Below are 56,623 nucleotides of genomic sequence, written 5' to 3'. Positions count from 1 at the left end.
GAAGTACCAGCGGTCAATCAGCGGGCCCACCTTGGTGAGCATGGGCTCCCAATCCTTGTCAGCCATGGCACCAAACACGACATGTGTGGTCGGAAAGTAGCCCATGGCATCCAGATTAGCTGTCAGCGCCGCCACCGAGTGCGGGTTGTGCGCAACATCCAGCACCAGCGTGGGCTGACCCGGAATAATCTGGAAGCGACCGGGCAGCTCCACCATCGAAAGGCCTGTACGCACGGCCTGCGCAGTCACGGGCAGCTTGCTGCGAATGGCTTCATAGGCTGCCAGCACGCCAGAGGCGTTCATCAGCTGATTGGCACCACGCAGCGCCGGGTAAGCCAGACCCGCATAGCGGCGGCTGCGGCCAGCCCAGCCCCATTGCTGCTTGTCTCCGTCGTAATTGAAGTCTTTGCCAAAGCGCCAGAGCTCAGCACCAATCTCAGCAGCATGGTCAATCACGCTTTGCGGAGGCACAGGGTCGCTGACGATGACCGGGCGCCCTGCACGCATGATGCCCGCCTTCTCGCGCCCGATGCTTTCACGATCCGGGCCCAGCAGCTCCATGTGGTCGAGGTCGATGCTGGTGATGATGGCGCAGTCAGCATCCACAATGTTTGTGGCATCGAGGCGACCGCCCAGACCGACTTCCAGAATCGCTACATCCAGCTTGGACTGACTCATCAAATGCATGATGACCAGCGTAGTGAACTCAAAGTAAGTGAGCGCAACCTCTTCGCCATCCTTCACTCTGGCCTGCTCTACGGCTTCGAAGTGCGGCAGCAGCTCATCGGCCTTGACGATTTCGCCGCCAATACGGCAACGCTCTTCAAAGTGAACCAGATGGGGAGAGGTGTAGACACCGGGGCGGTAGCCGGACTGCAGGGCCACGGCTTCGAGCATGGCGCAGGTTGAGCCCTTGCCATTGGTGCCAGCCACCGTGATGACCGGGCAATCGAATTTCAGGCCCATGCGCTGTGCGACTTCACGCACGCGATCCAGACCCAGGGCAATGTTCTGGGGATGCAGGCGCTCGCAATAAGCAAGCCATGCATCCAAGGTGGGAAATGTGGTGTGCATACTGGGCGCTATTGTCGCCGACAGCCAGAGGCCCTATGAGCTCTGGCACATGGCAAATACGTTACATCCAACTCCAACCGTTTCACTGAAGCTGATACCTCATGAGCAAGATCACCACCGTCTATGGCATCCCTAACTGTGACACTGTCAAGAAGGCACGAGCATGGCTGAGTGAGCAAGGCATCACTTACCAGTTTCACGACTTCAAAAAACAAGGCGTTCCCGCCGAGCGCCTGCCCGACTGGATGCAGGCCGTGGGCTGGGAAAAACTGCTTAACCGCCAGGGCACCACCTGGCGCAAGCTCGATGAAGACACCAAGGCCAGCGCAGTCGATGCAGCCAGCGCAGCCGCCGTGATGCAGGAGCACGCCAGCACAATCAAACGCCCCGTAGTGGAATGGATCGACGGGAAAATCACGGTCGGATTCAAGGCAGATGAATGGCAGGCCTTCATTAATAAATAAGCAATCGCTCACATTCACACATTGCTTTACCTAGTTTTACCCTGCAGAGTCATCGGATTCACGCAGATCCCATAAACTTTTTCGTGATCTGGCGCGTTATAGCTTCAGAGACAGGAGAGATGTTCATGAAAACTCTGGCAGTTTTGACTTTCACAGCCGTAGCAGCAACCGGTGCATTTGCACAGGAGCAAGGCCGCGTGCTGTCTTCCACCCCCATCACGCAGCAAGTTGCCGTGCCTCAGCAAGTGTGCAACGACCAGCAAGTGGCAGTCGCCCCTCGCCCAAGCGGCGCGGGCGCGGTGGTCGGAGCCATTGCTGGCGGTCTGCTGGGCAATGCCATTGGTGGCGGCGGCGGTCGCGCCGCAGCCACAGGTGCAGGCCTTATTGGCGGCGCCATGCTGGGCAATCAGGTCGAAGCGACGGGCCCGGCCCAGTACCAGACTGTGCGCCAGTGCAGCACGCAGACCTTCTACCAGAACCGTACCGTGGGCTACAACGTAACCTATGAGTACAACGGTCGCAGCTACACCACACAGACAACCGAGCCGCCCGGCAAGTGGATTGCACTGAATGTGCAGCCTGCCGCCAACAACAGCACTTACAGCAACAACGGTTACTACAGCAACCAGGCTCCGGTGCAAGGCGCTTATTCGACCAGCTACCCGCAAAACACTCAGGGCAGCTACCAGACGGGCTACCCCAACGATTACCCAAATGGTTATCAAGCCGGCTACCCCAGCAACTATTACGCCCCGCAGCCGGTAGCGCCCACGTATTCGGCAACTGACTATGTCGGCCCTCTGCTGCTGGGCGCTGTCATCGGTGCCGGCGCCTACTACGCCACACGCCCCAGTCACTATTACCGGGGTTACGGCGGTGGTTACCGCCCTAACCATGGTCATGGTGGCGGTCACGGCTGGCGCCGTTGATCCGCGCCTAATCGGTCGCAAAAAACTGAGCAAGAGCCCCAAAGAGCCCCACTATGGGGCTCTTGTTTTTCCTGCCTTTGCCAAGCATTCGCACAGGTACAAATCTCGTGGCCTAAAATCAGAGGTTTTGACCTTCGACCACGCTCAGCGTACTTCTTCCATGACCACCGAAACCATCGACCACGTCAGCCTCACCACCAAGGCCAATGTTTACTTTGACGGCAAGTGCGTCAGCCACAGCTTCACTCTGGCTGATGGCACCAAGAAGTCGGTCGGCGTGGTTCTGCCCGCGACCCTGACTTTTGGCACCGCTGCCGCAGAAATCATGGAATGCGTGGGCGGCGCCTGCGAGTACAAGCTCGACGGCAGCGATGAGTGGAAGAAGTCTGCGGCAGGCGAAAGCTTCCATATCCCCGCGAATTCCAAGTTCGACATTCGCGTGACCGAGGCCTATCACTACATCTGCCATTACGCTTAATCCGCGTTGGAGCAGTGCCTGATACAGGCATAGAAATTTCAAGCCTTTTCAGCCCCAAACGCTTATTCATCAAGCGCTTGCAGCTATCACTTTGAAGAGAAATCTCATGGAAACCATTCTGCAAAATGTTCCCGTCGGCCAGAAGGTCGGCATCGCCTTCTCCGGCGGTCTGGACACCTCCGCCGCTCTGCGCTGGATGAAGAACAAGGGCGCTGTGCCCTACGCTTACACAGCCAATCTGGGTCAGCCCGACGAAGCCGACTACGACGAGATCCCTCGCAAGGCGATGGAATACGGCGCTGAAAAGGCCCGCCTGATCGACTGCCGCCCTCAGCTGGCCAACGAAGGTATTGCCGCTATTCAGTCCGGCGCCTTCCACATCTCCACCGGTGGCATCACCTACTTCAACACCACCCCCCTGGGCCGCGCTGTGACCGGCACCATGCTGGTGGCCGCCATGAAGGAAGACGACGTCAACATCTGGGGCGATGGCTCGACCTTCAAGGGCAACGACATCGAGCGCTTCTACCGCTACGGTCTGCTGACCAACCCTGATCTGAAGATTTACAAGCCCTGGCTGGACAGCACCTTCATCGACGAGCTGGGTGGTCGCGCTGAAATGTCGGCCTTCATGACCAAGGAAGGTTTCGGCTACAAGATGTCGGCTGAGAAGGCCTACTCCACCGACTCCAACATGCTGGGCGCCACCCACGAAGCCAAGGATCTGGAATTCCTGAATTCCGGCATCCGCATCGTGAACCCCATCATGGGCGTGGCTTTCTGGAAGCCCGAAGTCGAAGTCAAGGCTGAAGAAGTCTCCATCACGTTCGACGAAGGCCGCCCCGTGGCCATCAACGGCAAGGAATACACCGACGCTGTCGAAGTCTTCCTCGAACTGAACCGCATCGGTGGCCGCCACGGTCTGGGCATGAGCGACCAGATCGAAAACCGCATCATCGAAGCCAAGAGCCGCGGCATCTACGAAGCCCCCGGCATGGCCCTGCTGCACATTGCCTACGAACGTCTGGTGACCGGCATCCACAACGAAGACACCATTGAGCAGTACCGCATCAACGGCCTGCGTCTGGGCCGTCTGCTGTACCAGGGCCGCTGGTTTGACCCTCAGGCCATCATGCTGCGCGAATCCTCGCAGCGCTGGGTGGCCCGCGCCGTGACCGGCACCGTGACGCTGGAACTGCGCCGCGGCAACGACTACTCCATCCTGAACACCGAGTCGCCCAACCTGACTTACGCTCCCGAGCGTCTGTCCATGGAAAAGGTCGAAGACGCGCCTTTCAGCCCCATCGACCGTATCGGTCAGCTGACCATGCGTAACCTGGACCTGATCGACACCCGCGCCAAGCTGGCCATCTACTCGCAGGCTGGCCTGCTGAGCGTGAGCAGCACCAACGCACTGCCCCAGCTGGGCAACGACAAGAAGTAATTCAGGTCGCACCCACAAAAAAGCCGCTGCAGTGCAGCGGCTTTTTTCATGCCTTTTTAGCTTCTAGCGCTTGCTAATCAAGCGAAAGCAGCTATCAATATTGAATCAAAGACGGTTGATTTTTTGCACCTGCTGCTCCAGTTGTCCCACATAAGCCGCCATGCTGTTTTCTGAATCCTGAGCGCGCTGTGCCAGATGCGCTTCCAGCACATCAAGGCGGGCCATCAACGCGTCTTTATCCTTGGCGTGCAGCGCTTCCAGCACGCTGCGCAGCTCGGTAAAGCGCGATGCCTCGGCCTTGTCCGCCAGATCGCGCTGGCTCTGCATTTCCTTGGCGTGGCGACGTGCTTCCAACAACACCGAGCCCTGCATCCACAGCACATAGGCGATGAAAAAAACGCTGAGCAAGGTGGTCAGCGCCAGCATCAGCAAGCCCAGCGGGGCCTCAATCGTCGTCACACCCAGCGATACCGCGCTAGGGGTTGAAAGCGCCGTCCAGTTAAAGGCCGCCAGCACGGCGATCAGCGCCACGATGATGGCGATGCAAATAGTGCGGAAGTTCATTTTCTTCTCCTTGTCTCTGAGATGCCTTGTTTTTACCCCAAGAACACACGCTGCCACGTCAGCCGGAGCCAGAAACGACAAAGCCGCTGCGAACAGCGGCTTTGTCGTCATTGCGCAGTCAGATCAATTGACCTCGGACAGCTGATCCAGGATGGCTGGATTCTCCAGCGTCGAGGTATCTTGCGTGATGGCCTCGCCCTTGGCCAGCGAGCGCAGCAGGCGGCGCATGATCTTGCCGCTGCGGGTCTTCGGCAGGTTGTCGCCAAAGCGGATGTCCTTGGGCTTGGCGATAGGGCCGATCTCCTTGGCAACCCAGTTGCGCAGCTCGGCCGCGATCTGCTTGGCCTCCTCGCCCGTGGGCTTGCCGCGCTTGAGCACCACAAAGGCGCAGATGGCTTCACCGGTCAGGTCATCGGGGCGGCCCACCACGGCGGCCTCAGCCACCAGGTCAGTCTTGGCGACCAGCGCAGACTCGATTTCCATGGTGCCCATGCGGTGGCCCGAGACGTTGAGCACGTCATCAATACGGCCGGTGATACGGAAGTAGCCACGGTCTTCGCTGCGCACCGCACCGTCGCCGGCGAGGTAGTAGCCCTTGAGCTCTTCGGGGAAGTAGCTCTTCTTGAAGCGCTCGGGGTCACCCCAGATATTGCGAATCATCGAAGGCCAGGGCTTTCTCACCACCAGAATGCCGCCCGAGCCGTTGGGAATTTCGTTACCCGCCTCATCCACAATGGCTACCGCAATACCGGGCAGTGGCAGGGTGCAGGAGCCGGGCACCAGCGGTGTGGCACCGGGCAACGGCGTGATCATGTGACCGCCGTTTTCGGTCTGCCAGAAGGTGTCCACGATGGGGCACTTTTCCTTGCCGATGTTCTTGTAGTACCACATCCAGGCTTCTGGATTGATGGGTTCACCCACCGAGCCCAGCAGGCGCAGGCTGCTCAAATCCCAGTTCTTGGGGTGCACGCTTTCATCCGACTCCGCCGCTTTGATCAGGGAGCGAATGGCCGTGGGCGCGGTGTAGAAGATGGAGCATTTGTGGCGCTCAATCATCTGCCAGAAGCGGCCCGCATTGGGGAAAGTGGGTACGCCTTCAAACACGATCTGCGTCGCACCTGCGGCCAGTGGTCCGTAGGCCACGTAGCTGTGACCGGTGATCCAGCCAATGTCAGCCGTGCACCAGAAGACATCGCTGTCCTTGGCGTCAAACGTCCACTCAAACGTCTGCTTGGCCCACAGCACATAGCCACCGGTGGCGTGCTGCACGCCCTTGGGCTTGCCGGTAGAGCCACTGGTGTAGAGGATGAACAAAGGGTGCTCGGCGTTGACAGGCACCGCCTCGCATTCGGTGGACTGCCCGGCAAGCGCCTGAGCAAAGCTCAAATCGCGCCCTTCCACCATATTGCAGGCCGTGGCGGTGCGCTCGTAGACGAAGACGGTCTTGATGGCTTCGCAGCCACCCAGCGAAATGGCATCGTCCACGATGGCCTTCAGGGGCAGTTCCTTGCCACCGCGCATCTGGTAGTTGGCGGTGATAACGGCCGTGGCACCCACGTCCACAATGCGCTCTTGCACGGCTTTGGCCGAGAAGCCACCAAACACCACAGAATGCGTGGCACCAATGCGCGCACAGGCCTGCATGGCCACCACACCCTCAATGGTCATGGGCATGTAGATCAGCACGCGATCGCCCTTTTGCACGCCGCGCGATTTGAGGGCGTTGGCGAACTGGCTGACGCGGGCCAGCATTTCCTTATAGGTGACCTTGGTGACTTCGCCGCCATCGGCTTCAAAGATGATGGCCGTCTTGTTCTCCACGGGCGTGCCCATGTGCTTGTCCAGACAGTTGGCGCTGGCGTTCAGCTCGCCGTCGGCAAACCATTTGTAGAACGGCGGGTTGCTCTGGTCGAGCACCTGTGTGAAGGGCTTGGTCCACTGCACGTTCTCGCGGGCCAGTCGCGCCCAGTAGCCTTCGTAGTCACGCTCGGCCTCATCGCACAGGGCCTGGTACTGAGCCATGCCCGAGATACGGGCCTTGGCAGCAAAGTCCGCAGGGGGCGGAAAAACACGGTTTTCCACCAGTACGGATTCGATGGGTGATGTCGCTGTGCTCATCGTTTTGTCTCCTGATGCATAAGCAATGAAATTATTGTGGGTGTACTGTCAAGGCTCGGTCTTACATGCCACTGACTGAAATTAGCATCCAGATTTTCAGCGTCAGCAAACCCGCGATTTACTCCCATTTTTGCAGCAGCAAGCGCACATACAGTCTTGATTTGCTTGCAATTTTGTCAAAACACCCCAGAACAAACCCTTAGAATCGCCCACCTGCTGCCAGCGGGGTCGGCGCAAGACGCTGCCTGACCCCATCGGCACAGCCAGTCCGGGACGCGGCCCCATCAAAACCAGTCTTTCAAGGTGGCAGCGCCCCATCGCCCTCCTCCTTCAACGGCCTCACAGGCCGGACCCGCACACACATCATGAGCCGCATCCACTCCGACGAAGCAGGCACCTCATCCTCCAAATCACCTAAAGCGAGCTATCAAGCCCCGGCTGCGCTGCGGCCCCTGCCCTCGCTGATCTTTGCCAGCCGCTGGCTGCAACTGCCCCTGTATCTGGGGCTGATTGCAGCGCAGGGCGTCTATGTCTGGCACTTTCTGCTGGAGCTATGGCATCTGGTCGAGGCCGTCTTCGGCAACAAAGAAGCCCTGCAGGCCCTGATCACCAACATTGGCTACAAGAGCGATGTGCAGATCACCCATCTCAATGAGACCATCATCATGCTCGTGGTGCTGGCGCTGATTGACGTAGTGATGATCTCCAACCTGCTGATCATGGTCATCGTGGGTGGCTACGAAACCTTTGTAAGCCGCATGGGCCTTGAGTCTCACCCAGATCAGCCCGAGTGGCTGAGTCATGTGAACGCCTCGGTGCTCAAGGTCAAGCTGGCACTGTCCATCATCGGTATCAGCTCCATACACCTGCTCAAGAGCTTCATCAACGCGGGCAGCTATGAGGTGCAGGTGCTGATGTGGCAGACCATCATCCACGTGGTCTTCCTGCTCAGCGCGCTGGCCATTGCGCTGACGGACAAACTGACACAAAGCGCCCACCAGCACTAAGCCCTGGTAAGCCCTGGTAAGCCCTGGTAAGCCCTGGCACTTTCCAGCCACACTCCTGAAAAGCCCCGCATGGTTCGCCATGGCGGGGTTTTTTATTACCCCTGAATAACGCAAAAGTCATCAAAAGCTGACAACCTGCAAAAACAAACCATTAATCTGCAGCCAGCCCTTATCTATCAATCACTTGCTGCTCTGTTTTCCGAGTATGCAAATGTTTCAAGCCTCTGATTTCATGCCTGCTAAGCGCTCAATGCTTACAGCTCGATTTGACGCATAAAAATCAATTCGATATATTAAAAAGTCATTTACAACCTGCCGCGCAGGTCGTCACCGTATTTTTCAAAGACGGCTGACTCACTCCCCGGCGGATCGTTGTGTCAATTACAGGAGCTTCTCGCTCCTTTGGCGCAGCCCCGTCAACCGGGCCGAAACACGGTCCTGATGCATGGGGGCTTCTTCTGGTCTAAAGCACCGGAAGCGAGCCTGACAAAGAAGCAGCGCTTGGCGTGCCAGTCGGTACACCTGGCGCCAGCCACCCGCTTCTTAACATTTGACAGCTCTTGCGCACACCTCGCTTGTGCCATCCGGGCTGAATCACTGGCGCCGCCATGGCGCCATCTGCATCGCGCAGTCCTGCCCACAAGGCCGGGCTGAGCGGCAGCATCAGGGCTCATTTTGGCTTGTGCGCCAGCGCCTACCGGCATTGCCGGTTGTGGGCGCTGGACTGTGTTCCATCTCATCCAAAGGAGAACGCCACAGTGGCCAAGCAAATCGCTATTGATCATGTCTTCAAGGTCTTCGGCAACGATTCGAAAACCGCGCTCAACCTCGTAAAACAGGGCTTGAGCAAGCAAGAAATTCTTGCCCAGACCGGGCAATCCATCGGCGTATTCGACGCCCACTTCACCATTGAAGCTGGTGAAATCTTTGTCGTCATGGGCCTTTCGGGCTCGGGCAAGTCCACGCTGGTGCGCATGCTCAATCGCCTGATCGAGCCCACCAGCGGCCGCATTCTGGTGGACGGCCAGGACATCAACGCACTCAGCGATAAAGAGCTGCGCGCCCTGCGCCGCAAAGACATCTCCATGGTGTTTCAGTCCTTCGCGCTCATGCCCCACCTGACGGTGCTGGACAACACGGCCTTTGGCCTTGAGCTGGCAGGCGTGGACCGCGCCACGCGCCAGAAGCAGGCGCAGGATGCACTGGAGCAAGTGGGCCTGGGCGGCTGGGGCGCAAGCTACCCCGATGAGCTGTCGGGCGGCATGCAGCAGCGCGTGGGTCTGGCCCGTGCACTGGCCTCTGACCCATCTATTTTGCTGATGGACGAGGCGTTTTCCGCACTCGACCCCATCATCCGTACCGAGATGCAGTCCGAGCTGCTGCGCCTGCAGGAAATCAAGCGCCGCACCATCGTCTTCATCTCTCACGATCTGGATGAAGCCATGCGCATTGGCGACCGTATCGCCATCATGAAGGACGGCATGGTGCAGCAGGTCGGCACGCCTGATGAAATTCTGCGCAACCCGGCCAATGACTATGTGCGCACCTTTATTCAGGGCGTGGATGCGGCGGCCGTATTCAAGGCATCTGACATTGCCCGCCAGGCGCTGACCGTGATTTCCGAGCACAGCGACCGCGGCTGCCGCGCTGCGCTGCGCCTGCTGGAAGACTCCGACCGCGACCACGCCTATGTGCTCAACGCCCGCAAGCGCTTTCTGGGTGTTGTCTCGTCGCAGTCACTGCGCGATGCGCTGCAGGGCCACGACGGACTGCTGGGACTGAAGCACGCCTTTATCCCCAACGTGCAGCCCATTGCCAGCAACACACCCGTCGCCGAGCTGTTTGGCGCCGTTGCCGCGCCCCCCTTCCCGCTGCCCGTGGTGGATGAGGATGGAAAGTACCTGGGCGTCATCAGCCGCACGACCATGCTGAAGTTCCTGGACCGCGCCACACCGCCCGTGCCGCCGCCTCAGAAGGAAATTCCACCTGTCAAGCTGGACACCAACTTCCAGGCCGCTCAGCACACATCACCGCAAAAACAAGCTGCCCATAGCGCAGCGCAGTAAGGAGGGAGCCGATTTGAACGACAACGCACTGAACAACCCCGTAACCGACAGCGCTACAGCCAGCGCTGCTTTTGAAGATCCTTGGGCCGCAGCTTCGGCTCCTGCCATAGAGCCGGTAAACACGCCCTCCCCTGAAAGCACCGCCAGCGCAGACCCTTGGGCCGCGTCCTATGCTGAGCCTGACACGGCCAGCGGTAGCTCTGACTGGCTTAGCGCTCCCTCGCCCACCGATATTCCCGAGCATGACGGCGGTATCGGCCAGCTCTGGCATCAGATCACCACCGAAGGCCTGCCCGTGCAGGACTCCATCAACAACAGTCTGGCGTGGGTGGTCGAGCATTGCCGCCCCTTCTTTCAGGCCGTTCGCACGCCCATTGACGCCACGCTCAACGGCGTGACCGATGTGCTGCAGACCATTCCCATGCCTGTGCTGGTGCTGCTGATTGCCTTGCTGGCCTGGCAGTTTGCGGGCCGCAAGCTGGCCATTGGCGCGGCGCTGGCCCTGCTGGGTGTGGCTGCGCTGGGCATCTGGCCTGAAGCCATGGTCACTCTGGCGCTGGTGCTGACCTCGCTGTTCTTCTGCATTGTGATCGGCCTGCCCGCAGGCATTTTCCTGGCCAGCAGCGACCGCGCCCAGCGCTGGACGCGCCCGCTGCTAGACGCCATGCAAACCACGCCGGCTTTTGTCTACCTGGTCCCCGTGGTCATGCTGTTTGGCATTGGCAACGTACCCGGCGTCATCGTGACCATTGTGTTTGCGCTACCACCGCTGATTCGCCTGACGAATCTGGGGATTCGCCAAGTGCGCCCCGACCTGATCGAAGCCAGCCGCGCCTATGGCGCATCGCCCGCACAGCTGCTGTGGAAGGTGCAGCTGCCACTGTCCATGCCCTCCATCATGGCGGGTATCAATCAGGCGCTGATGCTGTCGCTTTCCATGGTGGTCATCGCTTCCATGATTGCCGTGGGCGGTCTGGGCCAGATGGTACTGCGCGGCATTGGTCGCCTGGATATGGGTCTGGCCACTGTGGGCGGTCTGGGCATTGTGCTGCTGGCCATCGTGCTGGACCGCATCACCCAGGCCATGGGCGAGCCCAAGCGCGGCAGCGCACGCTGGTGGGCGACTGGCCCCGCCGGGATCGTTGTGCGCCTGCTGAAAAAGCCTCAAGCAGCCCCCGCGCCACAGTGCAGCGCTGAACCCGCCAAGCCCGCTGCGGTTTGACCCCGAAAAAACGAGGAGGACCTATGAACATGACTCACCACGCCCCCCGCATGCGCCAGAACCTGGGACGCTGGCTGCTTGCCAGCACGGCCGCAGCCACCATGGCGCTGGCTGGCAGCCACGCCTTTGCCGCTGACGATCTTCCCGGCAAGGGAGTGAAGGTACACCCCCTCAAAAGCTCGATTGCCGAGGAAACATTCCAGACCCAGCTGGTCATGAAGGCTCTGGAAAAGCTGGGCTACGAAGTGCAGCCCATGAAAGAGGTGGAGTACCCCACGGCCCATATTGCGCTGGCCAATGGGGATGCGACCTTTATGGCCAACCACTGGAACCCGCTTCACGCTGACTATTACAAGAACGCGGGTGGCGACGCCAAGCTCTACCGCAAGGGCGTGTTCTCAGCCAATGCAGCTCAGGGCTACCTGGTCGACAAAAAGACGGCTGAGGCTTATGGCATCACCAACCTGGGGCAGTTGCAAAAGCCCGAAATTGCCAAGCTGTTTGACACCGATGGCGATGGCAAGGCCGACCTGACCGGCTGCACCCCCGGCTGGGGCTGCGAAGCCATGATTGAGCACCAGCTCACTGCCTACAAGCTGCGCGACACTGTCACGCACAAGCAAGGCACCTACTCGGCGCTGATGGCGGACACCATCACCCGTTACAAGGCCGGCAAGCCCATTCTTTACTACACCTGGACGCCTTACTGGGTGAGCAATGTGCTCAAACCTGGCAAAGATGTAGTGTGGCTGGAAGTGCCCTTCTCCGCCCTGCCCGGCGAGCAGTCCGGCACGGACACCAAGCTGGCCAACGGCAAAAACTACGGTTTCATCGCCAATAGCCAGCAAATCGTGGCCAACAAGACCTGGGCCGAACAGAACCCTGCCGCCGCCAAGCTGTTTGAAGTCATCAAGCTTCCCGTGGGCGATATCAATGCCCAGAACTTCATGATGAGCCAGGGGCAAAACAAGGCGCCTGACATAGAGCGCCACACCGACAGCTGGATCAAGGCCCATCAAAAGACCTTTGATGACTGGATCAGCCAGGCCCTGGCCGCCGCCAAAAAGCCCTGATCAACTCAGACCAGACAGATGACGGCGACCGCTTTGGCGGCCGCCGTTTTTTTTCGGGCCAACCGGCCCAGCAACCACAAGGAGAAATAACAACAATGATGAAGACTGTGCAAACCATGACATCGCCCCGACTTGCCAAACGCCAGTGGCTCCTGGCTGCAGCAGCCACAAGCGCCACAGTTGTACTTGGCCTCAGTCACACAAGCAGCTGGGCAAGTCAGAATTCACCAGACGCAGCACTGCCGGGCAAGGGCATTACGGTACTGCCCGTCAAGAGTGCGCTGGCTGAAGAGAACTTTCAGACCCTGCTGGTGATGAAGGCGCTTCAGCAACTGGGCTACACCGTCAAGCCCTGGGAAGAGTTGGACTACCCGCTGATCCATTTGGCAGTTGCCAATGGCGATGCCACCTTCATGGCCAACCACTGGAATCCGCACCATGCCGAGTTCTACAAACAAGCCGGTGGCGATGCCAAGTTATCGCGCAAAGGCGTGTACTCGGCAGGTGCTGCGCAGGGTTACGTGATCGACAAAAAGACTGCAGACGCCTACAAGATCACCCGCCTCGACCAGCTTAAAGACCCCAAACTGGCTGCGCTGTTTGACATGAACGGCGACGGCAAGGCCGACCTCATAGGCCCCAACGCAGGCTGGGGCGGTGAAGCCGTGGTGGCGCACCAGATCAATGCCTTTGGCCTGAAGAACACCGTCAGCTACACACAGGGAAACTACCCCGCCCTGATTGCGGACACGCTGTCGCGCTTCAAAGCGGGCAAGCCCGTGCTGTATTACGCGTGGACGCCCTACTGGCTCAGCAATGTGCTGCGCCCAGGCCATGAAGTCGTGTGGCTGCAGGTGCCGTTTTCATCCATGCCCGGCGTGCAGGCGGGTACGGACACCAAGCTGCCCAACGGCCGCAACTACGGTTTCCCACTCAATAACGAGTACATCGTGGCGAACAAGGTCTGGGTAGAAAAGAACCCGGCTGCCGGCAAACTATTCGAAGTCATGCAGCTGCCCCTCAACGACATCAGCCAGCAAAACCGCCTGCTCAACGATGGAGAGAGCAAGCCCGCCGACATCAACCGCCATGTGGACAGCTGGATCAAGGCACACCAGAAGACCTTTGACGGCTGGCTGGCGCAGGCACGCGCTGCGGCTCAAAAATAAGCATCAAAACTAACTGCAGCGCTTATCAATAAAGCGCAAGCAGCTATCAAAACAGAACCGGCCATGAGTGCCGGTTCTGTTTTATGGGTTCTGCGCAATTACCAACTGGACTTGCCGTTGGCACACGTCGATTGGCTAGACAGGCTGACAAAGCGCTCCACACGCAGCGCCAGCATCTTGCGACCTTGCTGGGCCAGCACCGGGTCGCTGACCGGGCGCTCCACCACACGGCCCTGCACCTCGGCCAGCATGCTCACTGCTGCATTGCTGCGCGTGTTCAGATAGGCCTGCTCCAGCAGCACGTTATCGGCCTCGGGCAGCACGGTTATGAACTGACCGGACTCGCACTCCTGAAAACGCCCTGTGTCGCCCTCCAGGCTATAGAGACCCTGCCAGCGGCCGCTTTCCTTGCTGACCTTCAGGCTCGATGGCAAGGGCGCTTGCTCAGCCGCCCTGGACTGCACTGCGCCCGCAGCCGGCTTCTTGCCACTGAGGCTGGACCAGGTCTTGTCCCAGGTCTGGGAGACCTTGCCCGTCATATTGGAGACGGTAGAACAAGCCGTCAGACTCGTCACAACGATGGCACCGGCGGCCAGACGCCACAGCTTGCTGTGCATGAATACCTCAGTTTTTCCAAAAACAGGCACGTTAACAGAGTGCGAACGCCTGTAATCCGTCGCGATGTCTGGCTGTGACAAAGTGTTGCATACATAATCACGCATCATCGAATCACTTGCGCCATGAGTACACACAACGCCCCCATCATTCACGGCACTGAAGATGTGCTGATTGCCCTGTGCAACTCCGTATCGGGCGTGCTGCAGGTCGCCACCCAGTGCCCAATTCAGTATTCAGGCATGGTGCAGCGCATCACCAAGACCAGCCTCAAGCCTGATATTGGCTGCTTTGTGCTGATTGACGGTGGCTTCTCTGCGCTCATCATCATCAACTTCTCGGCCGAGGCGGCCATGGAGCTGTACCGCAGCTACCTGCTTTCCATGGGCATGGCAGAGAGCGATCTGGCCAACTCCTACACCTCTGACGAGGTGAGCAACGTCATGGGCGAGCTGATGAACCAGGTCGTGGGCGACTTCACCAGCAAGGTGCAGCGCGAGCTGCAAACCCATATCGCGCAAAGCCAGCCCAAGATGATCCGCCTGAACAAGCAGGTCAATCTGAGCGTGGACGCCAATCTGGACGCCCCCGAGGCCCGCCGCGTCACTTTCTATACCGGCAACAACAACATCTTCTATCTGGAGATGGCCGTGGACCACATGGAGTTCATCAAGATCAAGGACTTCGAGCCACAAGAAAAGCCCGATCCTGATCTGGTCATGGCTCAGGCTCGCGAAGCCCATGCCAAAGCAGCTCCAGCCCTAACCGCTAGCAATAGCGACACGGACGATCTGCTCAAGTCTCTCGGTCTGTAAACCATCCATTCAGGGGCGAGGCAAGCGCCCCTGAAGCCTCAAGCCCCGCCCTTGCCCCGACCTGTAGCGCATTCAGCACATTCACTGACAGGCTGTACGCACCAGACTCAGCCAATGCCCAAACCAAGGCGATTGCGCGATGCCTGCACCCAATTTCCTATTGTTTGATGTTGTTGTTCTCGCGCAGGCTCCTGGACACAGCACAGGCCAACCCGCGCTCTATTCAGACTCGCCAACACAAACCTTGATGCGTTGTTGCGAAGCCTTGTCGTACTTTTAACGCCAAGTGCAGGCAAAAACCCTGTAGGCGGCATCAATGCGTGCTTGGACAATAATTTGAATACCAACTATTTGAATTACCGCATCATGCCCAGCCACCCATCACTGCCAGACCGCCAGCGCCAGCTCATGTTCGCCATGGCGCAAGTCAACAAGCAGTGGCGCCGCTCACTCGACCGTGTGCTGGCTCCATTGGGCCTGACACAAGCGCTATGGCTGCCTCTGGTGCATCTGGAGCGCAGCCAGGGCGCCATGCGGCAAAAAGATCTGGCGCAGGCCCTAGCGCTGGATAGTTCTTCCATCGTGCGCCTGATTGATGGCCTGCAGGCGCAGGGCTGGGTAGCGCGGCTGGATGATGCTGACCGCCGCGTCAAGCGGATACAGCTCACGCCAGCGGGCCAAGACAAGGTGGAGGCTGTGAAGAAAGTCGTCGCCGAGGTGCGCGGCGAGGTCATGCAGGACTTCCCTGCCAATCTGCTCGATCAAACGCTGAGCGCACTGGACACCATGCTCAGCAAGATGGCAGCTATGGAGGCAAGCGCCACGGGCGGGGAGCAGCCAGACAGCTGACGTCAAGTTCAGCGCCCTTGTCTCGCAACCCTCAGCGCCTCTATTTTCCGATCGCCCTTCATGCAACGCCCTGCTTCCCCCGCTCCCAAAGCCCCCTTGTGGCTGCTTGCCATGGTCACCATTGGCGGCACTCTTGCCATGCACATGTTCATCCCTGCCCTGCCAGATGCCGCAAGACAGCTTGGCAGCAGCAACGGCCAGATGCAGCAGACCATCACCGTCTACATCATGGGCATGGCGCTGGGGCAACTGATCTATGGCCCCATGTCAGATGCGCTGGGGCGCCGCCCTGTTCTTCTGGCGGGCCTTAGCCTCTACACAGTGGCCAGCCTGCTTGCCTTCATGGCACCCAGCACTGACATGCTGATTGGCGCTCGACTGCTGCAGGCGCTAGGTGGCTGTGCGGGTCTGGCGCTGGGCCGCGCCATTGCGCGTGATACGGCCACGCCTGAAAACGCCGTGGGCAGCCTGGCCCTGCTCAACCTGATGATGATGATTGGCCCGGGAATCTCTCCCTCTATTGGCTCCGGGCTGGATGCTGTATTTGGTTGGCGCTCCATCTTTGCCGCACTGGCCTTGATGGGTCTGGTCACCGCCATCTGCGTATGGCGCCTGCTGCCTGAAACCGGCCGCCCCACAGGCCAGTTGAACTGGCGCACCGTGCGCGCCGACTACCGCACCCTGCTGGGCTCGCCCCAGTTTCTGGGTTTTGCCATTGGTGGCGGGGGTGCCACCACCTCTCTGTATGCGTTTATTGCCGCAGCGCCTTTCATCTTTATCGAGCAACTCCACACCAGCAAGACCGAAGTAGGCCTGATTCTGGGCCTGCTGATGGGCGGCATGGCACTGGGCAATGTGCTGGCCCGCAAGCTGATTCAGCGCGTTTCACTCGACAAACTGATGCTGGGCGGCAACCTGCTCAGCCTTGGCTGCGCGGGCGCGCTGCTGGCGCTGACTCTGGCGCAGCAGCTCAATGTCGTTCTGGCCGTTTCGTTGATGACGCTGTTCACCATAGGCTCAGGCATGACCAGCCCCGCCGCTCTGGCCAAGGCGCTGGGCGTACACCCCCACCTGACAGGCTCGGCCGCAGGCGTCTATGGCTTTGCCCAGATGGCCGTGGGCGGAATCTGCACCATGGCCGCCAGCGTGGGCGACAACCCCTCGCTCTCCGCCTTCTCCGTGCTGTTCATTGCAGGCATTCTGGGGCAACTGGGCTTTCGCTTTGCGCTAAGCAAAAACCATAGCAACTAGCGCTTTACCTGAAAGAGCTACAGGCACTTTTAACCCAAATCGCTTAGAGATTACCCACCATCTGCTCCGGCACCACCCACTGATCAAACTGCTCGGCCGTGACATGGCCGCTGGCAATGGCGGCATCACGCAGGCTGCTGCCCTCCTTGTGCGCTTTCTTGGCGATATAGGCGGCCTTGTCGTAGCCAATGTGGGTGTTGAGCGCGGTCACCAGCATGAGCGAGCGGCCCACCAGCTCATCAATGCGTGCGCGGTTGGGCTCAATGCCCACGGCGCAGTGGTCGTTGAAGCTGACCATGCCATCGGCCAGCAGGCGCACGCTTTGCAGAAAATTATGCGCAATCAGGGGCCGAAACACATTCAGCTCAAAGTTGCCCGAGGCACCGCCAAAGTTAATCGCCACATCGTTGCCGAAGACTTGGGCGCACAGCATGGTCACCGCTTCTGACTGTGTAGGGTTGACCTTGCCCGGCATGATGGAGGAGCCCGGCTCATTTTCAGGAATCGAGATTTCACCCAGCCCGCTGCGCGGGCCAGAAGCCAGCCAGCGCACATCATTGGCAATCTTCATCATGCTGGCCGCTACGGTTTTCAGAGCGCCATGCGCATGCACCAGGCCGTCACAGCTCGCTAAAGACTCAAATTTATTGGGCGATGTGACAAACGGATAGCCCGTCAACTGGGCCAGCTCCGCCGCCACACCTTCGGCATAGCCCTTGGGCGCATTCAGGCCTGTGCCCACCGCCGTGCCGCCCAGCGCCAGTTCATACAGATGCGGCAGCGCTGCACGGACATGGGCTTCCCCGTGGGTCAGCTGGGCCACCCAGCCTGATATTTCCTGCCCCAGCGTCAGCGGTGTGGCGTCTTGCAAATGGGTGCGGCCAATTTTGACGATATCGACAAACGCCTCGCTCTTGGCCTGCAAAGTGGCGCGCAGCCTGGCCATGGCGGGCAGCAGTCGGCTCTGCATCGCCACCACCGCCGCCACATGCATGGCCGTGGGGTACACGTCGTTGCTGGACTGGCTTTTGTTCACATCGTCATTGGGATGCACCAGGCGAGCCTCGCCGCGCTCGCCGCACAGCAACTCGCTGGCACGGTTGGCCAGTACCTCGTTCACATTCATATTGGTTTGCGTGCCAGAGCCGGTCTGCCACACCACCAAAGGGAACTCTCCCACGTGCTTGCCACTCAATACCTCATCGGCTGCCGCATTGATGGCCTGTGCTTTCTGCGCATCCAGCAAACCCAGAGCGTGATTGACGGTGGCGCTGGCTTTTTTCACCTGCGCCAGCGCAGCAATGATCTCGCGCGGCTGGCGCTCTCCGCTGATGTCAAAGTTCTTCAGCGAGCGCTGAGTCTGCGCCCCCCAGAGCTTGTCGGCCGGCACATCAATCAGGCCAAAAGTATCTTTTTCCTGGCGAATCGCTGTCATGAAAACACTCCTTGCAATACAACTTGGCGCCTCTGCCGAGACGATCCTGCGTCTTACAGACACTTGACACAAGCCCACTCACCATACGGCAAGCGGCTTAGCTCTTAAGTCAATACCAGCTCAGCTCAAAAACCGCAATCCCAAACCCATTCAACATCCTTGAATGGGCAAGAGCTGAAATAGGTAGTTACATTAGGCCCGCATCGGACATAGAAACCGACCAGCTTTGCTGAACCAACACATCAATGCTCTCTGACCTTTCCACCCCTCTCGCAGATTCCTTCATGGCATCAAGCTACAGCTTGGTGACGGTGGGCTTTTCCATCGTCATCGCGGTGATGGCTTCGTTTGTCACGCTGGGTCTGGCCCGTCGCGTGCACTTGGCCTCAGGGGGTATCAGTCGTATCTGGTGGTTAATTGGCTCCATGGTGATGGGCACTGGCATCTGGGCCACCCACTTTATCGGCATGCAGGCGTTTCAGCTTCCCATCTTGCTAGGCTATCGCGGCGCGCTGACCCTGATTTCATGGGCAGCGGCCGTAGCAGCCTCCGCTCTGGCTTTTTGGGTGACAACCAAGACAGAATACCGCTGGCCGCATTTTGTGTTGGCCTCGCTGGCCATGGGCGGCGGCATCTGTGCCATGCATTACCTGGGCATGCTCGCCATCGACATGTCCATTCCTATTATCTGGAACTGGAGTCTTGTCGCCATATCCATCGTGATTGCTGTGCTGGCGTCCGCCACGGCTCTCAGCCTGTTTCGCATCATGTTTTCGCTCTCAGGCAAAAAGCTGTTGCTGTTTCAGGTGCTGGCAGCGCTGGTCATGGGCTTCGCCATCTGCGGCATGCACTACACCGGCATGTCGGCTGCCAGCTTTGCCAGCGGCGCTATCTGCCTGAGTGCCGATGCGCTGAGCGGCCCTGAGCTGACCACCATCATCGTCCTCACCACGGCCATGCTGCTCATTGCAGCCATGTTCAGCACCGTACTGGATGCCCGCCTGCAAAGCACCGCCTTCAAACTCAACGAGTCCTTGAAGGAAAGCAATAGCAAGCTGCAGATGGCCAACAACGAGCTGCGCCAGCGCGCCTTTGCTGACCCGCTGACCAGCCTGCCCAACCGCCTGCTGTTTGAAGACCGCCTGATTCACGCCCTGCTAAGGCTGGAGCGCACCAATCGCTCCAGCGTCAAAGACAGGCTGGGAATTCTGTTTGTGGATCTGGACGGTTTCAAGCCCATCAATGACTCCTTCGGTCACGCGGCAGGCGATGAAATTCTGATTGGCGCAGCCCAGCGCCTGCTGGCACAGGCCCGCTCCAGCGACACCGTGGCCCGCGTGGGGGGTGATGAGTTTCTGGTGCTACTTGAAGACGCGCAGGACGCTGCAGCCTGCATGGCCGTTGCCAATCGCATTCTGAAAAGTCTGAGCCAGCCATTTCAGCTCGGTAACAAAGAGCTGCAGATCACCTGTTCCATCGGCATTGTCGTCTTCCCCGACCATGGCGACCGCGACCACCTGATCGCCAATGCAGACGCCGCCATGTATGTCGCCAAGCGCAATGGCGGCAACAGTTTTGCGATGTTTGAGCCCCATATGGGCAGCGATGCTTCAGAGCAGCTGGAGCTGCAAAATGACTTGCGCAACGCCATTCAGCGCCAGCAAATGTCTCTGTATTACCAGCCAAAAATTGATGGCGAACGCGGAAGCATCATCGGGGTTGAGGCCTTGCTGCGCTGGACTCACCCTGAGCGCGGAATGATTGGACCCGACGTCTTCATCCCACTGGCCGAGCGCTTTGGCATCATCATCAACCTGGGCAACTGGGTGATTGAAGAAGCCTGTCGCCAGCTGGCCGAATGGCGCGGCATGGGACTGCAGATGCGTGTTGCCATCAATCTTTCCGTGCATCAGCTGCGCGAAAGCGGACTGGCAGAGCGCATTACCGAGACCCTGCAGCGCCACGATGTGCTGGCCAGCCAGCTGCTGTGCGAGATTACCGAATCAGTGGCTATGGAAGACACGCAGGCCACCCAGCGCACTTTTGAAGAGCTGCGCGAGATCGGCGTCTACCTCTCCATTGATGACTTTGGCACCGGCTACTCCAGCCTCAACTACCTGCGCCAGCTGCCCGCGCAGCAGCTCAAGATTGACCGCAGCTTCATCCGCGATCTGGAAACCGAAGAAGACGCCCGTGCCGTGGTGCATGCCGTCGTCCACCTAGGCCACGCGCTGGGCCTGCGCGTCGTGGCTGAAGGCGTTGAAACCGCAGCACAGCGCGACATTCTGCTCAATATGCACTGCGACGAGCTTCAAGGCTACTTCTACGCCAAGCCCATGCCTGCCGACCGACTGCTGGCCTGGGCCAAGGGCGACAAGCAAGAGGATCAGGCCGACTTCTCCACCTCTATCCTCGGTGGCTTGAACTAAGCCTCAGATCCGCAGCACCAGCCCCAAGTCATATATAAGACTTGCGGGTTATGGGCTGCAAAACTTGTCGTCTGGCACCATAATCATGGGGTTTACCGTACGCACCCCACGCGTACAGAAGATTGCAACCCCCGAGAAGCCCCCGATGACAACTTCCATCCGCCAGCAGGACCTGATCGACTCCGTCGCAGGTGCCCTCCAGTACATCAGCTATTACCACACGCCGGATTTCATCCAGCACCTGGCCCGCGCCTATGAGCGCGAGCAAAGCCCTGCGGCCAAGGATGCGATGGCGCAGATCCTGACCAACTCCAAGATGAGCGCCACCGGCCAGCGCCCCATCTGCCAGGACACCGGCATCGTCAACGTGTTCCTGAAGGTGGGCATGGACGTCAAGTGGGACGGCTTCACCATGGGCCTGGAAGACGCCGTGAACGAAGGCGTACGCCGCGCCTACAACCACCCAGACAACACCCTGCGTGCCTCGGTGGTGGCGGACCCCCACTTCAAGCGCAAGAACACCAAGGACAACACCCCTGCCGTCATCAACGTGCAGATCGTGCCCGGCAACACCGTGGAAGTGACTGTGGCGGCCAAGGGCGGCGGCTCCGAGAACAAGTCCAAGATGATCATGATGAACCCCAGCGACGACCTGGTCGAATGGGTTTTGAAGACCATCCCCACCATGGGTGCGGGCTGGTGCCCTCCCGGCATGATCGGCATCGGCATTGGCGGCACGGCTGAAAAAGCCGTTTTGCTGGCCAAAGAAAGCCTGATGGAAGATCTCGACATGTACGAGCTGCAGCAAAAAGCGGCCAGCGGTGCCGAGCTGGACGACGTGGAAAAGCTGCGCCTGGAACTGTTCGAGAAGATCAACGCCCTGGGCATTGGCGCCCAAGGCTTGGGCGGTCTGACCACGGTGCTGGACGTCAAGATCAACATGTACCCCACGCACGCTGCCAGCAAGCCCGTGGCCATGATCCCCAACTGCGCCGCTACCCGCCACGCCCACTTCGTGATGGACGGCAGCGGCCCTGTGTACCTAGACCCACCGTCGCTGGACACCTGGCCCAAGATCGACTGGGCGCCTGACTACAACAAGTCCAAGCGCGTTGACCTCAACACCCTGACCAAGGAAGAAGTCGCCAGCTGGAAGCCAGGCGACACCATTTTGCTGAACGGCAAAATGCTGACTGGTCGTGACGCCGCCCACAAGCGCATCCAGGACATGCTGGCCAAGGGCGAAAAGCTGCCCGTGGACTTCACCAACCGCGTGATCTACTACGTGGGCCCGGTTGACCCCGTGCGCGACGAAGTGGTTGGCCCTGCAGGCCCGACCACCGCCACCCGCATGGACAAGTTCACCGAGATGATGCTGTCGCAGACCGGCCTGATCTCCATGATCGGCAAGTCCGAGCGCGGCCCTGTCGCCATCGAAGCCATCAAAAAGCACAAGAGCGCTTACCTGATGGCCGTGGGCGGCGCCGCCTACCTGGTCTCCAAGGCCATCAAGCACGCCAAGGTGGTGGGCTTTGAAGACCTGGGCATGGAAGCCATCTACGAATTCGACGTGGTGGACATGCCCGTGACCGTGGCCGTGGACGCCGGCGGCACCAGCGCCCACATCACAGGTCCTGCAGTCTGGAAGGAAAAGATTGCAACAGGTGAATTCAAGGGAATCAGCGTGGCTGGTGCTTGATCACTCGTTTGATAAATAGCCAGCTTTTGTAATAAAAAACCGCCTTCGGGCGGTTTTTTATTTTTAACCTACTTATCTGCTTCCAGATGATTGATCCACTACGTGTACCAGCCTCATTACGCCACCTGATTGCACTCGCGCAGAAATTTGGCGCCACCGATGACCTCGCGCGGGAAACCATCGTTTCTTCAGCCTCAATGGCAGAGATTGAAGCTCTTAAACAGGCAGTTCAAGCCAACGATGCATTGCTGGATGCATGGCTTGCCGGGCCTGAGGCGACTGGCACTTGCTTCTCGAATGAATACCTTACCTTCAGCGCAATGCGCATGGCAGCAGACTTTGCATGACTGTTGAACGATTTTCTGTAGCTTGTACAGTCATCGAAATTTTCGGTCGCGTGACAACCACCCATTGGTAAATACGAGACAGAAATTCAGGACATCACCTCTAAGATGCACATGGGCGACATCGGGCATTTGTCTGACATGGACAAGATCGATGATCATTACCAGCACAAGGAGTTGAGGATGAGGCTTGCCGCAGCAAAGATAGTCAGCAGTTCGCTATTGGCGATCTGGGGCTTTGCTAACGCACAAACTCCAGCAACGCCACCGGCGGCGCCCAAGTCTCCATCTCCGCCCGCAGCACAGGTTCTGGCACCACAGGGGGTCTTTGCGCAAATTGATACCAAGCTGGGGCAAGAGGCGCTGCGTTTGCTGTCGCAAGGCACAGCCCAGCAGCAGCAAGGTGTGCTGGAGAGAGTGCGGGCTGCGCCTGAGCGATTCCAGCCCCCGGTGTTTTATGTATTGTCGCAAGTGCTGTTCAAAGCGGGCCAGCAGGAAGAAGCGGCCTTCTGGTTTTATGCAGGTCAGCTGCGCGCCCGTTTTGACGCGAATCGCTGTACCGATGCGACGGCCAGACAGGCGGTAGATGTGATGAATCAGAGCTATGGCGGCCCTATCAACCGCTATCTGTTTCAAGACCTGAACAAGGCGCAGGAGCTGATCGCCAAGGTGGTTGAATGGGACCGAAAAACGCCCCATGCCTACGACCCGCGCTGGATCAATCTGCACGGCATACAAGCAGTGCAGGCCGCGAAAGACCCGCAGCTCGCCGCCAAGCTGACGACAGAATCGCTAAGCCTTCCGCAGTCGCAATGGGCGGCGCTGGCCGAGCAAACACGGACCAAGTATCTGCAAGGCTTCAAGGATGCGATTACCCAGCTGAAAGTGGAATCCAAATAACGAGCCTCATTAGGTGTGCGCCGCAGCTGGCTTTCAAGGTTTTGAAGTGAAATGCCCCGCAGCGCCTATCTAAAAAGCGCATGCAGCTATGCTTTTTGAAGTTCCAAAGCACTCTGACTGATGTCAGCCCCTATTTGACAGCGCCGTATTTCTTCTAGGATGCCTCCATGCCCTGCACCTAAGCGGCATTAGCAAGGCCTCAGAAATCGAGAACGACAAGGAGTTCACATGCGCAAGCCTTTTGCTTTGTTGACAGCCACTGCCATGGCTGTGCTGCTGGCAGGCTGCCTGATACCGGAGCGCTTTACCGCCAAGGTCGATGTGCACCCTGATGCCAGCTTCAGCTATCTCTTTGAGGGCACAGCCGTCGATGCCATGGGCATGATGAAGCTGAGAAAGCAAGGCATGCTGAGCGAAAAAGACCAGCAGGGGCTGGCCAATGAAGCGCAGCAGATGAGCAGCGAGCCGGATGTCAAAAAAGCGGTTTACAACGGCAACGCGCGCTTCACTCTGGAAATCGCGGGCCAGCGCATTGCGGGCGAGTCCTTACGGCTGCTGGACATGTTCAGCGTGCATACCGACAAGGACGGCGTGATGACGATTGCGGCCAAACCACTCAAAGATAAGGAAAAAAGTGACTTTTCGCAGCTGGGCATCAATGTCAACGGCAAGCTGAAAGTCCGCCTGCCCAGCAATGCCGAGGTGATCTCGCAAAATGCCAGCGCCACGCCCGTGCTGGGGATTGGCTCTTACAGCTGGAAAATTGGCGGTATTGGCGTGCGTCCTGAGATCAAGCTGCGCTTCAAGCCCGCCTCCTGACCACCTCGAATCTCCGTCCTAAGCGGAGCATGATGGAGGGATCTTCGCGCCACCTCTACCGTCATGAACCACACTACGCCCCCACACACCCAGCCACTGCCTTTTGCGCAGGCTTGCGAAAACAATCAAGCCCCCATTTTTGCGGTGCTGCAAACTGCGCTGCAGGACAGCCGACATGTGCTGGAGATTGGCTCTGGCACCGGCCAGCACAGCGTTTACTTTGCGCCGCGCCTGCCGCAACTGACCTGGCAGACCAGCGACCTGACCGATAACCACCCCGGCATTCAGGCATGGCATGCCGCCCACGCTGCGCCCAATCTGCGTGCGCCGCTGGAGTTTGATCTGGCAACCAGCGCCTGGCCCACACCAGCCGATCAGCCTGGGTTTGACGCGGTATTTACCAGCAATACCTGCCACATCGTGGCCTGGCCGCTGGTCCAGCGAATGTTTGAGCTGGTGGGTACGCACCTGCCTGCAGGCGGCGTGTTTGCCATCTACGGCCCATTCAACTATGGCGGCCGCTTTACCAGCAACAGCAACCAGGCCTTTGATGCATGGCTGCGCCAGCGCGATGCCCGCAGTGGTCTGCGTGATTTTGAAACCGTGGTGGCGCTGGCCGAACAGCACGGCATGCAACTGCAGCGCGATGAGGCCATGCCAGCCAATAATCGCACGCTGGTGTTTCGCAAATCACCGTCTCAGTGATAAAAACAGCCTTCAGCGCTTATCCAAAATACGCTAAAAGCTATGAATAAGTGAGCAACAAAAAAGCTGCCAAGGCAGCTTTTTTGTTGAGTTGCAGGTTTTGCCCTGTCAGTTCCAGCCGTCGCGATAGAACTGCTGAATCAGCGCCCAGGCCTCTGCTGGATCGTCCGTGTAGCGGAACAAGTTCAGGTCCTTGGCGGAGATGGTGCCTTCTTCGATCAGCGCATCAAAGTTGAGCACTTTTTTCCAGAACTCGGTGCCAAACAGAATCACCGGTACGGGCTTGCTCTTGTGGGTCTGCACCAGCGTCAGCACCTCGAACAGCTCATCCATGGTGCCAAAGCCGCCGGGAAAGGCCACCAGAGCCTTGGCGCGCATCATGAAGTGCATTTTGCGCAGCGCAAAGTAATGGAACTTGAAGCTCAGCTCCGGCGTGATGTAGGGATTGCCATGCTGCTCGTGCGGCAGGTAGATGTTCAGGCCCACATTGGGCGCACCCGCATCATGCGCGCCGCGGTTGGCCGCTTCCATGATGCCGGGGCCACCGCCCGTACAGATGTAAAAGCGCTCGCTGGGCTCCTGCTTCATGCCTTCGGTCGCCACGATGCGGGCGAATGAACGCGCGGCTTCATAGCGCTGGGCGTTGCGCAGACCACGCTCGGCCAGGGCCATGCGCTGGGTATCGCCGCTGGCTTTGGCTTCCGCGAGCTGCTGCTGCGCCTGATCCATGTCCATGAAACGGGCGCTGCCATAGACCACGACCGTGTGCTCTATGCCGCGCTCAATCTGGGTCAGATCGGGCTTGAGCATTTCCAGCTGCATGCGGATGCCACGGGTTTCGCGGCGGAACATGAATTCCGGGTCTGCGAAGGCGAGGCGGTTGGATTGAGGCTCTAGCTCTTTGCCGTTGTGGGCCTGGTTGTGCAACTCAGCCCAGGCATTGGCCAGATCGGTATCAGACAGGGGGGAAGAGATTTGCATGAGCCCTCAGTTCTTAGAATGCTGAGCAGCACGGGCTACGGGATCATCAAGGATTTAGTAGCGCTGACCGCCCATCCATCAAACACTTCAATATCAAACACACCTGTAGTGCATGTGATGCTTGCACTATACGCTCACAAAGCGATAGCTCATCAGAGTATTTAGCCTCTGAAAGCCAAAGCCATTTGCCTTAATAGTGGTGAATGGCACAACCGCTCAGCGAGCCATCCAGACGTTCCAGCTCAGCATACCGACATAGGTCATACACAGCGAGCCCGCAAGGTGAATCGCAGCCCAACCCAGTGCCGCCGCAAGGCGCTGCTGCTGCAGCAGGCCAATGACTTCGGCCGAATAGCTGGAGAAGGTGGTCAAGGCCCCCAGAAAGCCGGTGACGATGGCCAGCTTCCAGACCGGATCAAGCTGAGGCATGGCCTGAAACAGGGCAATGCAGACCCCGATCAGATAACCGCCAATCAGGTTGGCCGCCAGAGTCCCCCAGGGCAAGCCTGCCCCGGTACTAAGCCACAGACCCAGCCCCCAACGCGAAAGCGCGCCCAGACTGGCTCCCAGACAGATGGCAAAAATATTGAGCATGGTGGCCAATTTAGCGCAAGAAAGGCGTGATTCCGGCCCTGCCCTCAGCCCTTGGCTGCAGTGGCTTTGGTTTCGGCGTCTTCTGCCTCATCTTCATCCAGCGGCTCGTTGCGCACCAGATTACTCAGTGTGGGAGGCACGTCTTCGCCCGATCGGCGTGAGCGGAACAAGGCCGCGCGCATGAGAAAGATGGTCGTAATAGGCACGGTCACCGCCACAAAAATGGCGATCAGCACTGAGTGCATGACAAAGCCCTGACCACTGACGGAAAAGTAAATCCAGGTGGCATGCATGATGAGCCAGCAGCCCATGGTGGCGATGATGGACGGTGCGTGCACACGCTCAAAATAGCTTTCAAGCCGCAACAACCCCAAAGAGCCCATAAGCGCAATCAGCGCCCCCAAAAACACCAGTACAGCCACCAGAATCTGAGCCCACAGCGGCAAGTCCACTCCAATAACGTCTGTGCTCATTCGATCACCTCGCCACGCAGCAGGAATTTGGCCATGGCCGTTGAGCCCACGCAGCCAAACAAGGCCACCAGCAAGGCGGCCTCAAAGTAGTTGGTGCTGTCATACAGAATGCCCATGACCAGCATGACCAGCATGCCGTTGAGATACATGCAGTCCAGCGCCAGCACGCGGTCTTGCGCATGCGGGCCTTTGAGCAGACGAAGCACCGAGCAGCCCATGGCAGCCAGCAGCATGAACAGCGAGGCAATCAGCGCCCAATAAAACCAGGGGTTCATTCAAAAATCTCCATCAGCGGGCGCTCATAGCTTTGCTTGATATGGTCAATCACTTGCTGCGCGTCTTCAACCTCCAGCGCGTGAATAAGCAGCATGGAGCGATCACGCGAAATCTCGGCCCAGGCCGTTCCGGGTGTGATGCAGACAATCATGGCCAGCACCGCCAGACCGTTGGGGTCACGCAGCTCAAGCGGAATATGTACAAATTCAGCCGAATGACGGCGCAGGCGCGGGAACAGAAGAAACCGCACCACATTGAAGTTTGACACCGAGGTGTCGTGCATCACGCGAAATGCCAGCTTGAGAATAGTCAGTGGATGACTCACCCGCACGGGCAATGGCCGCAACCCACCCAGCAGAACGGGGATGAGCAGACCCAGAATCAGGCCCAGCAGAATCTGCCCGGCACTGACTGAGCGGTTGAGCAGCAGCCACAGCACAAGCAATGCCACAGACAGCAGTGGCGCAGGAAATATGGATTTCATCAGGTGCTTCATGGGCGGGGCTCTTCTTTCTGGGTCGCAGCGTTCGTGGGCTTGGCGTCCTCCGAGCTTTCGCTTTCCTCACCAATGCCCGGTACCGGCTCAGCTTGCATTTCCTGCGCCGCAGCACGGGCAGCAGCCTCGGGGCCTGCGGCCTCCTGGGCCTTCTTTTCCTTGGGGGCTGGCACAGGCTCCTGGCCCATCACGGTACGCACATAGACATCCGGTGAATGCAGGGCGTTCGCCGCGCGCTGGGTATAGCGCATCACATCATCGGCCTTGACAGTCAAGGCCACGCAGCACAGCAGCAAAGCCGCAATCGGCAGGCCTTCAGCCACCTTGAGAGAAGGCGCATTTGTCTCTGGGTTGGCCCAGAAGTGGCGAATACCGGCGCGCGTCAGCGCCAGCAGCGCCATCAGCCCGGTGATGATGAGCAAAGCCACCATGCTCCAGCCCAGCACGCCGGGGTTGACCCCGGCAGACATGCCCATACCCAAGGGGTTGAGCAAGCTGGTCAGCATGGCGAATTTACCCAGAAAACCAGCCAGCGGCGGCAAGCCCGAGATGAGCAAGGTGCACGCCATAAAGCTCAAGCCCAGAAAAGCGGCAGCAGCGGGGAAGGCGCGGCCAATCAGCAACTCTTCATCATCATCCAGATTGAAGCCTTCAGATGGCAGCAACTCGGCGTTGAGGAAAGGCGCTTCATCGTCCTCATAAGGCTCGCCCTCTGCCTCATCGGTACGCCAGCGGTCGACCACATCCGCAATCAAGAACAGTGACGCCACCGCCAGCGTGGAGCCAGGCAGGTAGTACAGCAGGCCCGAAGTCAGCAAATTCTGGCCAAAACCCGTAGCGGCCAGCAAGGTGCCTGACGACAGAATGGCCGCAAAGCCCGCCAGATGCGTCAGCCGCTGTGAGCCCAGCATGCCGATGGCACCAAACGCCATGGTCAGCATGCCACCCACAATCAGCCAAGTACCGCCAAAAAGGGCTGATGCACCGGCTTCTGAGCTGAAAAGCAGCGTCCACAGCCGCAAAATGACATAGACGCCCACCTTGGTCATCAGTGCAAACAACGCCCCCACAGGGGCGGTTGCCGCGCTGTAGCCGGGTACCAGCCAGAAGTTCAGCGGCCAGAGCGCGGCCTTAATTAAAAAGGCCGTTCCCAGCACGCCCGCAGCGGCGTGCAGCAGGCCACGGTCAGCATCCTGCACCAGCGGAATAGCACGGGCCAGATCCGCCATATTGAGCGTGCCCGTGATGCCGTAGAGCATGGATACACCAATCAGGAACAGCGAAGACGCTGCCAGATTGATAGCAATGTAATGAAGCCCGGACTGAATACGTGTGCTGCCAGAGCCATGCAGCAGCAAGCCATAAGAGGCTGCGAGCATGATCTCGAAAAACACGAACAGGTTGAACAAGTCCGCCGTAATGAAAGCGCCACTCAAGCCCATGAGCTGCAGCTGGAACAGCGGATGAAAATGCACCCCCGCCTTGTGCCAGCGTGCAGCAGAGAAAACCAGTGATGCCAGTGCCACCACATAGGTGACCAGCAGCATCAGAGCGGTGAGCCGGTCCATCGCCAGCGCAATCCCAAAGGGTGCAGGCCAGTTGCCAGGCATATAGACCGACATGGTGACGGAGGAGCCCGCCTGATTGGTCCAGCCCATCAGCATGACCACGATCACCAGACTGATGGTGGTGGACAGAATATTCATGCCCAGCTTCAGGCGCTGGCGCTCCTCGCGCAGAAACAGCATCAGTGCTGCGGTCAGCATGGGCAGCAAGATGGGGGCCAGCATCAAATGCGGCATCAGATACTCAATCCAGGCCGTCATAGCATTTCCTGCTCGTTGCGCGAGTGCAGACCATCCACGTGGTCATTACCCGAAGATCCACGCGATGCGAGCAGCACCACCAGAAACAGTGCCGTCATGGCGAAGCCGATGACGATGGCCGTCAGCACCAGCGCCTGAGGCATGGGGTCCGCATAGTGAGACAAGTCTGTGGGCACGCCGTTTTGCAGCACCGGCACCTTGTTGATGGCCAGCCCTTGGCGCCCCATGGCAAAAATGAACAGGTTGACGGCATACGACAGCAACGCCAGACCCATGATGACCTGATAACTACGCGGGCGCAACAGCAGCCAGACCCCGGAACCGGTGAGCACACCGATGGCAATGGCCAGAACGATTTCCATTACATACCTCCCCGTGCCAGTGCTTCGGCTGTTGCAGCCTGCACGGCGGCTTCAGCCCTCTTGGCTTCTTGTTCCTGCTCTTCCAGCAAGCGTGCGTGAAAACGATGGCCGCGCACCGATTGGTGGGCAATCGCCGTCAAGATCAGCATGGTCGAGCCCACGACCAGCGCGAACACACCAATATCAAAGAACGTGGCGCTGGCGAGATGCACATGCCCCACCAGCGGCAGCGAAAAGTCAAAGCTGTGGCTGGTCAGGAAGGGGTAGCCCACGAAAATGGAGCCCATACCCGTGCCCAGCGCAAACAGCAGACCCGCAGCAATCCAGCGACGCGGGTACAGCGGCAAGTGCGCCTCGACCCAGTGTGTGCCAGAGATGATGTACTGCATCAGCAAAGCGACGGAGAACACCAGCCCCGCCACAAAACCGCCACCAGGCTGGTTGTGTCCACGCACAAAGATGTAAGCGGCCACTATCGCTGCAAATGGCAGTAACAATCGCACCAGCACCGCAGGCACCATCAGGTAGCCCACGGCTGTATCGCTAGCATTGCGAGGGTTGAGCAAGTCGGTCTGCAAGTCACCTGGCACATAGCGCTGCTGCTCAGGAATGTCCATCGCCTCACGCGCGGGACGGAAGCGGCGCAGCAAGGCATAGATGACGATGGCCACAATGCCCAGCACCACAATCTCGCCAAAGGTATCAAAGCCCCGGAAGTCCACCAGCATCACATTGACCACATTGGTGCCACCACCACCGCCCAGAGCGTTCTCTAGGAAGAAGGTAGAAGAGCTTTCGTAGAAGGGGCGGCTCATCATGGCAAAGGCCAGCCATCCCATACCGCCACCAGCAATCAGCGACAGCACCAGGTCACGCAGGCGGCGTGCCTTGGCGCGTGCATCAGCGTTATCCGCCACGCGCATGTTTTTGTCACGCTTGGGCAACCAGCGCAGGCCCAGCAAGATCAGTACCGTGGTCGCAACCTCAACCACCAGTTGGGTCAAGGCCAGGTCGGGAGCCGAGAACCAGAGGAAGGTCAGCACCGTGCACAGGCCCGTGCCGCCCAGCATGATCAAGGCCGTCATCCGGTGGTACTTGGCCTTCCAGGCAGTCCCCAGCGCGCACAGGCAGCCAATAGCCCAGAGCAGCACAAAAGCCCAGGAAATTGGCAAAGTGCCGCGATTACCCAGCTTCATGCCCCAGACCCACAGCGGCAACGCCGCAGCGACCAGCGCAATGCTTACCAGCCACAGCATCTGCCACTGCAGGCGGCGGGTAGACAGATTGCGGCGCCCCGCCCGGCCCAGCCAAGTGATGCGGGCCAGCAAATTCTCAAAAATCACACGACCACTGATACGGCCCAGCACGGGCGTGGTGTCGAAATGCCCTGCCGTGCGCTGCAAACGCAGCAGTGTGTAAAGCAAGATGCCACCCGCAAGCGCCACTAGGCTCATGATGAGAGGCATATTCCAGCCATGCCAGATGGCAAGGCTGTACTCAGGCAGGTCACCGCCCACCACCGGCGTAGCAGCTGCCGCCAGAAAGTCGCCCACCGCCCATGCGGGCAAGATGCCCACAATCAGGCAGGCCAGCACCAGCAACTCAACTGGCACCCGCATCCAGTGCGGCGGCTCGTGCGGCTCATGCGGCAGGTCAGTCGCCTTGGGGCCAAAGAACACATCTACCGTATAGCGCAGCGAATACGCCACGCTGAACATGCCCGCCACAGTAGCCACCACCGGCAGCACCGTCTTAACCCATGGTGCGGCATCCAGATAAACGGTCTCGGCAAAGAACATTTCTTTGGAGATAAAGCCGTTGAGCAGCGGCACCCCCGCCATGGCCGCACTGGCCACGCAGGCCAGCGTGCCGGTAATCGGCATCATGTAGCGCAGGCCAGATAGCCGCCGGATATCGCGTGTGCCGCTTTCGTGATCCACAATGCCCGCCGCCATGAAGAGCGAGGCCTTGAAGGTGGCGTGATTCATGATGTGGAACACCGCCGCCACCGCCGCCAGCTTGCTATTCAAACCCAGCAGCAGAGTAATGAGACCCAGATGCGAAATCGTTGAATACGCGAGCAATCCCTTCAGATCATGCTGGAACATGGCGCAATAGCCACCAATCAGCAGCGTTAACGCACCGGCGCCCCCCACCATCCAGAACCATGCATCGGTGTCTGCCAGCACTGGCCACAGCCGCGCCAACAAAAACACCCCCGCCTTGACCATAGTGGCCGAGTGCAGATAAGCCGATACCGGCGTAGGCGCTGCCATGGCATTGGGCAGCCAGAAGTGGAAAGGGAATTGCGCACTTTTAGTTAACGCACCCAGCAAGATCAAAACCAATGCCACCAGATAGAGGTGGCTATCACGAATTTGCTGCCCTGCAGCCAGCACGTTATCCAGGTCATAGCTGCCCACGATATGACCCAGCACCAGCATACCCACCAGCATGGCCAACCCACCGGTGCCTGTCACGGTCAGCGCCATGCGTGCGCCCCGCCGCGCATCCTTGCGGTGGTACCAGTAGCCGATCAGCAGAAAGGAGAAAAGGCTGGTCAGCTCCCAGAAGAACACCAGCTGAATGATGTTGCCCGAGAGCACCACCCCCGCCATGGCCCCCATGAACGCCAGAAAAAATGAGAAAAAGCGCGGTACCGGGTCTGCAGGTGACATGTAGTAGCGCGCATAAAGCACCACCAGCGCACCAATGCCAAAGACCAGCATGGCAAACAGCCACGCAAAGCCATCCATGCGAATCACGAGATTCAACCCCAGAACAGGCAGCCAGGGAACTTCCTGCCTTAGTACCGCCCCATCCGCCATTTCCGGGAAGAGCATCCCGACTTGAACGGCACAGACCAGGGCAATGATGCCGGCCAGCGTGGACTCCTTATTACGAGCGTTCGCAGGCAATAAAGCAGCCAGAATGCTGCCAGCAAAGGGTAAGAGAATGAGGTAAATCAGGGGCATGGGCGGATTATTCTAGGGGGTGAGGTGTTTTTTACCGCTATAAAAACCTGAGCATTTAACTGCCTTTAGACGACTGTTCACCTTCAATTGATGCATGAAAATTCATCAAAACAGCGAGTTGCATGCAGATAAAAACCAGTCATTTCAGGACTTACACACCCTGACCGCATGCCCCAACCCCTTGTTTGAATTCATTTTTACCAAACTCGAAGCACCTGCCAACCCATGCATATACGCAGTTACCAGCCCGGAGATGAAACAGCGCTGTGGAACATATTTCACAGCGCTGTCCATCAACTGGCTGCCTCGCACTACACACCAGAGCAGCTCAATGCATGGGCACCAGACCAGCCAGACTGGCCTGCATGGACTGCGCGCATGCAGGCGCTGCAACCCTTTGTCCTTATTGACCCGAACGGCCAGCCGGCTGGTTATGCCGACCTGCAGCCCAACGGCTATATTGATCACTTTTTTATAGCACCAACCCATGCAAAGATGGGCGCAGGCAAACAATTAATGCAATATCTGCAGCAACTGGCCAGGCAGCGCAGACTGAAAGAGATCAGCGCGGACGTCAGCTTGAACGCCCAGCCGTTTTTTTTACACTCTGGCTTCGTGCTGGTGCGCCAGCAACAGCCCGTCATACGCGGTGTTGCTCTGGCCAATGCCCATATGCGCCAACGTCTAAAGCCATCTTAAAAAATGAACAGGCTCTGGAAACCCAAGACACCCGCCCCACAGAAATGGATGATCTCCATTTTTCTGCTGTCGCTGATCGGCGCTCTGGCCCCCATCCTCTGGCGCAGCTTTGTGCCTACGGCCCACTGGCAGCTGCAGTCTCTATATGGGGCACTGCTGCTCACTACAGCAGGCGGGCTATGGCTGCGCAGCCTGTATCGACGCAAGCTCTGGCACCCAGCAGGCCCGTGGACCGACTACGGAGCCATCAAGCGCTGGCTGATGTCCGCGCTGTGCGTCTGCTTTTTCACCTTTGTGCTCTGGCTGGATCTGGTCGCCACGCTGCCAATGGCCTACACCCGCTTAATGGGCGATGAAGTGGTGTTTACAAGCACCGCAGAGAAAAAGCGCGGTTCTGGCCGCCATGCCTGCCGCCAGCAGCTCAAATTGCCAAACGTTCACTACATTTTGTTTGAGTTCTGCCTGAATGAGGACTCTTTTGACGACTTGCCCGATGGTCCGCTGCCCGCTCGCATCTCTGCACGCCAGAGCTACTTTGGCAGCAGCATTCACACGATTGAGCTGGCCGTTCCACGTGCCCAATAAGTGCTGAAGGACCAAAGCATGCGAATACTTTTACTACCTCTCTTGCTCTTCTCCGGTGTGGGGCTGCTGTGCAGCGTGACCCTTCACCTTGCCTCACTCACAGGCCACGCCACCCAGCTGCAAAGCTTGCTGACGGAGGATATGCAGTTCCGCGTCATGACCAGCATCACCGCAGGCATTTTTGTCGTGTGGCTGCCCGCCGTCCTGATCGCCCAGCGCATCAACAAAGGCAACCGGCTGAAGTTTTCCTGGAAGGACGTGCTTGCAGGCTGCCCGCAATGGATGAGCTACGCCGTCTACGGCTTGTTTGCCTATGCATTTATCAACTTCTTTTTATCCATCTCCACACGCGAGATGGACAGCCAGCAAGGCCTTCGCACCTTCTCAGGCCACTGGATGCTGTTTTACGGCATGGCGTTCTGCATCTTCTTTTCAAGCTGGAGACGCCCTTCACTGCTACGCACCCGGCACTGTCCTGCCGGACATGAAGTGGCGCATAACGACCAGTTCTGCTCACTTTGCGGCCTGCCTGCAGCGCAAAGCGGCCAAGATGAGAACTAATTCAAGGCCCTGCACAGATCCGCATTGCCCAAAGCGGCGCATACTGACGACCGCCTCTGCCCTCACTCCACATCAACGCCCGCGCCATGCCCACCTCTCAGTCCCCGATCGGTATTTTTGATAGCGGTGTTGGCGGTCTCAGCGTGTTGCAGGCACTACGCCATGAACTGCCACACGAGCAGTTTGTGTACCTTGCAGACAGTGGCAATGCCCCCTACGGCGATGCACGTGGTGAGGCCTTTGTGCGAGAGCGCAGCCTGGCCATTGCCCAACACCTGCTTGCACAGCACGACATCAAAATTTTGGTGGTGGCCTGCAATACCGCCACAGCAGCGGCCGTGGAGCTGCTTCGCTCCCACTTGCCGGGGCTGCCCGTGATCGGGGTGGAGCCCGCAATCAAGCCCGCATCGTTTTCCAGCCAGACCCACCATGTGGGCGTGATGGCAACGCGCGCCACTATTAACAGCCAACGCGTGGCACGGCTGGTGGCCGACCACAGCGAGCGGGCCGAATTTCATTTGCAAGCCTGTGACGGGCTGGCCAAAGCCATTGAGCGCAGTACCGAGCAGCCTTTGCCAGAGCAGGTTGACACTACAGAAATAAGAGCGCTTTGCGCAAGATACACAAGCGCTCTAGGCAGTTTTGGGCAAAAAACCGGGCAAATGGACACTCTCGTGCTGGGCTGCACGCATTACGTGTTTGTCAAAGACGATCTGCGCGCCTTGCTGGGCCCAGATATTCAACTGCTAGACACCGGTGCCCCCGTCGCCCGCCAGACGCGTCGCATGCTTGAGCAGCGCGCCCTGCTGGCCCCTGAAGCCCATTCACAGCAGGTTCAGCTTCAGACCACCGGCACCTTAAGTGCACTGCAAGCAGCAGCTCAGCGCTGGCTGGCCTTGCCTGCGAGCTGCTGTGCGGTGGTCAACGTGCCATCGCCCAACGCAGCTGTGACAGCCTGAGCTTCAAGATCAGCCCCAAAGCGGTTCACCACCGCCATCCAGGTAGCTGAGATAAAAGCGCACATCAAATTCGAGCTGGTGATACTCAGACTCCATGTGCATGCACAGCTGATAAAAGGCTTTGTCGTGATCCATGATGCGGATATGGGCCAGCTCATGCACGCAAATCATGCGCAAAAATGCATCAGGCGCCTGCTTGAACATGGCCGCAATATGAATCTCATGCCTGGCATTGGTCTTGCTTCCATGCGCAATAGAACGCCGCGTGTGCAAGCCCAGCGCATTGCGCATCACATGAATCTTGCTGTCGTAAGCCACTTTATGCAATTGACCCGAATTACGCAGATATTCCAACCTAATGTCGTCAACGTAGTCGTAAAGCGCCTTATCCGTACGCACCACATGGGCCTGCGGATACTTTTTCAGCAGCCACTCCCCGGCCTTGCCCGCCACCAGCCATTCGCGCACCTTACTCTGCAACGACGGTGCATAACCCGACAGATACGGCAAGGCCAGCTGCGCTGGTGCGTTCTCAGTCGTGGCGCGCGCAGCCCTGTCCTTGCGCAGCTGCTGCGTGATGGCGCCTGAATATTTGGGGGTAGGAATGGGCTTCATGGCAAAAGACAAACCCTCTGTGTCACGGCCTGAAGACCGCAGCGCAGAGGGTTTTTTAATTAGAGTCTGTGAATCAGTGCAGATGACGTGGACGGCGGTTGCCTCCACCATGACCAGAGCCTGAGCCGCCAGAGCCACCGCGCGGGGGCTTGCCCAGCTCCAGCGAGCTGACCAGCGCTTCAAAGCGCTGGGAGAACAGTTTGTCGATCTCCTGGACCACGCCGCTCAGCTCAGCGCCATCAAAGTGGCGCTCCATCAGGCCGATAACATCCTGCACCAGCAGGTCACGCTGCACCTGCATGATGGCGGCAGGGTTAGGTCCCACAAAGAGCATGACGAAGTCATCGCGGCTTTGCGACTCATCAGAGGCTTCTTCTTCATCGAACTCAGTGTCGTAAAAGGTCACCTCAATGGCCGAACCCTGCTCGGCCAGCTCGTTCAGGCCCATGCACATATCGTCCAGCGCCTGGCGGAAGTCTTCATCGCCACGCACCGTCCAGCACATCTGCAGCAGATGCTCCTTCTTGTCGAGCTGAATGCCGGGTTCCTCTTCATAAAGACTCCCCTCGGCTTCATTCAACGAGCGCGCACCAGCATAGGCCCACAAAGGACGCAATGCGTCTTGCAACTGCTCGTACGTAACATCAGCACGGAGCAGAACCTGACCGTGGACATGAATTTCAAAAGCAGCGTTGTAACTAGGCATCTTTTTTTCTCTTGGAGTGCAGGCCCTGTCAGCATGACAGAACTGAGAACCATATTGCACCGAAGTATGGGCTTTTCCAAGCTCGTGAACCAATGCTTGACACCCCCAGTGCCAAATAGCATTAAAAAGGGGGATTTTCTCACTGAAGCCAAAACCGCGCAGGCAAGCGGATACCGGTCAAGCACTGCGTCCAGCGCGGTTCCAATCAGTAAAAAATTCCATGAATCAGCAGCCAAACTGCAAAACCCCACAGCGTAAGCGCCGCCAGACACTGAAACCATTGCGGCTGCAGCCAGCGAAAGCGCCCACTCATGAGTACGGAGCCAAACGCAATCCACAGAGCGCCAATCGATGCCACCAGCAGCACAAAGCTACCCATCACCTCTGCATAGTTGGACACGCTCAACCAGGTCTGCACAGGAAACAGCGCCATCGCAAAAATAACGGCCTTGGGATTGAGCAGCGTGGCAATGAACAGCTCAAGCGGCTTGACCGAGGCCATCAGCTCCTGCAGCGGATCCAGCCTGGCTTGATGCCAGAGTCGCCAACCCAATTTAGCGATATACAGTCCGCTGACCACCTTGATGATATTGATGACAAAGGGGTAGTCTTGCATCGTGGTATTCAGCACCAGCCCCCAGATGCTGGTCGCACAGACATAACCCAGGCATTCAAAGGACAGCAGAGGCGCAGAACGGCGCAGCCCTTGGCTGATACCCGAAGAAGCCAGCAAGGTATTGGTCGGCCCTGGCGTGAGAAGAATGGTCGCAATGACCAAAAGAAAAGACCAATCGTTAACGTACATCCTTGAACGCACCCCGTAAAAAGAAGAACAGGGCATGTTTTGTTGCAATGCAGCAAGAATAGCGGCGTTAACGCAATTTCTCGCCCAATGAAGCTGGTGCCGACAGCATTCTGTAACTCACAAACTACAGAGCAAGCTGCGCAGCGGTTTTCATCGAAATGCAAAACAAAAAGGACCTCAAAGCCAAAAGCCTGAAGTCCTCGTCAATGCTCATCAAATAACTGGTGCCCCGAACCGGAATCGAACCGGTACGCTTCGTTAAAAGCGGCAGATTTTAAGTCTGCAGTGTCTACCAATTTCACCATCGGGGCCCACTTCTTACCAGTGCGCAAGCACCAGCGTGAAGTATTGCATCAGCCATATGACCAAAGCAATAAAAAAGGGAAGCTTTTGCTTCCCTTTTTAAAATCTGGAGCGGGAAAACGGGTTCGAACCGTCGACCTATACCTTGGCAAGGTATCGCTCTACCAACTGAGCTATTCCCGCATTTCTGAAAAGTGTTTCACTCAACAGAGCAGACTCGAATTATAGCCACGATTTTCAGGTAATTTTGAGAATCGGGCTACTTTTTCAATACTGCGTATTCAAGCCGGTTGCGCAGCCTGCTCCAGCTTGGCTTTGACGATCTGCAGCAAGTCGCGCTTTTGCACCTTGTTGGAGGCATTCACGGGCAGGCTGTCGAGTTGCAGCACAAAGCGCGGCACCTTGTAGTTAGCCATATTGGCACGGCACCAGACGATGAAAGCATCTTTGTCCAGCGTCACGCCGTTGCGCGTGACCACGCAGGCGCAACCCACTTCACCCATGCGCTCATCGGCCACACCGACGACGGCAATCTGAGCCACATCAGGGTGATTGGAGAGAATGCGTTCAATTTCAGCCGGGTAGCAATTGAAGCCGCCCACGATGAACATGTCCTTCAGGCGGTCGGTAATGCGCAGATAGCCGTTCTCATCGAGCACGCCCACATCGCCCGTATGCAGCCAGCCATCGGCATCGATAGTCTCTGCCGTCGCTTTCTCATCCTCAAAGTAGCCCTGCATGATGTGATAGCCACGCAGCAGCACCTCGCCAGCCTCACCAGCAGCTACGGGCTGGCCCTGCTCATCCACGCAGCGCACTTCGGTGCCGGACAAGGCCTTGCCACAAGTATTGGCCACGGTTTCCACATCATCAGCAGGCTCGCACAACGTGGCGCAGCCACCGCACTCGGTCAGGCCGTAGGCGGTCGTCACGTTCTTGATGCCCAGCTCTTCGCGCATGCGCTTGATAAGAATCGGGGGAACGGTAGAAGCACCAGTCACCGACGACACCAGCGAGCTCAGATCAAAGTTCTTGAGACCCGGGTGCGCCAGCATGGACAGGAACAGCGTAGGCGGGCCGGGCATGAAGCTGATGCGGTCACTTTCAATGCGGCGCAAGATGGCTTCGGCATCAAAGACCTGCTCAGGGTAGACCGTAGAGCCTTGCAGCAAAGCGGCCACCCACCCAGCCTTGTAGCCAAAGGTGTGAAAGAAGGGGTTGACGATCAGGTAGCGACTGCCTTCGGTCAGTCCCACCACATCCGACCAGGCCTTGAAAGCCAGAATGGTCGGGCGATGCGAGCACATCACGCCCTTGGGTCGACCTGTGGTGCCCGAGGTGAACATCAAGTCAGCTGTATCGTCTGGCTTGATCTGTGCTTCGCGCTGCTGCTGTGCTTCGGCGGTTGTGCCTTCGGCCTTGGCCATGAACTGTTGCCAGTTCAGGTCTGCACTGGGCAGCACCTTGTCGCCCAGCACCACCACCTGTTCCAGCGTTGTGGGCCGCTGGCCTATCAGCAGATCAGGGTAGTAGTTATTCAGAAAATCGCCCACGCACACCAGCACTCTAGCGCGGCTGCGGTCCAGAATGTCGGCGGCTTCGCCACCCTTCATACGGGTGTTCAACGGCACCAGCACGCCACCAGCGGCATGCACGCCGCAGGCCGCAATAATCCATTCGCTGACATTCGGTGCCCACAGGGCCACACGGTCACCAGCCTGCACGCCCAGTGCCATCAAGGCGCGGGCGGCCTGGCGGCTCAGTTGCTGCAGCTGTTCATAGCTGATGGATTGGCCGTTCTCGACAATCGCTGCGCGGCTGGCGAAGCGGCTGACCACATCGGCCAGCATGCCTGGCAAAGTCAGCGAAGCCTCGGGCAGCGCGCTCTGGTTGATATTCGACATAAATTACTCCGGAAATTTGACGCGCAGCTTTTCGCTGGTGGGTACGGACTGGCAGGCCAGCGTCCACTTCTTGGACAAGTCCTTGGCATCCAGCACTTCGTTGTGGCGCAGATGGACACTGCCGTCCTGCACCTGACACATGCAAGAGGCACACATGCCTGCTTGGCAGGAATACGGCACATTGATACCTGCGCGCAGGCCCGCCTCCAGAATGGTTTCAGTGCCGCTGCAGGTGAACTCGTATTCCTCACCATCCAAGCGCAGCTGCACCACGGCTTCATCAACCGCAGCCTCCACAGGCGCCGCCTCCTGCATCTGCTGCAGGGTTTCCTCGTCAGGTAGCGAGACAAAGCGCTCCACATGCACCTGCTCAGCGGGCATGCCGGCATCAATCATGGCGGCCTGGGCGGCATCCATAAAGGGCCCAGGGCCGCAGATAAAGGCCTGTCCGGCATTGGCCACCCAAGGTTTTGCCCAGGCCACCAGTTGTTTTTGCGACGGTGCGCCCTGCACCGAATCCAGCCAGTGAATGACTTGCAGGCGATCGGGATACTCGGCCGCCAGTTGCTGCAAGTCTTTCTTGAAGATCACCGAGCGCTCATCGCGATTGGCGTAGAACAGCACCACATTGCCCTGATGCTGTTTGAGCACCGTGCGCAGAATCGAAAACACCGGTGTGATACCACTGCCGCCAGCCAGCAGCAGAAAGTTCTGCGACAGGTTTCTGGGCGAAAACAGGCCAGAAGGCGGCATCAGCTCGATGGCGTCGCCCACGCGAATTTTGTCGCACACCCAGTTGGAACCACGCCCTTGATTCACGCGCTTGACGGTGACGCGCAGCGCATTGTCCAGCGCAGGCGCGCTGGACATGGAATAGCAGCGGGGCACATAACGGCCGTCGATAGGCAGTCGCAGCGTCAAAAACTGGCCGGGGCGATAGCTGAATTGCTCGGCCAGTGCCTCGGGTACATCAAACACGATGGACTTGGTGTCGTGCGTTTCATCAATCACCGCGCTCACGCGCAGCGGGTGGTAACGCGATGTGGTTGTTGTGGCTTCACTGCTCATTTTTATTTACCCCTTACTCACTCACACTTTTTGTCGCAGCCATGCGCCGACGCCCCGACACATGACCGCCCCCAAAGGGGTCAGGTCGAAACACTATCCAGAGCCACTGCTGGCTGGACTTGCGTCAGTTGCTCTGACTTGTCACCCTCCAGCGCTGCTGCCTTGCCGGCACGGCGGCCAGAAAACACGCAGTCAGCCAGAGACAGCCCGCTCACATAACGTGAAGAGGCCACCCCAATGGCTGTGCGACCAGCGGCATACAAGCCCGGAATATCGCGGCCAGCACCATCGGTCACCGCGCCGTTGTCTTCGTTGACCTGGAGGCCCCCCAGACTCAGCACGGCCAGCGGGAACATTTTCTGAGTGATGGAGATATCAATGGCGAACAGCGAGCCACCCTTGAACTCGTGGCGCATGTCTTTGGACTTGCCCTGCGGATCCTCAGCTTCGCCACGCGCTGCGGCATTCGCACTGTCAAACTGGCGCTGCAAAACAGCGGCATCCATGTCCAGTTTTTTGGCCAGGTCGGCAACAGACTTGCCCTTGACTGCGACCTTGTACATCAGCGCCAGCGCTGGCATGGACTGAAAGGCCCACAGGCCACCAAACAGGCACTGCCACGCAGCCGTCCTGCGCAGCTTGCTATCAATAATGAGCCAACCCTTGCCGCCCTGCTTTTCCATCAGCTCATAGCCCAGCTTGGCGCCATAGACCTGCTCGTTGCAGAAACGCTCGCCTTTGGTATTGACCACCAGCCCCTTGGGCCAGACCGACGGAGGCGTGATGAAGCGCCAGGCCGAGATGTTGTTCAGATCCTTGCCAATGCCACCCACGGACTGCCCCAGACGCAGACCCGATCCATCGCAGCCCGTGGCACCTGTCAGCCAGCCGGGCTTGTATGCCGGTGCGTGCTGGTCCATCAATTCAGAGTTGAAGATATAGCCGCCGGTAGACAGCACCACACCCTTGCGGGCACGGATAAAGCGCTTCTCGCCAATCTCGCTCTCAATCTGCGCAGCTTCGCGGCGGCCTGCCTGAGCGCGAGGCGCCTGATACAGACGCCACTTGGCCACCAGCTCATCCAGCTTTTTGTGGCGCTCAGTGCGTGCATCACCTTCCGGCAGCACCGTCACTTCCACACCCAGAATGCGGCCAGTGTCTTGCTCGCGCACCAGTCGCTGTACGCGGGCCTGAGTCAGCGTGCGGGCACCCTGGGCCAGCGTAGCTTTTTGAAGCGCCGCAAAAAACGTAGCACCCGACTGGCCCTTGGCCACCACACGATGCCCACGCGGAGCAGGCTTCTTGGCCAGTTGCAGATTGCCGTAAGCAGGTACCACTTCGTTGCCGGAGTAGTACAGGTACATGCCGTCGGCAGGGTACGAAGTTTTGTACGCAGGCATGGTCGACGCAAAGGTCGCACCCTGCTTTTCCAGCCAGTCCAGATTAGCCACGCTGTCGCGACTGAAACGTGCCAGCGTCTCATCGCTGACCACGCCATTGACCTCATGCTTGAGGTAGGCCGTCATGGCTTCGGGCGAATCCTCAAAGCCCGCTTGCTTCTGGTACTTGGTGCCACCACCGGCATAGACCACGCCGCCCGAGAGCACGCTGGCACCGCCGCCGCTGAAGCGATCGATCACTAGCACTTCAGCCCCCTGCTCGCGTGCCTCAATGGCTGCGCTGGCACCGGCTCCACCCCAGCCCACGACAACTACATCGGCAGAATCAGACCACTGAATCTCATCGGCAGACCGCACATCCAGTGCGGCGCCCACAGGATTAATGGTGCTGATGTGTTTTTTGGAGTTTGACATTCGCGCCTCCAGCTTAAACAGCCTTGCCCAGCAGGTGCGGGTTTTCGAGTGGCAGAGGCTTGCCCAGCATGTCAGCCACCGCGCGGAAGGCAAATGTCATGGCCGGGCCAAGGGTAGATCCAGCGCCCGCATAGGCAGGGCCCATGACGGAAGCCGAGTTATTACCCACGCAGTACAGGCCATCAATCACCTGTCCTTCGGTGCTCAGCACGCGACCTTCACGGTCAGTCAGCAGACCGCCCTTGGTGCCGATCTCGCCGGGCCACAGGCGCATGGCGTAGAACGGGCCTTTTTCGATGGGCCCCAGATTAGGGTTCTTCAGACGTGGGTCGCCGTAGTAGCGATCAAACACGTTGCCGCCGCGGTCAAAGTCCAGATCCTTTCCGGTCTTGGCGTATTCGGTCATGCGGCGTGCGCTGTCCTTCAGGCCAGCAGCCTCTACGCCGATCTGGCCAGCCAGGTCTTCCAGCGTTTCGCCCTTCCAGTACACATTATTCAACCAGCTCTTGCGTACCTTGCTGTCTGGAATGGCGGAGGCAGGCATCAGCGGACCCATGGGGTTCTGAGCGCGAAAAGAGGCATCAAACACAATCCACGCAGGCACGCCGCCATTGCCCTTGGCATGTTCGGCCAGCATGGCTTGCTGAAACTCGGGGTATGGTCCGGACTCATCCAGAAAGCGCTGCCCCTTGTTGTTGACCACCATGCAACCAGGCAATGAACGCTCTACAAAGATGCCGCGAAAGGCCACCTCTTTAGGCACATCCATCGTCGGCACGCCCCAGGACCAATCCATCAGGTGCAGTTGCGCCCCCACGGCCTGACCTGCACGGTGTGCATCACCGGTATTGCCGCCTACGGGGGTGGCAGTCCATTCGGCCTTGGTGGGCTTGGTCAGATATTGGTCGCGCATTTCTTGGTTGCGCTCAAAACCACCGGCACCCAGCATCACACCGCGCTTGGCGTTGACCTGCATGCGCTGGCCGTTTCTTTCAACGATGACGCCAGTCACGCGGCCCGATGCGTCCTTCACCAGTTCCTTCAGCGGCGACTTGCTCCACATCTCGACACCAACCTTGTTCGCCGCTGTCAGCAGGCCAGCGATCAAAGCCTGACCACCGGCCATGCGGCGATCGCGCGTCGTCTTGCTGCGCCAAGGGTAGTCCAGAAAATACTTGAGCATGATGCCCACGATGGTGAAACGCGACTTCAGCTCACGCGACAGCATGGAGTGCGCTTCAAACGCATTAATGCTCATCTTGCCAAACAGCATGTTGCCCGTGGCACCAGGACGCATGGTTTCAAGCGCTGGCAAGCCCAGCTTGGCGGCGTTGAAATCCATCGGGTCCATGGTGCGACCGCCGGGCTTGGAGCCTTCGATATGAGGGTAGTAGTCAGCGTACTTAGCCATGGCGCGGTAGGGAATACCGATCTGGCGCAGGTACTCGGCCATCTTGCTGGCGGTTTCCACATAGGCCAGCACACGGTCATCCGTGGCCATGCCGCGCACGCAGCGCTTCATGTAGCTGAATGCGGTTTCAAGGTCATCTTTGATGCCCGAATTTTTCTGATCGTAATTGAGCGGAATCCAGATACCACCACCCGACAAAGCGGAGGTGCCACCAAACAGATCTGTTTTTTCGACCAGCAACGTCTTGAGGCCTTGCTCCTGAGCGCGAATCGCGCCCAGCAGGGCACCCGCTCCCGAGCCCACGACGATCAGGTCATATTCTTGTTCTGCCATACCTTGTCTCCGAAATCTTTGTTTTATGGATGGTCTGTCGCAAAAGAACGCGTGCGGCAGTGCCCTCTATGGGCGACTGCCGCAATTTCAGCTGATCAAAATCAGACGAAAGGTTCCTGGTTAGGAATACCCAGCACATGCGAACCATAGGCGCGCACATAAGCGTCTGTATTGTTGGCGATGTGGGTACGGCCCTGATGGATGTCGCGGAACACGCGCTCGATGGGGTTGCTCTTGAAGGTCCCGCTGGCTGCGCAGGCACGCATCATCTCGTTGACGTGGAAGCCTGTGAGCTTGGGCACATAGGAGGCCTGGGCACGCTGCAGCAGGCGCTCTTCCAGCGACAGCTGAATACCGGTCTTGGCGGCATCCACAATGCGCGCATAGTTGCGGAACAGCACCAGCTTCAACTGGTCCAGTGCAATGGCGGCTTCCGTCACTGCGGTCTGCGCGTTCACGTCTTCGGCCATTTTGTTGCCATGCTTGCCCACGTGGGCCGTGGCGCGCTCGGTGAACGAGGCAATCGTGCCTTCCAGTGCACCCAGGCAAGCCGTGGACACGGCACGCTGGAACACATGGGTGAAGGGAATGCGGAACAGCCAGCTGGTGTTTTCCACGCGACCGGGGCAGCCCGCATCGCTGTGGTCATTGGTGTACTGAATGCGGTGCGCCGGCACAAAAGCGTTTTCCACCACGATGTCGTGGCTGCCGGTGCCGCGCAGGCCCAGCACATCCCAATTGTCTTCAATGCGGTAGTCGCTCTTGGGTAGAAGAAAGGTCACATGCTCAAAGCCGGGTGTGCCGTCACGCTTGGGCAGCAGACCGCCAAGGAACAGCCAGTCGCAATGCTTGGAGCCGGTGGAGAAGCTCCAGCGGCCATTGAACTTGAAACCGCCTTCCACAGGCTCGGCCTTGCCGGTAGGCATATAGGTCGAGGCAATGCGCACGCCGCTGTCCTTGCCCCAGACATCTTCCTGCGCCTGAGCGGGGAACAGACCCAGCTGCCAGGGGTGCACACCGACCACGCCATAAATCCAGGCGGTGGACATACAGCCCTTGGCCAGTTCCATCTGCACGCTATAGAAAACGCGTGGATCCATTTCATAGCCACCCCAGCGCTTGGGTTGCAGCACACGGAACAGACCTGCCTCGGCCATCTCCTGAACGGTTTCATCGCTGATCTTGCCTTCGCGATCTGCTTGCTGTGCGCGAGCGGCCAGCTTGGGCGCCAGCGCCTTGGCACGCTCGATCACGGCCAGCGCATCGGGGGTGAGGTAGTTGTCTGTCATTGTGTTCATTCGAGTCTCCAGTTGCCGCTCCACCGGACGGCTTGTGGTGTGGTGGGCAAGGCTTTTTTGCCTATGACAGGAATGCTCTCACCATGCAAATTCCCATTCATCGTCCGATCAGACTAACGAGTAAACATGCGCAAAACCGCCCCACTCCAAGCGGATTCAGCGCAGCAAAAACCAGGACCCTAGGACAAACACCAAGACCTGTTTACCCCTGCTAGTCCATGTGAAGGATTCAAAAATCGCCCATAGCCAGCACTCTTGGAGCAAGGAGACATTCACCCATGCAAAGTACTACAGCAACCTTCGACCCCAAAGACTTCCGCCGCACCCTGGGCATGTTCGGCACAGGGGTCACCATCGTCACCACCCGTGCCGAAAATGGTGAGCCTGTAGGAATCACCGCCAACAGCTTCAACTCGGTTTCGCTGGAGCCACCCATGGTTCTGTGGAGCTTGGCCAAGAACGCACGCAGCCTACCTGTATTCCAGAGCGCTCAGACCTGGAATGTGCACATTCTCTCTAACGAGCAAGAAGCACTGTCCAACCGCTTTGCCCGTGCGGGCGAAGACAAGTTCTCGGGCCTGCCTCTCGATTCAGAAGAAGGGCAAGCCCCTCTGCTGCAAGAGTGCAGCGCGCGCTTTCAGTGCAAGACAGCCTTCCAGTACGACGGCGGCGACCACATCATTTTTGTGGGCGAAGTGACCGGCTACGACTCCAACCCACACCCACCTCTGCTGTATGTGACCGGTGGCTACGCCCTGGCATCGCGCATGGCCAATGCCGTGGCCAGCGAGCCTGCAGCCGACACCAATGCCGCGTATTCAGAGAACCTCATCGGCTATCTGATGGGCCGTGCTCACTTCCAATTCTTAAGCGGTCTGCGCAAGCCCATGGCGGCTTACGGCATGACGGATGCTGATTTTTACGTGCTCTCCCTGCTCAGCATCCAGCAGCCTCAGTCGCCTGCCGAGATCGCCTCGCACATGGCCTACACAGGCACCGACATCGGTGCCGTGGCACTGCAATCACTCATCAGCAAAGGCTGGGTAGAAGAAAGCCGTGGTCGCGCTGAGTCGCTGCAGCTGACGGCGCAAGGCAACACAGCCATCCTGCATGTGCTGGCCGCTGCCAAGGCGGTAGAGACCGACCTGATCGAAAGCCTGGGCGAGATGGAAGCCGCCACGCTGCGCAATCTGCTCAAAAAAGCCATCACCGCCACCGACCCGGGTCTGCCCAAACTCTGGCAAGCCAAGGCCTGAACGCCAATTTCTCACCCGAAGGCCGGAGACAGCCTTCGCCAATCCACTCCAACCATAAAGAACAGAGATGAGCCAATTTTCCATCCCCGAAGGCAAATATGTGGACATCGGCAATGTGGCCGGCCAGCCCCAGCGCGTGCACTATCACGAGCAAGGCTCGGGTGATCCCGTCATCTTTTTGCACGGTGCAGGCGGTGGCGCCAGCGGCTACAGCAACTTCAAGGGCAACTACCCAGAGTTTGCCAAGGCGGGTTTCCGCTCCATCGTTCCTGACCTGCTGGGCTATGGCCTGTCTTCCAAAACCGAAGAGCCCAAGCAGTACGACATGGATTTTTTCATCGCCGGCGTCAAAGGTCTGGTGGACCAACTGGGCCTGAAGAACATCACCTTGCTGGGAAACTCGCTGGGCGGCGCTGTGGCACTGGGCTATGCGCTCAAGTACCCTGAAGACGTCAAGAGCCTGATCCTGATGGCCCCCGGCGGGGTGGAAGAGTTTGAAGCCTATATGGCCATGCCCGGCATTGCCAATATGTTCAACATCTACAAGTCCGGCAAGACCGGCCCAGAAGCCATGCGCGCCGTGATGAGCATGCAGGTGGTGGACCAGTCGCTGCTGACCGACGAGATCATCGACGAGCGTGCCCCCATTGCACTCACACAGACTGACGCATCGCGCCAGCGCCTGTATATCCCCAACATGACAGAACAACTGCCCGATCTGAAGTGCAATGTGCTGGGCTTCTGGGGCATGCAAGACGCCTTCAACCCTGTGGGCGGCGCCGACAAGCTGGCCAAGGGCATCAAGAACTGCCGCATCGTGCTGGTCAACCAGTGCGGTCACTGGGTACAGGTTGAGCACCGCAATATGTTCAACCGCACCTGCATCGACTTCATGCAAAACGGCTGATCCATCATGAGCGACAAGCAATTTATTGAAACCCAAGGCCAGCGCCTGTATGACGCGCTGCGCACCGCAAAAACTCTGGCTCCGCTGACCGACAGCCACCCCGAAATGACGGTGGAAGACGCCTATCACATCTCCCTGCACATGCTGCGCCTGCGTGAAGCATCGGGCGAGCGCGTGATTGGCAAGAAGATCGGCGTCACCTCCAAGCCTGTGCAGGACATGCTGGGCGTGTTTCAGCCTGACTTCGGTTTTCTGACCGACAGCATGGCGTTTGAAGATGGCGCTGCTGTCTCGCTCAAGGCATCCGGCCTCATCCAGCCCCGCGCTGAAGGCGAAATAGCCTTCATGCTCAAGAAAGACCTGCAAGGCCCGGGCGTGACCAAGGAAGACGTACTGACTGCGACCGAATGGGTCGCACCCTGCTTCGAGATTGTTGACTCACGCATCAACGACTGGAAGATCAAGATTCAGGACACCGTGGCCGACAACGCCTCTTGCGGCGTGTTCGTCATCGGAAAGCAGCACACCGATCCAGCCTCGCTGGACCTGGCCGCCGCCGCCATGCAGATGACCAAGAACGGCCAGCCTGCAGGCTCGGGCCTGGGCAGCGCGGTGCAAGGACACCCTGCTGAAGCTGTGGCCTGGCTGGCCAACACGCTGGGCGCTTTTGGCATTCCCTTCAAAGCGGGAGAGGTGATTCTTTCTGGATCCCTCGCCCCTCTGGTTCCTGCCGCCGCTGGCGACCGTTTCGACATGGTCATCGAAGGCATGGGCACCTGTTCCATTCAATTCACGGAGTAAGACACCATGACGCAAAAGAAAATCAAGTGCGCACTGATCGGTCCCGGCAATATCGGCACCGACCTGCTCATGAAACTGCAGCGCTCCTCCATTCTGGAGCCTGTGTGGATGGTCGGTATCGACCCTGAATCCGATGGACTGAAGCGTGCCCGCGAAATGGGCATCAAGACCACGGCTGATGGTGTGGACGGCCTGCTGCCTTTCGTCAAGGAAGACGGCATCCAGATCGCTTTTGACGCCACCAGCGCCTATGTCCACGCCGAAAACAGCCGCAAGCTCAACGAGCTGGGCGTGCTGATGATCGACCTGACACCTGCAGCCATTGGCCCTTACTGCGTGCCCAGCGTGAATCTGGCCGAGAAGGTTGCCGAAAAGGCCATGAACGTGAACATGGTCACCTGCGGCGGCCAGGCCACCATTCCCATGGTCGCAGCTGTCTCCCGTGTGCAGGCGGTGAGCTATGGCGAGATTGTGGCGACTGTTTCCAGCCGCTCCGTCGGCCCCGGCACCCGCAAGAACATTGATGAGTTCACACGTACCACATCAGGCGCAGTGGAAAAAATTGGCGGCGCACAAAAAGGCAAGGCCATCATCGTGATCAACCCGGCCGAGCCGCCACTGATCATGCGCGACACCATTCACTGCCTCACGGTGGACACACCCAAGGTGGCCGAGATCGAAGCATCCGTGCAGGACATGATCAAGGAAGTGCAGAAGTACGTGCCCGGCTACAAGCTGGTCAACGGCCCAGTCATCGACGGCAACCGCGTCTCCATCTATATGGAAGTCGAAGGTCTGGGCGACTACCTGCCCAAGTACGCCGGCAATCTGGACATCATGACCGCCGCTGCCGCGCGCACGGCCGAGATGTTTGCCGAAGAAATCCTGGCTGGCCGCTTTGAGCCCGCTGAAGCCGCCCTGGCCTAATTCGCAGGAGATAAGACATGAGCCTTCAAGGTAAAAAAATCACCGTCCACGACATGACGCTGCGTGACGGCATGCACCCCAAGCGCCACCTCATCTCGCTGGAGCAAATGAAGACGGTGGCCTGCGGCCTCGATGCAGCTGGCGTGCCCCTGATCGAAGTCACCCACGGTGACGGTCTGGGCGGCAGCTCCGTGAACTACGGCTTCCCTTCCCACACCGACGAAGAGTATCTGGGCGCCGTGATCCCGCTCATGAAGCAGGCCAAAGTTTCCGCCTTGCTGCTGCCCGGCATCGGTACCGTCGACCACCTGAAGATGGCCTACGACCTGGGCGTCTCCACCATCCGCGTGGCGACGCACTGCACCGAGGCCGATGTCTCCGAGCAGCACATCTCCATGGCTCGCAAGATGGGCATGGACACGGTGGGCTTTTTGATGATGGCGCACATGAACAGCGCCGAAGGCCTGGTCAAGCAAGCCAAGCTGATGGAAAGCTACGGCGCCAACTGCATCTACATCACCGACTCGGCCGGCTACATGCTGCCTGACGATGTGAAGGAACGCCTGTCTGCCGTGCGTCAGGCACTGAACTCTGAGACAGAGCTGGGCTTCCACGGCCACCACAACATGGCTATGGGCATCGCCAACTCACTGGCGGCTGTCGAAGTCGGTGCCAACCGCATTGACGCAGCTGCCGCTGGTCTGGGCGCAGGCGCTGGCAACACCCCTATGGAAGTACTGGTCGCCGTGTGCGCCCGCATGGGCATTGAAACTGGCGTGGACGTCTTTAAGATTCAGGACGTGGCGGAAGACCTGGTCGTCCCGCTGATGGACTTCCCCATCCGTATCGACCGTGATGCGCTGACACTGGGCTACGCCGGCGTGTACGGCAGCTTCCTGCTGTTTGCCAAGCGCGCTGAAGTCAAGTACGGCATTCCCGCACGTGAGCTGCTGCTGGAGCTGGGCCGCCGCGGCATGGTGGGCGGCCAGGAAGACATGATTGAAGACACGGCCCTGACCATGGTGCGCCAGCGCAAGGCGGCTGCCCTAGTCTAAGCCGTTTTCTTCAGGTTCTCATTTCCGCTTTGGATTCAGGTTCAGTGGCTGCTTGGGGCGGCCACTGAACCTTTTTTTATGGTGCATCAACACCCAAAATGCCATGGCTGCTCAAGCAGTGAAGCCAAGCAACAGCAAAAGCCCAAGACTGGTTCCCCCAATGCCCAAAGCCAGCAAGCGACTGCCATGTAACTTCGTCCACAACAGGATGCCCGTCAACGACAGTGTAATCAAGGCACCGGCCATAGTGTCTGTCAGCAGAATCCATGCTGCAGACGCACCGGTTGCCATGTGCAGCCGGTTCAGCCTTGCCAGCAGATTAGGGTCCATGCGCTTGATCGATACTGATTGGTTTCCCACCCAGTACTCGGCGTTGACTGTTGCCCGGGGCACGGCAAAAGCGATCAGCCAGCGCTCAGGTTGCATGGCACCGGGCCAGGGTGTGGGGCCTGCGGCCTCTACCTTCTTTTGATGCGGTGGCTTGGCAATCCCCAGCTCTTGCTGCAATTGCCGCACCAGTGCATCAATATCCGCAGGCTGCTGCGCTAGACTGAGCTGCCACTGGGTGTTGTCATAAGCAGGGCCGGGTATCTTCATCGTGGCACGATGATTGAGCAGCAGGCCCGTAGCGCCAAACAGCAAGCCTAGAGCTGCACCCCAGATACCAAGCCAGGCATGGGTGCGGCGCAGCCATTTGAGAACGACCGGCCGATGCCAGCGCGCCGGAACAAACAAATGCCCGCCGCCGGACTTTGCCGGGCGCGGTGAGCCCGACTCACTTCTCTTGCCCGGTTCAGCCTTTATCGATGAACGTATAGCGCTCATTTTTTAGAAGCGATAGCGCGCCACAACCTGGGCCGAGCGCGGAGCACCCGGCAGGTTGAGGTTAGGCGAGCTGCCATGACCAGCGACGATATAGCGGCGATCCAGCAGATTGTTGAGCTTGAGCTGCACATCCCAGGCACCCATACGGTAGTAGGCCATGGCATCCACCGTCATGTAGCCGGGCAAAGTCACGGTATTACCAGGATTGGCAAATCGGGAACCCACATAGTTCAGCCCCCCGCCCAGACCGAAGCCATGGCCCAGAGCTTTGGTGACCCAGAGGTTGGCACTGTGCTTAGCCGTAAGCGTGGGACGCTTGCCCTGCACGGGCTGACCTGCATCAACGGCCGGCGATGTCACCATTTCACCGTCGAGGAAGGCATAACCTGCCCAGACTTGCCAGGTGGGCGCAATTTCGCCCGCAAAGGTCAGCTCAAGCCCGTTGGTGCGCTGCACACCCAGAGGCACTACGGTATTGGTTGTGGGGTCGGTGCTCTTGATATTGGTGCGCTCCAGCTTGAACAGCGAAGCCGTGACCGAAGCCTTGCCATCCGGCAGATCCCACTTGACACCAACCTCCTGGCTGGTCGTTTTCTCCGGTGCCAGTTGCGCATTGCTGGCAGCCAGCGCAAAAGTTTCACCCGAGGGCTGGAAGGACTTGCTCCACGAAGCGTAGTAAGACCACGCAGACGATGGCTGATAGACCAGACCGACGCGTGGGCTCCAGGCCGTGTCCGTGCGGCCCAGATCCGGCTTGCCCGGCTGGCGCTCATGCGTGTCCTGCTGGAAACGGTCGTAACGCACGCCCGCCAGAGCCTTCCACTGCGGGGTTATGGTGACCAGATCCTGCAGATATACGCTGGCCACCTTGAAGACGCTCTGGTTGTCTGCCGATGGCTTGCCATCAATGCGCAGCGGCAGGGTTGGCAGCACCGGATTCAAGAGCGAGACGGTCGCCACATTGGCGCGGCTGTATGAGACCAGTTCCTTGCTCTGGCGGCCGAATTCAAAGCCATACAGCAACTGATGCTTCATCCCCGCCAGCTCCAGCTTTTGGGTCAGCTCGGTCTGATTGAAGAAGCCGCTCTCGTCACGCTGCAGATTGCCCCGGGTCAGCGATGCAGTCATCGCCTTCTCATTGACCGAACCTACCAGCGTGTTGCTTCTATCCAGCGAATAGTCGTAGTAGCGGAATGCATTGCGCAGCGACAAGCTGTCGCTGATACGGTGATTCAAAGTCGCACCCAGCGATGCCACCTCGGCTCTGCTCACATCCACATCCCTGGCATTCGCCGCGCCGTAATAGGTGCCCGGTGCCACGTTGACAGGTCTGCCCTGATACGCGGGTATACCGAAATCCGTCAGCCGGCTGTCTTTGAGGTAGTCGGCCTGCAGCAGCACACTGGTGTCGGCACTGGGTTTGATCAGCACCGATGCGGCCAGTGCCTTGCGATCCAGAAACTGCTGGTCGCGATAGCTGTCGGCACGTTCGACGGCGCCGGTCAGGCGATAGGACACCACACTGCCCTCTGGTGCACGGGCCAAGTCGAACTCGCCCCGGCGCTGGTTCCAGCGCCCAAGTGTCAGCCCGACCTCGCTGAGGTTAACGCCCGGCTTCTTGGTGATGCGATTGATCAAGCCGCCCGATGAACCGCGTCCGTAGAGCACCGATGCAGGACCTTTTAGCACTTCAATCTGCTCAATGTTGGACAAGTCCCGGAAGTACAGCGCGTCATCGCGCAAACCATCCACAAACTGATCGGCAATGGCCGAGAAGCCGCGAATGGTGACCTGATCGCGCTGACCATCGCCATGTGACAGCCCCACGCCAGGCACGGCTTTGAGAGCATCTTGCATGGACTGCGCGACCTGGTCACGCAGCAGGCTCTGCGGCACCACATTCACGGTCTGAGGAATATCGCGCAGCGGTGCCTCAATCTTGGTTGCGCTCGTTGCGGTAGGTGGGTTGTAGCTGGGATCGAGCTGGCGGTCGCTGCGAACCTGTACTTCTTCCAGTGTCACTTCCGATGCTTGCTGCGCCCATGCTGCGCCAGAAAAAGCCAGTCCCAATGCCGCTGCCAGCGGTGAATACCTCAATGCCATGAATGCCTCGTTATATGGAGTTTTTAATGCGGCTTGGCGGGTATCTACCGAAACAGTGACTACGGCATCAATTGGCTACAACCTGTGTGCTGTGCAAAAGCGCGTGAATCATAATCGAGAATGACTCTCATTTACCTGTACTTTACAGTACAGAAATCATTGAAGGATAGAAGTCTTGTAGGCAGTTTTTAAGCACAAAAAGCATGCAGCGACCACGCAGAACGGACTCAGGGCAACGTCGGCATGTAGGCTTTTCAAGCGAGCTAAAGCCGCAGTCGGCATTCCCGCAAGCGCTTTGAAGCAGCGCCGCTGCGGCATGGCGGGCGACCAGAAAGACATGGTGGCAAGCACGGCTCTGACCGTGGTGCGCCAGCGCAAGGTAGCTGTCGCGACCTAAGCCGTTTTCTGCGAGTTCTCACTTCTTCACCGGATTCGGGCTCAGTGGTGGCCTGGGGCAACTACTAAACCTTTTTTATGGAGAAGTGCAAAAAGCGAAGAGAGAAATAAAAAGAGAGCGAAAAGCAGGCAGACCAGCCCCGGGCGCAGGAGCCAGTCCAAAGCTCAATAGCGGGATGCCAAAACAGTTTGCCAGGAAGTATTTGCACTGGCCATGCTGATGCCAGCAGGCAGCTTGACTTGCGAATCGGCCTGCACAGCGTCGGCTGCGTTCTGCTGCAGGTTCGTGGCGGGCAAAGACAGCGCCAGCGCTGCCAAGCCAAGGCCTAAAAACCGAACCCTGTTCATCAGGTGAGAAGGCTTTTTCATCATCGTCTCCTTTGCTATGCCAGCGTTAACGTGTTGAGCGTCTAACGTCATCTTTGCCTGCAGTATCGCCAGCGCAAAAAATGCAACATCGTCCATTTCAACGAACAGGTATTTACCTAGGGTTCAACCCCTAAGCTCTAGCTGCCCAGCAATGAAAAGCGCCTGTCATTGACAGGCGCTAAGCAAGAGATGACTATGAAATCAGTAGCTTCTAACGCTTATCCAGCATGCGCTAAAGGCTGATTTGAGTGTGCTTTTTTACTCAACAGTAAATTGAGTACGGGCACAACGCTAGAGGCCAATGCGAACCACAGCACAGGCTCAATCCCCTGCGCCCCCATGAGCTTGCCCGCCACGCCCGGCCCCACCATGGACGCCAGTGCAAACGCACCCGGCACCAGCACAATGGCTCGGCCCGATGGGTCGGTGCGCGCAATATGAGCCGTCTGCAGCACGCAACCGCAGGTAAAGGCAAATTCCCAGAGCCAGGCGCCGGCGGCATAAAAGCCAAAACCCGTGGCTGATGCCAGCAGACCCAGTCCGCCCATCAAGCCCAGCAAGGTCACGCTCAGCCCCCGTGTCAGAGACCAGCGCGCACCCACGCCGGCAATGAAGAAAGCTGCCACGCTGCCCAGCAGCTTGAGCACGGCAAAGACCACCCCCATGTCCGTAGCACTGACGGACAGGTGAACACCAATGCGCTCCAGAAACGCCCACAGACCGATATTGCCGACCAGAAACAGCCACAGCACTGCCAGCGCCCACCAGGCTGTCACAGGCATGCGCTGCGGCTGAATGGTCAGCGCGTCGGTTGAGAGAGGTGAGCGGGCGTGCGCACCGCTCGGCACCCAGAAGACGGAGAACCCCAGCAGCAGCACCAGCGCTGCCAAGGCCCAGGCGGCGCCCGCATACTGAAAGCGGGTAATCAGCAGCGGCGGCAGCGCAAACAGCACCGCAGCCGTCACCGAAAGCTCTACCCCCTGACGCACGCCAAAGGCGCGCTCCTTGTTGGGCAGATCGGAAAGCATCCGCATGCCCAGGCAAGTCATGGTCGACGCAAAAAAGCCGGTGCAAGCCCAGCTGACATACAGCAGCGGCAAGGCTTGCACCATGGCGCTGAGCGCAAAGCACAGCGCCGTACCAATGGCACCCACCACCGTCAGCCAGCGCCAGTTGAGCCGGTTCATCCAGATGGGTGCACCCAGCGTGCCCAGCAGATAGCCGCCAAAGCAGATGGAGCCGAGAAGACCCACCTGTTCGGGCTGCAGATGAAAGCTGTCAGCCAGGCTTCCCAGCAGCACAGGCAGAGTATTGAACGGCAGACCACCGATGGTGGAGGCCAGACTGGCCGCCACCATGAGCGCGACCACATTATGAGATTTAAGGGTCGCGCCCATGGCAGTCTTTCGCAGTCGCTCTGCTCGCGCAGATTACATGTACAGAATCACCAGATCATTGATGACCGCAGGGC

The 56,623-nt window shown here is 58.8% G+C and carries 52 protein-coding genes and 2 tRNA genes (1 of these 54 cut by a window edge); 27 read left to right on the top strand and 27 right to left on the bottom strand.

The window, feature by feature from the left end; all coding sequences use genetic code 11:
- On the bottom strand, positions 1-1,074 hold the 5' portion of the coding sequence (folC, locus tag RSF91_RS15225) for a bifunctional tetrahydrofolate synthase/dihydrofolate synthase (RefSeq protein ID WP_332569211.1). Its footprint begins 252 nt before the window's first position; the window shows 1,074 of its 1,326 coding nt (coding positions 1-1,074); it begins with the start codon at positions 1,072-1,074; the stop codon falls past the left edge of the window.
- Positions 1,075-1,175: 101 nt separating this feature from the next.
- Here folC and RSF91_RS15220 point away from each other — a divergent pair, with 101 nt between their 5' ends.
- The 4 genes from RSF91_RS15220 to argG all read left to right on the top strand — a co-directional run bounded on the left by RSF91_RS15220 (position 1,176) and on the right by argG (position 4,389).
- Positions 1,176-1,538, top strand: coding sequence for an ArsC family reductase (locus RSF91_RS15220; RefSeq protein WP_332569210.1), 363 nt, complete (start codon positions 1,176-1,178; stop codon positions 1,536-1,538).
- A 125-nt stretch (positions 1,539-1,663) separates the two neighbouring features.
- A complete protein-coding gene (locus RSF91_RS15215; RefSeq protein WP_332569209.1) occupies positions 1,664-2,467 on the top strand; it encodes a glycine zipper 2TM domain-containing protein in 804 nt (267 codons plus the stop codon).
- A 160-nt stretch (positions 2,468-2,627) separates the two neighbouring features.
- Positions 2,628-2,945 carry a pyrimidine/purine nucleoside phosphorylase gene (gene ppnP, locus RSF91_RS15210; RefSeq protein ID WP_099738023.1) on the top strand — a complete coding sequence of 106 codons (318 nt, stop codon included), beginning with the start codon at positions 2,628-2,630 and terminating at the stop codon, positions 2,943-2,945.
- 106 nt (positions 2,946-3,051) lie between these two features.
- The gene (argG, locus tag RSF91_RS15205; protein ID WP_332569208.1) at positions 3,052-4,389 is read left to right on the top strand and encodes an argininosuccinate synthase; all 1,338 of its coding nucleotides are present in this window, start codon (positions 3,052-3,054) and stop codon (positions 4,387-4,389) included.
- 105 nt (positions 4,390-4,494) lie between these two features.
- Here argG and RSF91_RS15200 read toward each other — a convergent pair whose 3' ends face one another.
- Together RSF91_RS15200 and acs are read right to left on the bottom strand one after the other, a co-directional pair.
- A complete protein-coding gene (locus RSF91_RS15200; RefSeq protein ID WP_332569207.1) occupies positions 4,495-4,953 on the bottom strand; it encodes a LapA family protein in 459 nt (152 codons plus the stop codon).
- A 123-nt stretch (positions 4,954-5,076) separates the two neighbouring features.
- Complete coding sequence (gene acs / locus RSF91_RS15195; RefSeq protein WP_332569206.1) at positions 5,077-7,071, bottom strand: acetate--CoA ligase; 1,995 nt, start codon at positions 7,069-7,071, stop codon at positions 5,077-5,079.
- Positions 7,072-7,436: 365 nt separating this feature from the next.
- Here acs and RSF91_RS15190 point away from each other — a divergent pair, with 365 nt between their 5' ends.
- The 5 genes from RSF91_RS15190 (at position 7,437) to proX (RSF91_RS15170) (ending at position 13,608) form a co-directional block, all read left to right on the top strand.
- A complete protein-coding gene (locus RSF91_RS15190; RefSeq protein ID WP_198460457.1) occupies positions 7,437-8,078 on the top strand; it encodes a TIGR00645 family protein in 642 nt (213 codons plus the stop codon).
- A gap of 758 nt (positions 8,079-8,836) precedes the next feature.
- Positions 8,837-10,144 carry a glycine betaine/L-proline ABC transporter ATP-binding protein ProV gene (gene proV, locus RSF91_RS15185; protein WP_332569205.1) on the top strand — a complete coding sequence of 436 codons (1,308 nt, stop codon included), beginning with the start codon at positions 8,837-8,839 and terminating at the stop codon, positions 10,142-10,144.
- Positions 10,145-10,157: 13 nt separating this feature from the next.
- Entirely contained in the window at positions 10,158-11,366 is a 1,209-nt protein-coding gene (gene proW, locus RSF91_RS15180) for a glycine betaine/L-proline ABC transporter permease ProW (RefSeq protein WP_332569204.1), read from the top strand.
- Positions 11,367-11,395: 29 nt separating this feature from the next.
- Complete coding sequence (gene proX / locus RSF91_RS15175; protein ID WP_442878865.1) at positions 11,396-12,439, top strand: glycine betaine/L-proline ABC transporter substrate-binding protein ProX; 1,044 nt, start codon at positions 11,396-11,398, stop codon at positions 12,437-12,439.
- Between the two features lie 95 nt (positions 12,440-12,534).
- Complete coding sequence (proX, locus tag RSF91_RS15170; protein WP_332569203.1) at positions 12,535-13,608, top strand: glycine betaine/L-proline ABC transporter substrate-binding protein ProX; 1,074 nt, start codon at positions 12,535-12,537, stop codon at positions 13,606-13,608.
- A gap of 98 nt (positions 13,609-13,706) precedes the next feature.
- Here proX (RSF91_RS15170) and RSF91_RS15165 read toward each other — a convergent pair whose 3' ends face one another.
- Positions 13,707-14,225: a hypothetical protein gene (locus tag RSF91_RS15165; protein WP_332569202.1), complete on the bottom strand. Its 519-nt coding sequence runs from the start codon at positions 14,223-14,225 to the stop codon at positions 13,707-13,709.
- 123 nt (positions 14,226-14,348) lie between these two features.
- Between RSF91_RS15165 and RSF91_RS15160 the strand changes: the two genes are divergently transcribed.
- The 3 genes from RSF91_RS15160 to RSF91_RS15150 all read left to right on the top strand — a co-directional run bounded on the left by RSF91_RS15160 (position 14,349) and on the right by RSF91_RS15150 (position 17,138).
- Positions 14,349-15,038: a DUF3334 family protein gene (locus RSF91_RS15160; RefSeq protein WP_332569201.1), complete on the top strand. Its 690-nt coding sequence runs from the start codon at positions 14,349-14,351 to the stop codon at positions 15,036-15,038.
- Positions 15,039-15,404: 366 nt separating this feature from the next.
- Complete coding sequence (locus RSF91_RS15155; RefSeq protein WP_332569217.1) at positions 15,405-15,887, top strand: MarR family winged helix-turn-helix transcriptional regulator; 483 nt, start codon at positions 15,405-15,407, stop codon at positions 15,885-15,887.
- Between the two features lie 60 nt (positions 15,888-15,947).
- On the top strand, positions 15,948-17,138 hold the full coding sequence (locus RSF91_RS15150; RefSeq protein ID WP_332569200.1) for a multidrug effflux MFS transporter: 1,191 nt from the start codon (positions 15,948-15,950) through the stop codon (positions 17,136-17,138).
- A 43-nt stretch (positions 17,139-17,181) separates the two neighbouring features.
- Here the strand turns inward: RSF91_RS15150 and fumC are convergent, their stop codons facing one another.
- Positions 17,182-18,573, bottom strand: coding sequence for a class II fumarate hydratase (gene fumC, locus RSF91_RS15145; RefSeq protein WP_332569199.1), 1,392 nt, complete (start codon positions 18,571-18,573; stop codon positions 17,182-17,184).
- 284 nt (positions 18,574-18,857) lie between these two features.
- On the opposite strand from fumC, the gene RSF91_RS15140 reads away from it, so the two are divergent.
- The 6 genes from RSF91_RS15140 to RSF91_RS15115 all read left to right on the top strand — a co-directional run bounded on the left by RSF91_RS15140 (position 18,858) and on the right by RSF91_RS15115 (position 25,469).
- Positions 18,858-21,002 (top strand): putative bifunctional diguanylate cyclase/phosphodiesterase, encoded by a 2,145-nt coding sequence (locus RSF91_RS15140; protein WP_332569198.1) that lies wholly within the window; start codon positions 18,858-18,860, stop codon positions 21,000-21,002.
- A 145-nt stretch (positions 21,003-21,147) separates the two neighbouring features.
- The gene (locus RSF91_RS15135) at positions 21,148-22,701 is read left to right on the top strand and encodes a fumarate hydratase (RefSeq protein ID WP_332569197.1); all 1,554 of its coding nucleotides are present in this window, start codon (positions 21,148-21,150) and stop codon (positions 22,699-22,701) included.
- Positions 22,702-22,787: 86 nt separating this feature from the next.
- Positions 22,788-23,048: a hypothetical protein gene (locus RSF91_RS15130; RefSeq protein WP_332569196.1), complete on the top strand. Its 261-nt coding sequence runs from the start codon at positions 22,788-22,790 to the stop codon at positions 23,046-23,048.
- A gap of 138 nt (positions 23,049-23,186) precedes the next feature.
- Positions 23,187-23,945, top strand: a complete 759-nt coding sequence (locus RSF91_RS15125; RefSeq protein WP_332569195.1) for a hypothetical protein — start codon at positions 23,187-23,189, stop codon at positions 23,943-23,945.
- Between the two features lie 228 nt (positions 23,946-24,173).
- Complete coding sequence (locus RSF91_RS15120) at positions 24,174-24,764, top strand: hypothetical protein (RefSeq protein WP_332569194.1); 591 nt, start codon at positions 24,174-24,176, stop codon at positions 24,762-24,764.
- 63 nt (positions 24,765-24,827) lie between these two features.
- Positions 24,828-25,469, top strand: a complete 642-nt coding sequence (locus RSF91_RS15115; protein WP_332569193.1) for a DUF938 domain-containing protein — start codon at positions 24,828-24,830, stop codon at positions 25,467-25,469.
- A gap of 108 nt (positions 25,470-25,577) precedes the next feature.
- Here RSF91_RS15115 and RSF91_RS15110 read toward each other — a convergent pair whose 3' ends face one another.
- The 8 genes from RSF91_RS15110 to RSF91_RS15075 form a co-directional block, all read right to left on the bottom strand.
- Positions 25,578-26,450, bottom strand: coding sequence for a TIGR00730 family Rossman fold protein (locus tag RSF91_RS15110; RefSeq protein WP_332569192.1), 873 nt, complete (start codon positions 26,448-26,450; stop codon positions 25,578-25,580).
- Positions 26,451-26,666: 216 nt separating this feature from the next.
- Positions 26,667-27,044, bottom strand: coding sequence for a fluoride efflux transporter CrcB (gene crcB, locus RSF91_RS15105; RefSeq protein ID WP_332569191.1), 378 nt, complete (start codon positions 27,042-27,044; stop codon positions 26,667-26,669).
- A gap of 44 nt (positions 27,045-27,088) precedes the next feature.
- Complete coding sequence (mnhG, locus tag RSF91_RS15100; RefSeq protein ID WP_332569190.1) at positions 27,089-27,517, bottom strand: monovalent cation/H(+) antiporter subunit G; 429 nt, start codon at positions 27,515-27,517, stop codon at positions 27,089-27,091.
- The gene (locus tag RSF91_RS15095; protein ID WP_169108103.1) at positions 27,514-27,792 is read right to left on the bottom strand and encodes a K+/H+ antiporter subunit F; all 279 of its coding nucleotides are present in this window, start codon (positions 27,790-27,792) and stop codon (positions 27,514-27,516) included. The genes mnhG and RSF91_RS15095 overlap by 4 nt, the downstream gene beginning before the upstream one ends.
- Positions 27,789-28,289, bottom strand: coding sequence for a Na+/H+ antiporter subunit E (locus RSF91_RS15090; protein ID WP_332569189.1), 501 nt, complete (start codon positions 28,287-28,289; stop codon positions 27,789-27,791). The genes RSF91_RS15095 and RSF91_RS15090 overlap by 4 nt, the downstream gene beginning before the upstream one ends.
- On the bottom strand, positions 28,286-30,115 hold the full coding sequence (locus RSF91_RS15085) for a monovalent cation/H+ antiporter subunit D (protein ID WP_332569188.1): 1,830 nt from the start codon (positions 30,113-30,115) through the stop codon (positions 28,286-28,288). The genes RSF91_RS15090 and RSF91_RS15085 overlap by 4 nt, the downstream gene beginning before the upstream one ends.
- Complete coding sequence (locus RSF91_RS15080; RefSeq protein ID WP_099737638.1) at positions 30,112-30,477, bottom strand: Na+/H+ antiporter subunit C; 366 nt, start codon at positions 30,475-30,477, stop codon at positions 30,112-30,114. Before RSF91_RS15080 ends, RSF91_RS15085 begins: the two co-directional genes overlap by 4 nt.
- Complete coding sequence (locus RSF91_RS15075; RefSeq protein WP_332569187.1) at positions 30,477-33,452, bottom strand: monovalent cation/H+ antiporter subunit A; 2,976 nt, start codon at positions 33,450-33,452, stop codon at positions 30,477-30,479. Before RSF91_RS15075 ends, RSF91_RS15080 begins: the two co-directional genes overlap by 1 nt.
- A 225-nt stretch (positions 33,453-33,677) precedes the next feature.
- On the opposite strand from RSF91_RS15075, the gene RSF91_RS15070 reads away from it, so the two are divergent.
- From RSF91_RS15070 to murI, 4 genes are all read left to right on the top strand, one after another.
- Positions 33,678-34,151, top strand: coding sequence for a GNAT family N-acetyltransferase (locus RSF91_RS15070; RefSeq protein WP_332569186.1), 474 nt, complete (start codon positions 33,678-33,680; stop codon positions 34,149-34,151).
- A 48-nt stretch (positions 34,152-34,199) separates the two neighbouring features.
- Positions 34,200-34,736, top strand: coding sequence for a hypothetical protein (locus RSF91_RS15065; RefSeq protein ID WP_332569185.1), 537 nt, complete (start codon positions 34,200-34,202; stop codon positions 34,734-34,736).
- An 18-nt stretch (positions 34,737-34,754) separates the two neighbouring features.
- On the top strand, positions 34,755-35,297 hold the full coding sequence (locus tag RSF91_RS15060; protein ID WP_332569184.1) for a hypothetical protein: 543 nt from the start codon (positions 34,755-34,757) through the stop codon (positions 35,295-35,297).
- An 86-nt stretch (positions 35,298-35,383) separates the two neighbouring features.
- Positions 35,384-36,256 carry a glutamate racemase gene (gene murI, locus RSF91_RS15055; protein ID WP_332569183.1) on the top strand — a complete coding sequence of 291 codons (873 nt, stop codon included), beginning with the start codon at positions 35,384-35,386 and terminating at the stop codon, positions 36,254-36,256.
- Between the two features lie 9 nt (positions 36,257-36,265).
- Here the strand turns inward: murI and RSF91_RS15050 are convergent, their stop codons facing one another.
- From RSF91_RS15050 to RSF91_RS15005, 10 genes are all read right to left on the bottom strand, one after another.
- Complete coding sequence (locus RSF91_RS15050; protein ID WP_332569182.1) at positions 36,266-36,871, bottom strand: YgjP-like metallopeptidase domain-containing protein; 606 nt, start codon at positions 36,869-36,871, stop codon at positions 36,266-36,268.
- Between the two features lie 73 nt (positions 36,872-36,944).
- Positions 36,945-37,577: a DUF6806 family protein gene (locus tag RSF91_RS15045; RefSeq protein ID WP_332569181.1), complete on the bottom strand. Its 633-nt coding sequence runs from the start codon at positions 37,575-37,577 to the stop codon at positions 36,945-36,947.
- A gap of 205 nt (positions 37,578-37,782) precedes the next feature.
- Positions 37,783-38,355 carry a LysE family translocator gene (locus RSF91_RS15040; protein WP_332569180.1) on the bottom strand — a complete coding sequence of 191 codons (573 nt, stop codon included), beginning with the start codon at positions 38,353-38,355 and terminating at the stop codon, positions 37,783-37,785.
- Between the two features lie 249 nt (positions 38,356-38,604).
- Positions 38,605-38,693, bottom strand: a tRNA-Leu gene (locus RSF91_RS15035).
- Between the two features lie 99 nt (positions 38,694-38,792).
- Positions 38,793-38,868 (bottom strand) — tRNA-Gly (locus tag RSF91_RS15030).
- 98 nt (positions 38,869-38,966) lie between these two features.
- A complete protein-coding gene (locus tag RSF91_RS15025; RefSeq protein ID WP_332569179.1) occupies positions 38,967-40,589 on the bottom strand; it encodes a FadD3 family acyl-CoA ligase in 1,623 nt (540 codons plus the stop codon).
- A 3-nt stretch (positions 40,590-40,592) separates the two neighbouring features.
- Positions 40,593-41,657 carry a ferredoxin--NADP reductase gene (locus RSF91_RS15020; protein WP_332569178.1) on the bottom strand — a complete coding sequence of 355 codons (1,065 nt, stop codon included), beginning with the start codon at positions 41,655-41,657 and terminating at the stop codon, positions 40,593-40,595.
- Between the two features lie 80 nt (positions 41,658-41,737).
- Entirely contained in the window at positions 41,738-43,471 is a 1,734-nt protein-coding gene (locus RSF91_RS15015; protein WP_332569177.1) for an FAD-binding protein, read from the bottom strand.
- Positions 43,472-43,484: 13 nt separating this feature from the next.
- Complete coding sequence (locus RSF91_RS15010; RefSeq protein ID WP_332569176.1) at positions 43,485-45,215, bottom strand: FAD-dependent oxidoreductase; 1,731 nt, start codon at positions 45,213-45,215, stop codon at positions 43,485-43,487.
- Positions 45,216-45,316: 101 nt separating this feature from the next.
- On the bottom strand, positions 45,317-46,504 hold the full coding sequence (locus RSF91_RS15005) for an acyl-CoA dehydrogenase family protein (protein ID WP_332569216.1): 1,188 nt from the start codon (positions 46,502-46,504) through the stop codon (positions 45,317-45,319).
- A gap of 287 nt (positions 46,505-46,791) precedes the next feature.
- Here RSF91_RS15005 and RSF91_RS15000 point away from each other — a divergent pair, with 287 nt between their 5' ends.
- The 5 genes from RSF91_RS15000 (at position 46,792) to tesG (ending at position 51,459) form a co-directional block, all read left to right on the top strand.
- Positions 46,792-47,769 (top strand): flavin reductase, encoded by a 978-nt coding sequence (locus RSF91_RS15000; protein WP_332569175.1) that lies wholly within the window; start codon positions 46,792-46,794, stop codon positions 47,767-47,769.
- A 67-nt stretch (positions 47,770-47,836) separates the two neighbouring features.
- On the top strand, positions 47,837-48,676 hold the full coding sequence (locus RSF91_RS14995) for an alpha/beta fold hydrolase (protein WP_332569174.1): 840 nt from the start codon (positions 47,837-47,839) through the stop codon (positions 48,674-48,676).
- A gap of 6 nt (positions 48,677-48,682) precedes the next feature.
- Positions 48,683-49,477, top strand: coding sequence for a 2-hydroxyhexa-2,4-dienoate hydratase TesE (gene tesE, locus RSF91_RS14990; RefSeq protein ID WP_332569173.1), 795 nt, complete (start codon positions 48,683-48,685; stop codon positions 49,475-49,477).
- A gap of 6 nt (positions 49,478-49,483) precedes the next feature.
- Positions 49,484-50,404, top strand: a complete 921-nt coding sequence (gene tesF / locus RSF91_RS14985; RefSeq protein WP_099737652.1) for an acetaldehyde dehydrogenase TesF — start codon at positions 49,484-49,486, stop codon at positions 50,402-50,404.
- A gap of 17 nt (positions 50,405-50,421) precedes the next feature.
- Entirely contained in the window at positions 50,422-51,459 is a 1,038-nt protein-coding gene (tesG, locus tag RSF91_RS14980; protein ID WP_332569172.1) for a 4-hydroxy-2-oxovalerate aldolase TesG, read from the top strand.
- Between the two features lie 111 nt (positions 51,460-51,570).
- Here tesG and RSF91_RS14975 read toward each other — a convergent pair whose 3' ends face one another.
- From RSF91_RS14975 to RSF91_RS14960, 4 genes are all read right to left on the bottom strand, one after another.
- A complete protein-coding gene (locus RSF91_RS14975) occupies positions 51,571-52,284 on the bottom strand; it encodes a PepSY-associated TM helix domain-containing protein (RefSeq protein ID WP_332569171.1) in 714 nt (237 codons plus the stop codon).
- A gap of 3 nt (positions 52,285-52,287) precedes the next feature.
- Positions 52,288-54,387: a TonB-dependent receptor gene (locus RSF91_RS14970; protein ID WP_332569170.1), complete on the bottom strand. Its 2,100-nt coding sequence runs from the start codon at positions 54,385-54,387 to the stop codon at positions 52,288-52,290.
- A gap of 561 nt (positions 54,388-54,948) precedes the next feature.
- Positions 54,949-55,248: a hypothetical protein gene (locus tag RSF91_RS14965; protein ID WP_332569169.1), complete on the bottom strand. Its 300-nt coding sequence runs from the start codon at positions 55,246-55,248 to the stop codon at positions 54,949-54,951.
- Between the two features lie 122 nt (positions 55,249-55,370).
- Positions 55,371-56,549 carry an MFS transporter gene (locus RSF91_RS14960; protein WP_332569168.1) on the bottom strand — a complete coding sequence of 393 codons (1,179 nt, stop codon included), beginning with the start codon at positions 56,547-56,549 and terminating at the stop codon, positions 55,371-55,373.
- Positions 56,550-56,623 lie beyond the last annotated feature (74 nt).

The organism is Comamonas sp. (genome assembly GCF_036643215.1).
In the GTDB taxonomy this organism is placed as follows: Bacteria; Pseudomonadota; Gammaproteobacteria; order Burkholderiales; family Burkholderiaceae_C; genus Comamonas.
This window is presented reverse-complemented; position numbering and strand designations above follow the sequence as displayed.

What these genes read in the sequence shown, in the direction of transcription:
- RSF91_RS15220 (WP_332569210.1), top strand. Translation starts at nt 1,176, where the DNA reads ATGAGCAAGATCACCACCGTCTATGGCATCCCTAACTGTGACACTGTC.
- RSF91_RS15215 (WP_332569209.1), top strand. Translation starts at nt 1,664, where the DNA reads ATGAAAACTCTGGCAGTTTTGACTTTCACAGCCGTAGCAGCAACCGGT.
- ppnP (WP_099738023.1), top strand. Translation starts at nt 2,628, where the DNA reads ATGACCACCGAAACCATCGACCACGTCAGCCTCACCACCAAGGCCAAT.
- argG (WP_332569208.1), top strand. Translation starts at nt 3,052, where the DNA reads ATGGAAACCATTCTGCAAAATGTTCCCGTCGGCCAGAAGGTCGGCATC.
- RSF91_RS15200 (WP_332569207.1), bottom strand. Translation starts at nt 4,953, where the DNA reads ATGAACTTCCGCACTATTTGCATCGCCATCATCGTGGCGCTGATCGCC.
- acs (WP_332569206.1), bottom strand. Translation starts at nt 7,071, where the DNA reads ATGAGCACAGCGACATCACCCATCGAATCCGTACTGGTGGAAAACCGT.
- RSF91_RS15190 (WP_198460457.1), top strand. Translation starts at nt 7,437, where the DNA reads ATGAGCCGCATCCACTCCGACGAAGCAGGCACCTCATCCTCCAAATCA.
- proX (WP_442878865.1), top strand. Translation starts at nt 11,396, where the DNA reads ATGACTCACCACGCCCCCCGCATGCGCCAGAACCTGGGACGCTGGCTG.
- proX (WP_332569203.1), top strand. Translation starts at nt 12,535, where the DNA reads ATGATGAAGACTGTGCAAACCATGACATCGCCCCGACTTGCCAAACGC.
- RSF91_RS15165 (WP_332569202.1), bottom strand. Translation starts at nt 14,225, where the DNA reads ATGCACAGCAAGCTGTGGCGTCTGGCCGCCGGTGCCATCGTTGTGACG.
- RSF91_RS15160 (WP_332569201.1), top strand. Translation starts at nt 14,349, where the DNA reads ATGAGTACACACAACGCCCCCATCATTCACGGCACTGAAGATGTGCTG.
- RSF91_RS15155 (WP_332569217.1), top strand. Translation starts at nt 15,405, where the DNA reads ATGCCCAGCCACCCATCACTGCCAGACCGCCAGCGCCAGCTCATGTTC.
- RSF91_RS15150 (WP_332569200.1), top strand. Translation starts at nt 15,948, where the DNA reads ATGCAACGCCCTGCTTCCCCCGCTCCCAAAGCCCCCTTGTGGCTGCTT.
- fumC (WP_332569199.1), bottom strand. Translation starts at nt 18,573, where the DNA reads ATGACAGCGATTCGCCAGGAAAAAGATACTTTTGGCCTGATTGATGTG.
- RSF91_RS15140 (WP_332569198.1), top strand. Translation starts at nt 18,858, where the DNA reads ATGGCATCAAGCTACAGCTTGGTGACGGTGGGCTTTTCCATCGTCATC.
- RSF91_RS15135 (WP_332569197.1), top strand. Translation starts at nt 21,148, where the DNA reads ATGACAACTTCCATCCGCCAGCAGGACCTGATCGACTCCGTCGCAGGT.
- RSF91_RS15130 (WP_332569196.1), top strand. Translation starts at nt 22,788, where the DNA reads ATGATTGATCCACTACGTGTACCAGCCTCATTACGCCACCTGATTGCA.
- RSF91_RS15125 (WP_332569195.1), top strand. Translation starts at nt 23,187, where the DNA reads ATGGACAAGATCGATGATCATTACCAGCACAAGGAGTTGAGGATGAGG.
- RSF91_RS15120 (WP_332569194.1), top strand. Translation starts at nt 24,174, where the DNA reads ATGCGCAAGCCTTTTGCTTTGTTGACAGCCACTGCCATGGCTGTGCTG.
- RSF91_RS15115 (WP_332569193.1), top strand. Translation starts at nt 24,828, where the DNA reads ATGAACCACACTACGCCCCCACACACCCAGCCACTGCCTTTTGCGCAG.
- RSF91_RS15110 (WP_332569192.1), bottom strand. Translation starts at nt 26,450, where the DNA reads ATGCAAATCTCTTCCCCCCTGTCTGATACCGATCTGGCCAATGCCTGG.
- crcB (WP_332569191.1), bottom strand. Translation starts at nt 27,044, where the DNA reads ATGCTCAATATTTTTGCCATCTGTCTGGGAGCCAGTCTGGGCGCGCTT.
- mnhG (WP_332569190.1), bottom strand. Translation starts at nt 27,517, where the DNA reads ATGAGCACAGACGTTATTGGAGTGGACTTGCCGCTGTGGGCTCAGATT.
- RSF91_RS15095 (WP_169108103.1), bottom strand. Translation starts at nt 27,792, where the DNA reads ATGAACCCCTGGTTTTATTGGGCGCTGATTGCCTCGCTGTTCATGCTG.
- RSF91_RS15090 (WP_332569189.1), bottom strand. Translation starts at nt 28,289, where the DNA reads ATGAAGCACCTGATGAAATCCATATTTCCTGCGCCACTGCTGTCTGTG.
- RSF91_RS15085 (WP_332569188.1), bottom strand. Translation starts at nt 30,115, where the DNA reads ATGACGGCCTGGATTGAGTATCTGATGCCGCATTTGATGCTGGCCCCC.
- RSF91_RS15080 (WP_099737638.1), bottom strand. Translation starts at nt 30,477, where the DNA reads ATGGAAATCGTTCTGGCCATTGCCATCGGTGTGCTCACCGGTTCCGGG.
- RSF91_RS15075 (WP_332569187.1), bottom strand. Translation starts at nt 33,452, where the DNA reads ATGCCCCTGATTTACCTCATTCTCTTACCCTTTGCTGGCAGCATTCTG.
- RSF91_RS15070 (WP_332569186.1), top strand. Translation starts at nt 33,678, where the DNA reads ATGCATATACGCAGTTACCAGCCCGGAGATGAAACAGCGCTGTGGAAC.
- RSF91_RS15065 (WP_332569185.1), top strand. Translation starts at nt 34,200, where the DNA reads ATGATCTCCATTTTTCTGCTGTCGCTGATCGGCGCTCTGGCCCCCATC.
- RSF91_RS15060 (WP_332569184.1), top strand. Translation starts at nt 34,755, where the DNA reads ATGCGAATACTTTTACTACCTCTCTTGCTCTTCTCCGGTGTGGGGCTG.
- murI (WP_332569183.1), top strand. Translation starts at nt 35,384, where the DNA reads ATGCCCACCTCTCAGTCCCCGATCGGTATTTTTGATAGCGGTGTTGGC.
- RSF91_RS15050 (WP_332569182.1), bottom strand. Translation starts at nt 36,871, where the DNA reads ATGAAGCCCATTCCTACCCCCAAATATTCAGGCGCCATCACGCAGCAG.
- RSF91_RS15045 (WP_332569181.1), bottom strand. Translation starts at nt 37,577, where the DNA reads ATGCCTAGTTACAACGCTGCTTTTGAAATTCATGTCCACGGTCAGGTT.
- RSF91_RS15025 (WP_332569179.1), bottom strand. Translation starts at nt 40,589, where the DNA reads ATGTCGAATATCAACCAGAGCGCGCTGCCCGAGGCTTCGCTGACTTTG.
- RSF91_RS15020 (WP_332569178.1), bottom strand. Translation starts at nt 41,657, where the DNA reads ATGAGCAGTGAAGCCACAACAACCACATCGCGTTACCACCCGCTGCGC.
- RSF91_RS15015 (WP_332569177.1), bottom strand. Translation starts at nt 43,471, where the DNA reads ATGTCAAACTCCAAAAAACACATCAGCACCATTAATCCTGTGGGCGCC.
- RSF91_RS15010 (WP_332569176.1), bottom strand. Translation starts at nt 45,215, where the DNA reads ATGGCAGAACAAGAATATGACCTGATCGTCGTGGGCTCGGGAGCGGGT.
- RSF91_RS15005 (WP_332569216.1), bottom strand. Translation starts at nt 46,504, where the DNA reads ATGACAGACAACTACCTCACCCCCGATGCGCTGGCCGTGATCGAGCGT.
- RSF91_RS15000 (WP_332569175.1), top strand. Translation starts at nt 46,792, where the DNA reads ATGCAAAGTACTACAGCAACCTTCGACCCCAAAGACTTCCGCCGCACC.
- RSF91_RS14995 (WP_332569174.1), top strand. Translation starts at nt 47,837, where the DNA reads ATGAGCCAATTTTCCATCCCCGAAGGCAAATATGTGGACATCGGCAAT.
- tesE (WP_332569173.1), top strand. Translation starts at nt 48,683, where the DNA reads ATGAGCGACAAGCAATTTATTGAAACCCAAGGCCAGCGCCTGTATGAC.
- tesF (WP_099737652.1), top strand. Translation starts at nt 49,484, where the DNA reads ATGACGCAAAAGAAAATCAAGTGCGCACTGATCGGTCCCGGCAATATC.
- tesG (WP_332569172.1), top strand. Translation starts at nt 50,422, where the DNA reads ATGAGCCTTCAAGGTAAAAAAATCACCGTCCACGACATGACGCTGCGT.
- RSF91_RS14975 (WP_332569171.1), bottom strand. Translation starts at nt 52,284, where the DNA reads ATGAGCGCTATACGTTCATCGATAAAGGCTGAACCGGGCAAGAGAAGT.
- RSF91_RS14970 (WP_332569170.1), bottom strand. Translation starts at nt 54,387, where the DNA reads ATGGCATTGAGGTATTCACCGCTGGCAGCGGCATTGGGACTGGCTTTT.
- RSF91_RS14965 (WP_332569169.1), bottom strand. Translation starts at nt 55,248, where the DNA reads ATGGACGATGTTGCATTTTTTGCGCTGGCGATACTGCAGGCAAAGATG.
- RSF91_RS14960 (WP_332569168.1), bottom strand. Translation starts at nt 56,549, where the DNA reads ATGGGCGCGACCCTTAAATCTCATAATGTGGTCGCGCTCATGGTGGCG.